The following is a 57671-nucleotide window of genomic DNA, read 5'->3' as shown; positions in this document are numbered from 1 at the left end:
GCTGTCCGGCGCCTCGGCCGCGGCCGGGAATCCCGCGGCCCCCGGCGCCGACGGCCGCTACCCGCTGACCGAGGGCCAGGAAGCCCTGTGGTTCGAACACGAACTGGACCCCGGCGGGGCCGCTTACACGCTCGCGCGGGTGCTGCGGTTCGCCGGCCCCCTGGACGTCGCGGCCCTGCGCCGCGCGGTGGACGCGGTGGTCGCCCGGCATCCGGCGCTGCGCACGAGGTTCCCGGTCCGCGACGGCAAGCCCTGGTGCGAGCCAGTGCCGATCGGACCGGGCCTGCAGGTGGTCGACGTGCGCGACGAAGACCTGCCGGCCCGGCTGCTGGACCTCGCCGAGCGGCCGTTCGACCTGAGCGCGGCGCCGCCGTTCGCCACGACCTTGCTGCGCCTCGACGAACGCACCCACCTGCTGGTGCTGACCGCGCACCACCTCATCGCCGATCTGTGGTCCTTCCTGGTGCTGCTCGGCGATTTGCGAACGGCGTACGAGGGAGAGACCAGCGGACTGCCGGCCGACCGCACGGAAAGCCGGAATCCGCACGCCGTCGCGCTGGCCGTCGCGAAGGACTACGCCGGCTCCCCGGCGTACGTGCGGGACCGGGACTTCTGGCACGAGACGCTGGCGGACGCGCCGCCGGATCTCGAGCTGCCGGTCGACCGCCCCCGGCCGCCGGGCCGTGACTTCCGCGGTTCCACCGCGGACTTCCGGCTGCCGCCCGGCCTTGTCCGCGAACTGCGCGCGCTGGCCCGGGACGCGTCCTGCACGGTGTTCACCGTGCTGCTCGCGGCTTACCGGGCCCTGCTGCACCGCTACACCGGGCAGGCGGATCTGGTTCTCGGCACCCTCCTCGCCGGACGGGACACCGCCGAACTCGCCGGAGCCGTGGGCTACTTCGTCAACCCGGTCCCGCTCCGTTCCCGCTGTCCGCGCGCCGTCTCCTTCCGCGCGTTGCTCGCGGACACCGGTGATCTGCTGCGCGAGGCGGTCGAACACGGCCGGTTCCCCTTCCGCCGGCTGGTCACGGAACTGGCTCCGCCCCGGGACGCCGGTCGCGCGGCGTTGGTGCAGAGCCAGTTCGTGCTCCAGCAGGAGTACGGCGAACCGGGCGAGGAACTGTTCGCGCTGGCGCAGGGAGGCACGGGGCAGACCGGCTTCGGCGCGGCGAGCGTCTCGCCGGTCGAGGTGCCGCGCCGCTGGTCGCAGCTCGACCTGAGCCTGAGCATGGCTCGGCTGGGCGACGAGCTGACCGGCCGCTGGGAGTACCGGACCAGCCTGTTCGACCCGGCTACGGTGTCGGCGATGTCCGCGCACTTCGCCGGACTGCTGCGCGCGGCGGTCGCGGAGCCGGACCGGGCCGTGGCGTCGATCCCGCTGGAGGACACCGGAAGAGACGGCTGGGGGCTCGTCCGCCACCGGCCCGACCCCGGGGGTCTGCACCGCTTGGCTGCCGCGGCGGCGAGCGCGAAACCGGACGCGACGGCCGTGCTCGCGCCGGACGGCGCCGGCGGCTGGACGCAGCTCAGCCACGGCGCCCTGCACCGGGCGGCGATCAGCGTCGCGGCCGGGCTGCGCGCGCTCGGCGCCCGGCCGGGCGAGCCGGTGGCGGTGCTGCACCGGCGCAGCGCCGCGCTGCCGATCGCCTATCTCGCCGTGCTGCACGCCGGATGCGCGGTGCTGCCGCTCGATCCGGACGACCCCGCGCCCCGGCACGCCGTGCTGCTTTCCGGCAGCGGAGCCAGATTCCTGCTCACTGGCGACGGCCTGCGAGACCAGGCCGCGGCGCTCCCGGCCGAGATCCTGGACACCGCGGAGCTGGCCCGGCGCGCCGGCGGCCGGTACTCGGCACGGGTCCATCCGGAGCAGCCCGCGTACCTGCTCTACACCTCGGGCTCCACCGGGACGCCCAAGGGCGTGCTCGTCCCGCATCGCGGCATCGTCAACCGCTTGTGCTGGATGCAGGAGCACTTCAGTCTCGGCGCCGGGGAACGGGTGCTGCACAAGACTCCGGTCGGGTTCGACGTCTCGTGGTGGGAGCTGTGCTGGCCGCTGATCGCCGGCGGCACGGTCGTTCTCGCGCCGGACGGGCTGCACCGCGATCCGCACGGACTGGCGGAGCTCGTCACCCGGGCCGGGATCGGCACCACCCACTTCGTGCCGAGCCTGCTCACCCCGTTCCTCGCCGAAGCGGCCCGGCTCGGCCCGGCCGGCTCCCCGCTGCGCCGTGTGCTGTGCAGCGGGGAGGAACTGCCCGCCGCCGCCCGGGACCGGTTCCGCGACCTGTTCGGCACGGGAATCGAACTGCACAACCTCTACGGCCCGACCGAGGCGTCGATCGACGCGACCGCTTGGCATTGCGCGCCGGCCGAGGAGGGCCCGGTGCCGATCGGCCTGCCGATCAGCAACACCTCCGCCCGGGTGCTCGACGGCTGGTTCGCTCCGGTGCCGCGGCCGGTCCCCGGCGAATTGTTCCTCGGCGGCGACGGCCTGGCCACGTGCTACGCCGGGCGCCCGGGCCAGACCGCGGCGGCGTTCCTCCCGGACCCCACCGGCTCCGGCGGACGGATCTACCGCACCGGCGACCGCGCCCGCCGCCGGGCGGACGGCGCGCTGGTGTTCCTCGGCCGGACCGACCAGCAGGTCAAACTGGGCGGGCACCGGATCGAACTCGGCGAAGTGGCCGGATTGCTCCGCGCCCAGCCGGGCGTGACCGACGCCGCGGCGGTCGTCCGGGACGGCCGCCTGGTCGGCTATGTCAGCGGGCCGGCCGACCCGGCCGCGCTGCGCGAACGGCTGCGCCGGACGGCGCCCGCCTACCTCATCCCGGCCCAGCTCGTTCCAGTCGACGCGCTGCCGGTCACCGCGAGCGGCAAGCTGGACCGGCGAGCCCTGCCGGCACCGGAAGCGGAACCGCCGTCGAGCACAGCGAGGACCGAGACCGAACGCCGCCTCGCGGAACTGTGGGCGCGTCATCTCGGCAAGCCCGCGGTCGACGTGCGCACTGATTTCTTCACCCTCGGCGGCGACTCGATCCTGGCGATCCGGATCGCGGCCGAGGCCAGGGAAACCGGGGCCGGGTTCACCGTGCCCGACCTGCTGGCCCACCCCACTGTCGCCGCGCTGGCCGCCCATCTCGACGCGCAGCCGGAAAGCGCCGATCCGCGGCCGGAAACGGCGTTGCCTCCGTTCGCGCTGTGCCCGCGGCTGGCCGGGCGGGCGGGACTGGACGACGCGTATCCGGTCTCGATGGCGCAGCGGGCGATCCTGGCGCATCGGGACAACGACCCCGGATACGAGGTGTACGCGACCAGCGTGGCGGTCGCCGTCCCGCTGAGCGCCGCCGCGCTGGCGCGAGCCGTTCGCCAGGTGCTGGCCCGGCATCCGTATCTGCGGTCGTCCTTCGACCTCGCCGGCCAGGCGGAACCGACGCAGCTCGTGTGGTCCTCGGCGCCCCGGCTGCCGATCGAAGTGGTCGACCTCAGCGCTGATCCGGCCCGCGAGGAACGCTTCACCGCGTGGCTGGCCGCCGAGCGCAAGCGGCCGTTCGACCTGGACCACGGGCCGCTCGTGCGCTTCACCGCGCACGACAACGGCGCCGGTTTCCGCCTCACGGTCAGCAGTTTCGCCCTCGACGGCTGGTGCACCGCGATCGTGCTCACCGAGGTGCTGCGCGGATACCGGGCGGCTGCGCACGGGGAGAACTGGGATCCGGACCCGCCGCGGGTCGGCTACGCGGACTTCGTCGAACTGGAACGCGCCGCGATGCGTTCGCCGGAACAGCGCGAATTCTGGGCGGCGGAACTGCGCGGCGCGCGGCCGTCCGTGTTGCCGTACCGGCCTCTGGAGCCGAAGGGACCGGTGCTGCAGCAGCGGATCGTGCTGGAGATCGGCGACGAGGTCCGGGACGGGCTCGCCGCGCTCGCCGCCGAACTCGGTCTGGGGCTCAAACATGTCCTGCTCGGCGCGCACCTGCGGGTCGTGCGGTCGCTGACCGGCTCCGCTGACGTGGTCACTGGTCTGGAGACCAACGGCAGGCCGGAGCGCCGGGACGGGGACCGGGTGGTCGGGGTGTTCAACAACATCCTCCCGCTGCGAGCCGCGGTGCCGGACGGGGCGAGCTGGGCTGACCTCGCCCAGACCGCGTACGCCGCCGAGAGCCGGACCTCGCCGCACCGCCGCTACCCGCTCGTCGCGCTGAACCGCGAGTTCGGCGCCGGGCGGCTGTTCGACACGCTCTTCGTCTTCACCCACTTCCACCTCTACCGTGATCTGTCCACAGTGGACGATCTGGCGGTGTCGGACCTGCGCGCGCCCGATCAGACGTACGTTCCGCTGACGGCGCACTTCAACGTCGACGCTGTTTCCGGCCAGCTGCGCTTGCTGCTGGAAGCGGACCCCGCGAGGCTCGCCGCCGAGCAGGCCGAGGAGATCGGCCGGTGGTATCTCTCCGCATTGGACGCCGCGGCGCGGCATCCGCGCGAACCAGCAAGGCCGGCCGGTCCGACGGGGACCTCCGCCGCTGAATCCGCGGCGCCGCCGGATCGCGCGGTGCACGAGCTGATCGAAGCGGCCGTCCGCGGCGGACCTGACCGGATCGCCTTGTTCGAAGACGGAAAGCAACTCAGCTATCGGGGCCTGTGGACCGCTTCGGCGCGGCTCGCGGCAGCGTTGCAGGCGGCTCACGCCGGGCCGGACTCGGTGGTCGGGCTCTGGGCCGAGCGCAGCATCGAGTACGTCGTCGCGCTGCTGGCCGTCCTCCGCGCCGGGGCGGCCTATCTGCCCGTTGATCCGGCAACCCCGCCGGAGCGGGTGGCCGCATTGCTCGCCGACGCGGGCGCGGGTGCGCTGGTGCTGCCCCCGGGCGTGCCGGCGCCGAGCGGTGTCGAGCCCGAAACCGTGCTGCGCGGGGACTTCCCTCAGCCCAGCGGGAGGTACCGGCGTCCGGAGCTGAACGGAGAACACCTGGCCTGCGTCATGCCCACCTCGGGATCCACCGGACGCCCGAAGCTGGTCGGCGTGCCGCATCGGGGCCTGGCCGGTTACCTGCGCTGGTGCGTGCCGTATTACGGGCTCACCGAACGCACCGTCGCCCCGGTGCACTCCTCCCCGGCCTTCGACCTGACGGTGACGTCCCTGCTCGCCCCGCTGATCGCCGGGGGAACCGCGGATCTGCTGCCCAGCACCGAAATCACCCGGCTGGGCAAGGCGCTGACCGGCCGCCACACACTGCTGAAGATCACCCCGTCGCATCTGGCCGCACTCGCCGGCCAGCTCACCGCGCAGCCGCGCGCCCTCGGCCGGCTCACCGTGGTGGCCGGCGGCGAGCAGCTGAACGGCAAGCAGGTCGCCGCGCTGCGTGCAGCCGTCCCGGATGCCCTGCTGTACAACGAATACGGTCCGACCGAGACCGTAGTCGGCTGCTGCGTGCACCCGGTCGGCGCGGCGGACGGCCCGGTCCCGATCGGCGGGCCGATCACGGGCGCCTCCGCGACCGTGCTCGCCGGGACTCCCGGTGAACTGGCTGTCGGCGGCTTCGGCGTGACCAGGGGATACCTCGGCCGGCCCGCGGACACCGCCGAGGCGTTCGTGCCCGATCCGGAGCGGGCCGGCGCCCGGCGTTACCGCACCGGCGACCTGGTGCACCGGCTCCCCGGGGGCGCGCTCGTTTTCCGGGGGAGAGCCGACCGGCAGGTCAAACTTCGCGGATACCGCGTGGACCTCGGCGAGATCGAGCACGCGCTGGCGGCGCACCCGGACGTGGCTCTGGCCGCCGTTCTCCTCCGGGAGACGAGTGCCGGATCTCCGCGGCTGGTCGCCTACTGGAGCGGAGAACCGGAAAGGCCCGCGGCGGAACTGCGGAGCTGGGTCGCCCGGCGGCTGCCCGCCCGGCTCGTGCCCGCCGAGATCCGGTGGCTGGCCGTGCTGCCGCTCGCCCGCAGCGGCAAGGTCGACTACGCGGCGCTGGCCGCGCGGCCCGAACGCCGGGAAAGGCTGGTGGACCGGCTCGAACGGCTCACCGAAGAGGAAGCGGCCCAGCTGCTGCGCGAAGCGAGCCAGCCGGGGAGCCCGTCGCACGCCGGAGGTCACGATGGCCGAGCCTGATCCGCGCGTCGAGCGGCTGTCCGGGACGAAACGGGAACTGCTGTCCCGGTGGCTGGCCGGCAGTCCCGCCGCCGCGACGCCGGAGACCAGTGCCGAACGAACCGTCGCCGCGATCTGGAGCGAGGTGCTCGAAGCCGGCGAAATCGGGCACGACGACGATTACTTCGCGCTGGGCGGGGATTCCGTGCACGCCATCGTGATCGTGGCCAAGCTGGAAGAAGCCGGGCTGCGGATCACCGCGCAGGACCTGTTCGACCTGGCCACCGTGCGGCGCGTCGCGGAACGGGCCGTTCTGGGCGCGGTGCCGTTCGCGCCGTCCGGCTCGTCGCGCACCGAACATCCGCTCGGCCCGATGCAGGAAGGCATGCTCTACCACTCGGCCGGGGGCAGCAGCCCGGGTGCTTACGTCGTGCAGGTCTGCTGTTCGCTGACCGGCGAACTCGACCCGGCGGCGTTCCGCGCGGCCTGGGCCGCCGTGCTGGCCGCCACCCCGGCGCTGCGGGCGTCGTTCGGCTGGGCCGGCCGCACCCAGCCGCACCAGGTCGTCGCCGCGACGCCCGAACCGGAGGTCGAGTACCTCGACTGGCGGGAGCGCAGCGTGCCGGAGCGCGCAGCGGCGCTTGCGGGGTACCTCGACCGGGATCGCGAACGCGGGTTCGACCTCGGCCGGGCCCCGCTGTTCCGGCTCGCGCTGATGCGCGAAACCGAGACAGCGTGGCGCTGCGTCTGGACCCACCACCACCTGATCCTCGACGGCTGGTCGCAGCAGCTCGTCCTCGCCGACGTCCTGGCGAGCTACGAGGCTCTGCTGTCCGGAGCCGAACCCCGGTTGCCGAAGCGGCCCGCGATGCCGGACTACCTCGACTGGCTCCGGTCCCGGGACGACGACGCCGACCTGGCTTTCTGGAACGGGCAGTTCGCCGGGCTGCCGGGGCCGTCCCGGATCGCCGGGCCCGGGTGCGTGCGGGGCCGGGCGATCGCACCGCGGCGCGGAGAAGTCGCGGCGACCCTGCCGGAGACCGCGACCGCGGCGCTGAACTCGGTGTGCCGCGGACACGGGCTCACCGTCAGCACCGTGCTGTACGGCGTCTGGGGGTTGCTGCTCACGGAGCTGTGCGGCAGCGCCGACGCAGTCTTCGGCGTCACCGTTTCGGGCCGTCCGCCCTCGCTGCCGGGCGCCACCGAACTGGTCGGCATGCTGATCAACACCGTGCCGCTGCGGGTGCGCTGCGCCGGCGACGCCGCGGTCCTGCCCTGGCTGCGGGAACTTCAGGACCGCTTGGCCGGAATGCGCGAGCACGGGCATCTTCCGCTGTCCCGCATCACCCGGGCGATCGGCCTCGCCCGCGGCGAGACGCTGTTCGACACCATCGTGGTGATCGAGAACTTCCCGGTCACGGTCACCGACGGGACGTCCGGCGCGCTGGCGATCGGCGACGTGCGCACCCTCGTCGACGAGGGCTATCCGCTGGTGCTCGAAGCGGTTCCCGGAGCGGAGATCCGGCTGCGGGCCCGGCACGATCCGTCCCGGCTGCCCGCGACGGCGGTGCGCGGAATGCTCGACGCCTGCACCGGCTGCCTCGGCGCGTTCGCCGCCGATCCGGACCAGCCGCTGTCCCGGCTGCGCGCCCGCTTGGCCGAACAACACCGGCTTCGCCGCGAACAGGAATTCCTCGACCGCCGCGAGAGCGCGGGACAGCGGCTGCGGACAGCGCGGCGACGGGCGGCGGACACGCATCCGGGGGAGGGGTCATGACGACAGTGGCGGTGACCGGGGCCGGCGGATTCATCGGCAGCCATCTGGTCCGCGCGGTGCGCGAGCGGTACCCGCGGGCACGGGTGCGCGGCGTGGATCTGCGGCGTCCGGAGTACGGGCCGAGCGAGGCCGACGAGTTCGTGATCGCCGATCTGCGCGAGCGCGCCCGCTGCGCCGAAGCGGTGGCGGGTGCGGACGTGGTGTTCGCGCTGGCGGCCAACATGGGCGGGATCGGCTGGACGCACGCCGCGCCCGCCGAGATCCTGCACGACAACCTGCTGATCTCGGTCAACACCGTGGAAGCCTGCCGGGAGGCGGGCGCGGGCACGGTCGTCTACGCCTCGTCGGCGTGCGTGTACCCGAATTCGCTGCAGGACCGCCCGGACAGCCCGCCGCTGCGCGAAACGCCGGTGTTCCCGGCGGATCCGGACATGCAGTACGGCTGGGAGAAGCTCACCGCCGAGATCCTGTGCGACACCTACCGCCGGACCCACCGGATGGACATCAAGATCGCCCGGCTGCACGCCATTTACGGCCCTCGGGGCAGTTTCGCGGGGCTGCGCGCGAAATCCCTGTCCATGCTCTGCGGCAAGGTCGCCGCCGTCCCCGGGCGCCGCGGCGAGATCGAGGTCTGGGGCGACGGCACCCAGACCCGGTCCTATTGCTACGTCGGCGATTGCGTCGCCGGACTGCTCCGGCTCGCCGAATCCGCGGTGGACGAACCGGTGAACATCGGGTCCGAGGAGCGGGTCAGCATCGCCGATCTGGTCGGCCGGATCGCGGCGATCGCGGGCAAGGAGATCGTCCCGCGCTACCGCGGCGACAAACCGGTCGGGCCGAAGGGCCGGGTCTCGGACAACACCCGGTGCCGGCGGCTGCTCGGCTGGCAGCCCGGCACCTCGCTCGACGACGGGCTGCGCCGCACCTACCGCTGGATCGAAGAGCAGGTCGCGGCCGGGCGCGCCGGAACACGGGTCGCGCGATGAGCCCGCGGGGGAGCGCCCGGGACTTCGGCCGGCTGCTGCTGGGCCATTTCCGGCGATACCGGAACGGGAAGCTGCAGGACGTCGTCACCGAGGCGCTGCGGGACGCCGAGGGCGGCCGCGCATGGATGATCGACGCGCTCAACGGCACCATCCGGGTCCGGCGGGAGCTGAGCTACGCGTTGCGGCTGGAACCGCGGCGGCTGCGGACCAAGCTGACGTCTCCGGCGGCCGGGCCGGCCCAGCCCTTGCCGCTGTCGCTGCTGTGCCCGACCCGGGGCCGGGTGGACGGTCTCGCGGAATTCCTGCGCAGCGTGCAGCGGACCGCGGCGGCGCCGGGCCGGATCGAGGTCCTCTGTTACGTCGACGAGGACGATCCGGCGCTGCCCGGGTACCGGGAGCTGTTCGGCCGGGTGCGCCAGCGCCGCGGGCCGCTGGGCCGGTGCGCGCTGCACGTCGGCCCGCCGATCGGCGTCGCGGCGGCCTGGAACCGTCTCGCCGGGCAGGCCGCCGGAGCGTTTCTGCTGATGGCCAACGACGACCAGCTCTACGTCGACCACGGCTGGGACACCGCCCTCGACCGGCGCGCGGGCGAACTCGCCGCGCTGCACGAGGATTCCGTGCTCTGCCTCTACTTCGACGCCGCGCAGTACCCCGGCGACGGCCGGGACTTCCCGATCGTCAGCCGGGACTGGTACGAGACGCTCGGCTACTTCGTGCCGACGATTTTCCAGCAGTGGGAGGTCGAGCAGTGGGTCTTCGACCTGGCCGAGCGGCTGGGCCGGCTGTACCCGGTCTCCGGGATCTTCGTCGAGCACCGGCACTACCAGGAGTACAAAGCCCCGTTCGACGAGACCTACCAGCGCCACCGCATGACGAGGGAGAAGTCCTTCGCCGACCACGCGCTGTTCCTGCGCACCGAACGCGAGCGGGCCGCCGAGGCCGCCAAGCTCGCGGCCCGCATCGCGCGCGGACGCCGGGACGCACCGGCGACCGGCGCGCAGGTGAGCGAAGCGTCCGCCGTCCGCGCCCGAAGGCGCTATCGCGGGCTCATCGACGAGCTGCACGCCGCCGGGCAGCGAGAGGCCGCGATGGAGTGCGCGGAACTCGCTGTGCGCCAAGGGTTGTGGGCCTCGCCGCTGCACCGCCCGGTCGACTACCGCCGCGATCTGCCGGTGCGGGCGGAGCACGACGCCGCGGACTTCTGGTTCACCGCCCGCCTCGCCGAGCGGCACGAGGCGATCGCGGCGGAGGTGCGCACCGCGTTGACCGGCTCCTGGCCGGACTCGGCCGTGCTCTACCGCGACGGCGCGTGGACCGCCGCGGCGGCGGCACTGCCGATCACCGCCGAGGTCCTCGACGGCATCCCGGAAGCGCTGGTGTTCCCCGGCGCGACCGTGGAACTGCGGCGGCTGCGCCCGGGGGTTTGCCTTCCGCCGGCCTGCGGGCCGAGCAACGCGTTCCTGCGGGTGGAATTCGGCGTCGCGGTCTCGGCGGAAAGCGGGATCCGGATCGGCGAGAAGACCGCTGCTTGGCCCGAGGGCGGCTGCCTGGTCTTCGACGACGGGCTGGAGCGCGAACGCTGGCACCGGGGCTCCGAACCGGCGGTCGTGCTGAGTTTCCGGGTCCAGCGTCCCGGGCAGTCCGCTTCGGACGGAGAACCCGCCGGGCACGCGGTCGAGGCGGGGCGGTGACCGGGATGTGCGGAATCGTCGGCGTGTGCGCGGACGGCGGCCTCGCGGCCTCCGTCGTGGCTCCGGCCATGGCGGTGCTGCGGCCCCGGGGGCCGGACGGATCCGGGGTCTGGGCCGCGCCGTCCGGGCGGGCCGTGCTCGGGCACACCCGGCTCGCGGTGGTCGACCCGGCGGGCAGCGCCCAGCCGATCGGCGACGAAACCGGAGAGATCCAGGTCGTGGCGAACGGCGAGTTCTACGACTACCGGCGCATCCGCGCTGAACTCGCCCGGACCGGCCACACCTGCCGGACCGGCGGCGACAGCGAACTCGCCCTGCGCCTCTACCAGCGGGACGGGCATCGCGCGCTGGCCGAACTGCGCGGCGAGTTCGCCTTCGCGCTGTGGGACGAACGCCGCGGAGAACTGTTCGCGGCGCGCGACCGGTTCGGCGTCAAACCGCTCTACTACGCCCAGCTCGGCGGCAGGCTGTATCTGGCTTCGGAAATCAAGGCGCTGCTGGCCTGCGGTGTTCCGGCGAAATGGGACCTCGCCGCGTTCGCCGCGCACCTCCAGCTGGCGCTGCCGCCGGACCGGACGCTGTTCGCCGGGGTCCGCCAGCTCCCGCCCGGCTGCTATCTGCGGGCGAGCGCGGGCCGGGTCGCCGTCGTCCGGTACTGGGACCTGGACTACCCGGCGGCCGAGGAACTGGCCCGCCCCGGGGGATCGCTGGCCGGGCACGTCGCCGAAGTGCGGGCCGGGCTGGACGAAGCCGTGCGGCTGCGCACGGTCGCCGACGTGCCGCTGGCCTGCCACCTCAGCGGCGGCATCGACTCCTCGGCGATGGCCGCGGCGGCCTCCCGGCACGCGGCGGTCACCTCCTTCACTGTCCGCTTCGCCGACGCCGGGCTGGACGAGAGCCAGGTCGCGGCGCGCACCGCGGCCCGGCTCGGCGTGCCGAACCACCGCGTCGACCTCGATCCGGGGGCGTTCGCCGAGGACCTGGCCGCCACGCTCCGGGCGGGGGAGATGGTCCAGGAGAACTCGCACGGCGTCGCGAGATTCCGGCACAGCGCCGCGATCCGCGCCCGGGGTTTCAAGGCCGCGCTCGCCGGGGAGGGCGGGGACGAACTGTTCGCCGGATACCCGCAGTTCCAGCGGGATCTGGCGCTGAGCCGGGATCCGGCGGCGCGGGAACGGGCCAGGGCGGGCTACCGGAAGCTCGCCGAGTTCGGCGCGCCGCGGCAGCTGCGCACCGTGCTGGACCGGCTCGGCTTCCTGCCGAACTGGATCACCCAGCGGTACCTCGCCGTGCAGGCCCCGGCGCGGGCTCTGCTGCGTCCCGGGTTCGCCCGGCTCCTCGACGAGACCGACGCCTGCGCTCCGCTGATCGACCAGGCGCGCGGCCAGCTCGCCGGGCGCGCGCCGCTGCACCAGTCGATGTACCTGTTCGCCAAGAGCTGGCTGGCCAACTACATCCTCGCCGCCGAACGCCTGGACGCCGCGCACGCGGTCGAGGTCCGGCTGCCTTTCTTCGACCACCAGCTGTTCGCGGTCGCCCGGAGCGCCGCCCTCTCTTGGTACGCGCCGGAAGGCCGCACCAAGCACGTGCTCCGCGAAGCCGCGCGGGAAGACCTGTCCGAAGAGGTCTACTCAGGCGGCAAGCGCGGCTTCTTCGCCCCGCCCGAGGACGGGCTGCACGGCCTGGTGCGGGAGTTGACCGCGGATTCGGCCTTGCGCGACAACCCGTTCTTCGAACCGGCGGCGGTGCGGCGGCTTTTGACCGGGCCGCGCGCGGGCAGCGACCGCCTGCTGCACCTGGTAGCCGGGACGAGCGTGCTTACCGCTGAATTCGGGATGATCGCCGACACCGGGCAGACCGTAGGAGCCGGCCATGACTGAGCCGCGCGTGGACGACCTGCTCGCCGGGCTGGCGGACGCCGATTTGGAACAGCGGATCGCCGCGCTGCCCCCGGAAGGCCGGGCCGTGTTCGAGCAGGCGCTGCGCGAGGGACTGGCGGCGGACGGACTGTCCGGCGCCGGAGGCCCCGCGCGGCCGTCCTTCGGACAGGAGCGGATGTGGGTGCTCGGCCAGCTCGCCCCGGACGCCTACACCTACGCCACCGCGGTGCGGCTGCGCGGCCCGCTGAACGTGGTCGCGTTGCGCGCGGCGGTCGAAGCCGTCGTGCGGAGCCAGGAATCCCTGCGCACCAGCCTGATCCAGGCGGACGACGGAACGTTGATCAGCGATGTCGCCGCCCGGGTCGAGGTGCCGTTCCGCGTCGTCGATCTCGCGCACCTGAGCGAAGCCGGCGAGCTGCTCGCCCGGCTTGTGCGCGCCGAAAGCCGGCGCGGATTCGACCTGGGCCGGGCACCGTTGCTGCGGACCGCGGTGTTCCGGCTCGGCCCGGAGGACCACCTGGTCCTGCTGGCCGTCCACCACGCCGTCACCGACGGGTGGTCCAACGGCGTGCTCGCGGCGGATCTTTCCGCCTGCTACCGCGACCTCGCCTCCGGGCGGCCGGTTCGCCTGCGGGCGCCGCGCCTCGGCTACCGCGACTACGCCGCCCGGCAGCGAGAACGGGCCGAGGGGCCGGAGTTCGCGGAACTGGCCGGGTTCTGGCGCGAACGGCTCGCCGGCCTGCCTCGCACCGAGCTGCCGGCCGACCACGCGCGTCCGGCGGCCCGCCGCGGGAGGGGCGCCGGCTTGAGCGTCGAACTCGGCCCGGAACTCACTGCCGCCGCCCGCGAACTGCGGAAGCGGACCGGCGGCTCGCTGTTCATGCTGGTGCTGGCCGCGCTGGCGGTGGTGCTGCGGGCGACGACCGGGCAGTCCGAACTCGCGGTCGGCACTCTCGTGTCCGGGCGCGACCGGCCGGAATTCGAGCGTCTCGTCGGCTATTTCGTCAATGTCGTGCTGCTGCGGCTGACCGTCGCGGACGGCCGCGGCTTCCGGGAAATCTGGGCCGGGGTGCGGGCATCGGTGCGGCAGAGCCTGGCGCACCAGGAACTGCCCTACGAGAAACTGCTGGAACTGCACCGGGAAGCGGGCGGCGGCGACCAGCCGGTCCGCGTGCTCTGCGTGGCCCAGCAGCCGCATCCGTCCCTCGACCTGCCGGGCCTGACCGCGGAGCAGGACGACGTCGAACTCGGCGCCGCGCAGTTCGACCTGCTCGTGGAGATCTGGGAGCGGGAGGACGGGGTCCGGATCTCCTGCCAGTACGACGTCGATCTGTTCGCCGAGACGACGATCCGGCTGTTCGCCGGGCACCTGCGCACGGTGCTCGCCGGCGCGGTGCGGGACGCCGGCCGGACCGCCGCCGAACTGCTGGCCGGACCGGCTGCTCCGGCCGCGTGGCCCGCGGACCGCGCGGAGAGCGTGCCCGCCCTGTTCGAACGCCAGGCCGAGCGCGCCCCGGACGCGGTCGCGCTCGTCGACGGCGCGCGCACGGTCACTCGCCGGGCGCTGGACGAGCGGGCGAACCGCCTCGCCGGCCTGCTCGCCGAGCACGGCGTGCGCCCGGGAGAACGTGTGGCCTGCTGCCTGCCGCGTTCGGCCGAATCGGTGCTGGCGATGCTCGCGATCCTGAAAGCCGGTGCGGCGTTCGTGGCGCTCGACCCGGACCAGCCCGCGGAGCGGATGCGGCGCGTCCTTGCCGACGCGCGCCCCGCGGGCGTGCTCACCACCGCCGCGCTCCGAGCCAAATGCTCTGCCGCGGACAGTCCATTGTGGCTGATGGAGGAGCTGGCCGTCCGCCTCGCGCACGGTCCCGCGCACCGGCGTTCCCGCCCCGTGCACCGAGACTCGGTGGCCTACCTGGTCTATACCTCCGGTTCGACCGGCGAGCCCAAGGGCGTGCTCGGCACGCACCGCGGCCTGGCGAACCGGTTCCGGTGGGCGAGCCGCGCCTATCCGGCGGGAGAGGCGGAGGCCTGGGCGGCGCGGACGGCACCCGGCTTCGTGGACGCGGTCTGGGAGGTCTTCGGCCCGCTGCTGTCCGGCGTGCCGCTGATCCTGGTGGACGCCGAAGACGCCGCGGACCCGGCCCGGCTGGTCGCCACGCTCGCCGCCTGGCGGGTGACCCGGCTGGTCACCGTGCCGGCGCTGCTGCGGATCCTCCTCGACGACCGGCCGGAGCTCTCGCGCGAGCTGCCCCGGCTGCACACCTGGGTCAGCAGCGGCGAAACTCTCGGCGCCGCACTCGCCGAGCGGTTCCACCACCGGCTGCCGGGACGGCGGCTGCTCAACCTCTACGGGTGCGCGGAAGTCGCCGCGGACGCGACCGCGCACGAAGTGCGCCCCGGCGGCAACCCGGCCGCGATCCCGATCGGCACCGCCATCGACGGAGTGGTCGCGCGGGTGCTGGCCCCGTACGGCGACCTGGCGCCCGTTCTGGGAACCGGCGAACTCTACGTCGGCGGCGCCGGGCTGGCGCTCGGCTACCACCGCCGTCCCGCCGAGACCGCCGCACGTTTCCTTCCGGTGCCGGGAAAAGCGGCTCCGGGACAACGCTGGTTCCGCACCGGCGACGGGGCCCGCCGCCGGCCGGAGGGCACGCTCGGCTACCTCGGCAGGCTCGACGCGCAGGTGCAGATCCGGGGGCACCGGGTCGAACCCGCGGAGGTGGAGCTCGCGCTCCTGCGGCACCCCGACATCCGGGAAGCCGCGGTCGTCGTCCAGCACGACGTGACCGGCGACCCGGCGCTCGCCGCGTACGTGGCGCCAGCGGCCGATATTCCTGCCGACCTCGGATCCCTCCTGCGAAGCCAGCTTCCGGCGTACGCGCTGCCCGCCACCGTCACGCCGCTTCCCGCGCTGCCGCTGAACCCGAGCGGCAAGGTAGACCGCCTGCGGCTGCCCCGTCCCGGCCGGACCGCCGGGGAGCGCCCCCGCGACGAAGCGGTCACGCCTACCGAGGCCGTGGTGCTCGACGTCTTCGCCGAGGTGCTTCCCGCCGCCGGGCGACCGGCGCTCTCCGACGACTTCTTCCTGCTGGGCGGGCACTCGCTGCTCGCCGCGCACGTGGCCACGATGCTGCGCGAACGGCTGGGCGTCGAGGCGGGACTCGGCGATCTCGTCGCCGCGCCGACGGCCGCCGGGCTGGCCGCGCGCCTGGAACGGGGCGCGGCAGCACCGCCGGAGACGACGCGGGTGACGCCGGATCCGGCCGCCCTGCACGAGCCGTTCCCGCTCACCGACATCCAGCGGGCCTACCTGGCCGGCCGCGACGCGGACTTCGCGCTCGGCAAGGTCGCCACCCACGCCTACCTCGAGCTGACCGCGACCCGGCTCGATCCCGCCCGGTTCGAGACCGCGCTGAACGAGGTGATCGCCCGGCATCCGATGCTGCGCGCCGTGGTCTCCGGCGACGGGACGCAACGGGTGCTGGCGCGAGTGCCGCGTTACCGGGTCGCCTGCCAGGACTTGCGGCCGGACACCGAATCCCGGCGGCGCGAGCGGCTGACCGGCTGGCGCGAGGAGCTGTCCCACCAGGTCCTGCCCGCCGATCGGTGGCCGCTGTTCGAGGTCCGGCTCTCCCTGCTGCCCGGCGACGCCGCGCTGGTGCACCTGAGCGTGGACGCGCTGATCTGCGACGCCTACAGCTTCGGCCTGGTGATGACCGAGCTGGCGGATCGCTACGCCGGCCGGAGGGCGCCCGAGCCGCTGAGCCTGACCTTCCGCGACTACGTGCTGGCGGCCGAGCGCCGCCGCGGCGAGCCCGCGCACCGGAAAGCGCTGGCGTACTGGCGAAACCGGCTGGCCGGCTTGCCCGCCGGACCGGAACTGCCGATGGCCGCCGCGCCGGAGGCGATCGACCGGCCCCGTTTCACCCGGCGTTCGGGACGGCTGGAACCGCGGGACTGGGCGGCGCTGAAGGCCGCCGCGGCCGGACACGGCCTCACGCCCTCGGCTCTGCTGCTGGCTGCCTTCGCCGAGGTCGTCACCCGATGGAGCAGACGCGCGCACTACAGCCTGATGCTGACCGTCTTCCGGCGCGAACCAGTGCACCCCGAAATCGGCGCGCTGGTCGGCGATTTCACGTCGCTGTCGGTGCTCGAGGTCGACCACCGTGCCGAAGGGTCCTTCGCGGACCGGGCCCGCTCGCTGCAGCGGCTGCTCTGGGACGACCTGGACCACGCACAGACGAGCGGCGTCGAGGTGACGCGGGAGTGGAACCGCCGCCACGGCAGGCCGCCGGGGCCGCTCACACCGGTGGTGTTCACCTCGAACCTGCCGGTGGGGCCCGGGGAGAACGCGGACGAGGACCCGGTGTTCGGCGAGCTGGAGTACGGGATCACCCAGACCCCGCAGGTGCACCTGGACCACCAGGTCAGCGAACAGCGCGGCGCGCTGGTGTTCAACTGGGACGCGGTCGACGAGCTGTTCCGTCCCGGAGTGGTCGACGGGATGTTCGAGGCGTACCAGCGCTTCCTCGCCGATCTGGTCGCCGACCGGCCCGGCCGGCCGGACCTCCCCGAGGCGCAGCGGGCGGTGCGCGCGGCGGTCGCGGCGCCGCCCGCCGCTCCGCCGCGCTGCCTGCACGACCCGGTGTTCCGCACCGCCGAGGAACACCCGGGCCGGGTCGCGGTGGTCGACGGCGAGACCCGGATGACCTACGGCGAGCTGGCCCGCCGCGCGCATCGGGTCGCGCGCACCCTGCTCCGGGGCGGCCGGGACACGCTCGTCGGGATCGCCGCTCCCAAGAGCTGGCAGCAGGTGGTCGCCGTGCTCGGCGTGCTGGAGGCCGGGATGGCATTCCTGCCGCTGGATCCCGACTTGCCGGAAAAACGGCTGCGCCACCTGGTCTCGCGCGGGGAACTGCGCACCGTGCTGGCCCGAGCCGACCAGGATGCCTTGCCGAACCTGCCGGACGTGCGCGTGGTGGCGGTCGACCGGCCCGGGGACCTCGACGGCTCCGACGAACCGCCGCGGGCGCCCGTCGCTCCCGCTGACCTCGCGTACGTCATCTTCACCTCGGGCTCCACCGGAGAACCCAAGGGCGTGATGATCGACCATCGCGGCGCGGCCGGCACTGTGGACGCGGTCAACGCGCGCTTCGGGATCGGGCCGCGCGACCGGGTCCTCGCGGTCTCTTCGCTCAGCTTCGACCTGGCTGTCTACGACCTGTTCGGACTGCTGGCGGCCGGCGGCACGGTGGTGCTGCCCGAGCACGCGCGGCGGCGGGAACCGGCGCATTGGGCGGATCTGGTCCGCCGCGAGCGGATCACCGTGTGGAACTCGGTGCCCGCGCTGGCCGAGGTGCTCGCCGGCCACGCCGGTCCGCTGGCCCCGGACGCCCTCGCCACGCTCCGGCTGGTGCTGCTGTCGGGCGACTGGATCCCGACCGCGCTGCCGGACCGGATCCGCGCGCTCGCCCCCGGCGCGCGGGTGCTCGGCCTCGGCGGCGCGACCGAGGGGTCGATCTGGTCGGTCTGGTACCCCATCGGCGAGGTCGGCCGCGACTGGACCAGCATCCCGTACGGCGTGCCGATGCCCGGCCAGTCGATCCGGGTGCTCGACGAGCGCCTGGACCCGGTTCCGGACTGGGTGGCCGGCGAGCTCTACATCGGCGGCCGGGGCGTGGCGCTCGGGTACTGGCGCGACGAGGAGCAGACGGCGTTCCGGTTCCCGGCGGACCCCCGGACCGGCGAGCGGCTCTACCGGACCGGCGACCTCGCCCGGCACCGCCCCGACGGGAACCTGGAATTCCTCGGCCGGGAGGACGGGCAGGTCAAGGTCAGCGGCTACCGGATCGAACTCGGCGAAGTCGAGGCGGCCGTGCGGCGTCTGCCGGGGATCCGCGCCGCCGCGGTGGTCGCGGCCGGGGAGCCGGGCACAGAGCGGCGGCTGGTCGCTTTCTTCGTGCCGGACGGCGAACCGGCCCCGGAACCGGCTGTCCTGCGCGAGCGGCTCGGCGACCTCCTGCCCGGTTACCTGGTGCCGTCCCGGTTCGAGCGGCTGGACCGGATCCCCTTGACCGCCAACGGAAAGGTCGACCGCTCCGCGTTGCGGAAACGCGCTCCCGGGCGGCCTCGGCCCACCGCGGAGCCGGCCGTGCCCGATCCGGCGCGGCCGGCCGGGCTGGTCGAGCGGCTCGCCGCGATCTGGGCGGAATTGCTGTCCGTTCCGGTCGTCCGTCCCGACGACGACTTCTTCGCCCTCGGCGGCACCTCCCTGGAAGCGATCCGGCTGATTTCGAAACTCCAGGAGGCGCTGGGCGTCCGGATCCGGCTGCCCCGGCTGTTCGGCAATCCGACCGTCGCCGCGCTCGCCGCCGCGGTGGCCGAGGCGCAGGCCGCCGCCGGCCCGGCGGAGGATCTCCCGGCGGCGCTGGCACCGTGCCCGGAAGACCGCACGGAACCGTTCCCGCTGACCGATCTCCAGCAGGCGTACTGGCTGGGCCGCCGCACCGGGCTCGGGCTCGGCGGCGTGGCCACGCACAGCTATCTGGAACTCGACGTCGAAGACCTCGACCTCGCCCGGCTGGAACGAGCCCTGCGGCAGCTCGTGGACCGGCACGACGCGCTGCGCACCGTCGTCCGGCGGGACGGCTATCAGCAGGTGCTGCCCTCCGTCCCCGGCTACCGGATCGCCGTCGAGGATCTGCGCGGGCGGACCCCGCGGGACGCGGCCGAACGGCTCGCCGCCGTGCGTGCGGAGATGTCGCACCAGGTGCCCGAGGCCGCCCGGTGGCCGTTGTTCGACCTGCGGGCGCACCGCGTCGACGACCTCGTCACCCGGCTGCACCTGAGCGTCGACCTGCTGATCGCCGACGCGCACAGCACGCGGATCCTCACCGGCGAACTGCTGGCGCTCTACCACGATCCCGCCGCGGCCCTGCCCGACCTCGGCTGCACCTTCCGCGACTACGTACTGGGCGTCGAGCGGCTCAAGGACAGCGACCGGCACCGCCAGGACCGCGGCTACTGGGCGGCCCGGCTCGCCGACCTGCCGGCCGCACCGGGCCTGCCGCTTCTGCGCCGGCCGGAGGACCTCGCCCGCCCGCGCTTCCGCCGCCTGCACACCGAACTCGCGCCGGAAGCGTGGCGCGCGGTGCGCGAGTGGGCCGCCGCGGCCGGGCTCACCCCGTCCGCGGTGGTCTGCACCGCGTTCAGCGACGTGCTCGCGGTCTGGAGCGACAGCCCGCGGTTCACGCTGAACGTCACCACGTTCAACCGGTTGCCGTTGCACCCCGGAGTGGACGCGCTGGTCGGCGATTTCACCACGACCACGCTGCTCGCGGTGGACGGTTCGGGCGACGCCCCGTTCCCGGAACGGGCGAGGCGGCTGCAGGACCGGCTCTGGCGGGACTTGGAGCACCGGCTGGTCACCGGCGTGGAGGTGCTGCGGATGCTGCGCCGCGATCCGGCCCGGCGGGACGAGGCGATCATGCCGGTGGTCTTCACCAGCACCTTGCTCTCCGACGGCGCGCTCCCGGCCGCGGACGCCCCGGCGTGGCGGGCCGAGACGGTGTACGCGGTAAGCCAGACGCCGCAGGTGCTGCTCGACCACCAGATCGGCGAGCAGGCCGGAAAGCTCGTCTGCACCTGGGATTTCGTCGAGGAGGCGTTCCCTCCCGGCCTGGTGGAAACCATGTTCGACGCGTTCAACACGGTACTCGACGACGTCGCCGCGACGGCTGTGCGATCTGGAGGTGACCCGGCATGAGTATGGCCGAGCAGAGGCTTTCGCTGCTTCCCGACGACCAGCGGGAACTGCTGCGGAGCATGAACGAGCTGACCGGCGACGTCCCGGCGGGGACCGTGCCGGAGGCGGTCGCCGCGCTGGCCGGCGCGCACGGCGGCGCTCTCGCCGCGCGGGGACCGGCGCGCGGCCTGACGCGTGCCGAACTGCTCTCGGCGGCCGACCGGGTGGCCGCCGCCGTGCGGAGCCGGGCGGTGCGGACGGGGGACCGGGTCGTGCTGTGCGCGGAGCCGGGCGCCGGGCAGGTGATCGGCTTGCTGGGCATCCTCCGCGCGGGCGCGGTGGCCTCGCCGGTGGAGCCCGGCGCGGCGCAAGCGGTGCGGTGGCGGCAGGTCGAGCGGGAAGGCGCGGCGGTCGTCGTCTCGCAATCGTGGCTGTTCGACAGGCTCCGCTGGCCGGACGACGTCGGCGCGGTGGCGATCGACGGCGTTGCCGGAGAAGCGTCGTTCGTTCCGGGGCCGGACGGCCCAGGCGGAGGCGATGCCGCGTGCGTGCTCGGCGACGGCACCGTGCTGCGGCACCGCGATCTGCTGAACGTGGCGGCGGATCTGGCCGACCGGTTCGGGATCGGCGAGGCCGACCGGCTGATCGCGCTGACCCCGGTCGCGAGCGGGCGGGGTGTTCTGGAGACCGCCCTAGGGCTGCTGACCGGAGCCGCGCTGGTTTTCGGCGAGGACATCGATCTGCGGGAGCCCGCCGCGTGGCTGGAGACGCTGGCGCGCGAACGGATCAGCGTGTGGCATTCCACGCCGACGCTGCTCGAACTCCTCGTCACCGAGCTGGAGCGGCTGGAGGAACAGCTGCCGGCACCGGTGCGGCTGGTGCTGCTGAGCGGGGAACGGCTTCCCGGCTCGCTCGTCCGGCGGCTGCGAGAGCTGTCCGCGCCGGACCTCGTCGTCGCGAACCTGGCCGCCGCCGGGGAGCACGGGCCGTGGGCCGCCTGCCACGAACCGGCCGCGACCGCGCCGGAAACGCCCACCGTGCCGATCGGCAGGCCGATGCGCAACCAGCGGATCCACGTGCTCGGCGAGAACGGCGGGGTCTGCCCGGCCTGGGTCACCGGGCAGGTGCACTACGGCGGCCTCGTCGCCGAGGCGGCGGCCACCCCGCACACCCATCCGGAGACCGGCGAGCCGTTGCTGCGCACCGCCCAGTTCGGCCGGGTGCTGCCGGAGGGCGTGGTGGAGATCGTCGGCGACGAGTCGGCGCAGCTGCTGGTGCACGGCAGGCGGCTGCACGTCCACGACACCGAGGTGGCGCTGGCCGGGCTGCCCGGAGTGCGCGCCGCCGCGGTGGTCACGACGGCCGGGGAGAGCACGTCGATCGGGTTCGCCCGGCTGCGGCCCGGCGCGGACGCCACCGGGCCCGAACTGCTCGACCGGTTGCGCCGCAAGGTTTCCCCGTACCTGCTGCCCGGCCGGATCGAGATCCTCGACGCTTTCCCGCTCACCCCGGACGGCCGCGTGGACCGGACGGCGCTGGCCGCGCTGGACAGCCCGGCTCCGCCGCCGCCCGCGCGAGCCGTCCCGGCGGCGGGCGCCGACGCGGACCTGCTGGCCGCGGCGACGGCGATCGCCTGCCGGGTGCTCGGGGTGACCGGGATCGAGCCGGACATGAACCTCGTCGACCTCGGCGCGACGTCGGTCGAGCTGGTCCGGCTGGCCACCGTGGTGGAGGACGAACTGGGGATCGGCGTGGCGGTCGAGGAACTGCTCCGGTTCCCGTCGGTCGCGGTGCTGATCGGCCCGCATCTCGCCACCGTCGCCGATGCGCGACCGGCAGGCCCGCCCGCCGGAGAGGTGCTCACCGGACTGGTGGAGCGCCAGGCGTTCAAGGACGCGCACACCGGCATCCGCGCGGAATACGCGGGCACGGCCGGGATCGCGCTGGGCGGTTCGTTGGACCCCCGAGCGCGCGTGCGCCGCAGCCACCGGCATTTCTCGGCGGCGCCGGTCGCCTTGCCGGACCTCGCGGTCCTGCTCGGCGCGCTGCGGACCGCCGAGGACGCGGGCGAGCCGAAATACTGGTATCCCTCGGCGGGCAGCGCGTATCCGCTGGGCGTGTACCTCGACGTCGCGCCCGGCCGGGTGAGCGACCTCGGCGCGGGCGTCTACTACGTCGATCCCGCCCGCGCGGAACTCGTGCCGGTCGCGTCCGGGGCCGGGGTGCCCGCCGCCGCGCACGCCGAGATCAACCGCCCGGCGCTCCTGGAGTCCGCCTTCGCGCTTTACCTGATCAGCCGGATGGACGCGATCACCCCGCTCTACGGCGAACTGGCGTGGGACTTCTCGGTCTTCGAAGCGGGCGCGATGACGCAGCTGCTGATGTCGGTCGCGGGAGAAAACGGCCTGGGACTCTGCCCGATCGGGACGCTCGACCCCGCCGAACTGGCCGCTCCCTTGCGGCTGCGCCCGGACGACCGGTTCGTGCACGCCCTGCTCGGCGGAGTGCCCGCGGGAGCCGGAAGCGGGCGGATCCCGGATCTCGCCGGCAGGCTCCGCGCGGACACCGGGGAGCGGTCATGACGCCGCGCGCGAGCGGGCCCCGGGCCGGACTGCGGCGCCGGGCGCTGGGCGGGCCTGTCGGCGAGGTGCGTCCGATCGGGCCGCCGGACGGCGCGACGCTGCCGTTGCGGGTGCTGGCCGGGGAATCCGGAACCGACCTCGGGCGCTGGGCCGCCGGGGCGGCCGACACCGTGCGCGCGTGGCTGGAGGTGCACGGCGCGGTGCTGTTCCGCGGGTTCGGCGTGGATCTCGGCGGGTTCGGCGCGGTTCTCCGCGCGCTCGCCGGAACGCCGAGTCCGTACCTGGAGCGGTCCTCGCCGAGAACCGAACTCGGCGACCGGATCTACACCGCGACCGACCATCCCGCGGACCAGCCGATCCTGCTGCACAACGAAAACTCCTACCAGCGCGAGTTCCCGCGCCGGCTGGTCTTCTGCTGCCTGCGCGCCGCCGACGCCGGCGGCGCCACGCCGCTGGCCGACACCCGCCGGGTGCTGGGCCGGATCCGGCCCGAGGTGCTGGCCGGGTTCGCGCGCCGCGGGGTGCGCTACGTCCGCAATTACGGGACCGGCCTGGGCATGTCGTGGCAGGAGGCCTTCCAGACCCGCCAGCGGTCCCAGGCCGAACGGCACTGCCGCGAACACGGCATCGACTTCGCCTGGGGCGCGGGCGACCGGTTGCGGACCAGCCAGGTCCGGCCCGCCATCGCCGTGCATCCGGGCACCGGGGAGCGAGTGTGGTTCAACCACGCGGTCTTCTTCCACGCCAGCAGCCTGCCGGGCGAGGTCGGCGCCGAGATCAGGAAACAGGTAGCCGAAGCGGATCTCCCGGCCGCCGCTTACTACGGCGACGGCGCCCCGATCCCGGACGAGATCGTGGACGAGGTGCGCGCGGCCTACGCCGCGGAGCTGGTCGCGACGCCGTGGCAGCGGGGAGACGTCCTGGTGGTGGACAATCTGCTCGCCGCGCACGGCCGCGAGCCCTATACGGGGACGCGTGAAGTGGCGGTCGCCATGGGCGGCCCGCTGTCCTGGGCCGAGGTGCGGGACGGAGCGAGCTCGTGACGGCGGGCGGCCCGGCCCCGGTGCGGCCGCCGCGGGACGGCGCCGCGCCTCCGCGGCACCAAGTCCGCGCGCTCCAGGTCGAGGGCAAGGTCGACACCGAACGGCTCGCCGCGGCGGTGCGCGAGGTGTCCGCGGCGCTGCTGTCCGCCGAACCGGGCGCTCCGGCCGGTCTTCTGCTGCACGACCTCCCGGCGGGAGACCCGGAGATGGCCTGCGTGGCCGCGCTGCTGGCCGCGCGCGACCGCGGCGAGGCGGCGGATTCCCGGCCGTCCCGCGGTTTTCACTGGCTGCGACTGGCCGGGGACCGGCACGTGCTCGGCCTGGTCGCGGCGTCGGACCTGCTCGACGTCCGCTCGATGTACGCGGCGCTCGGGGCGGTCTGGCAGGCCTACTTCGGCCGGTTCCGCGCCGGTGCCTACCGCCGCCACACCGAGCTGGCCGGCTTCGACCCGGTCGGCTCCGCCCGCGCGCACGAGACGCGCCGCCGGTGGTGGAACCGGGAGTTCCCGCGCTACCGGGCCGGGGGTTTCGGCGGCCCGGACATCCCCGGCCCCGCCGGGCGCAGGCGGCTGCGCATCGCCGGGGACCGCTGGACCGCGCTGACCGGCACGAGCGGCCCGCTTGGCGCGAACGGTTCGATCGCTTTCGTCGCGCTGCTCGCCTGGTGCCTGCACACCCGGGGGAGGCCGGGCAGCTCCGGGTTCGGCTGCGAGCTCGACCTGCGCGACTGCTTCGGGCTGGGCCAGGTCGTCGGCCCGCTCACCGACCGGCTGGCCTTCCGCCTCGATCTCGACGGCTTGGCGGACCCGGTGTTCTCCGACGTCCTGACGCGCGCCCAGACCGGTTTCCTCGACTCGGTGGTGCACTACCTGCCCTACCGGCAACTGGTCGAGCACGGCGTGCGCACCGCGGCGCTCGCCGCTTCGCGCACCGCCGAACTGTGGAACGTCACGGTGCACTTCTGCCGTAACCCGCCGCGCAGCGCCCGGACCCGCGCGCGCGGCGACGAGGAGAGGGGCCCGCTCGGGGTTTCCGTCGAACTGTTCCGCGAGGCCGACCTGCTCGGCCCAGCGGGCGGCCCCCGCGCCGGAACCGGCGACGGCGTGCTGCTCGACGTCCACCTCGGCGAACTCGGCGACGACATGGTCGCCGTTTTCGACTACGCCCGGCCCGCGATCCCCGATGCGGCGATGGACCGGCTGCTCGGCCAGCTGGACCAGGCCCTCGACCACGTTCTCGCCACCCCGGCGGCGCCGCTGCCCCGTGCCGCCGGCCGAAGCGCCACCCGAGGAGAAGGAGCGACGCCATGACCGACCCCGCGGACGAGACGGCCGACGACCGCACGTACCACGTCGTGCTCAACGCCGAAGAGCAGTACTCGATCTGGCCCGCCGACCAGGACCTCCCGGACGGCTGGACGGCCGAGGGCAAGACCGGCAGCCGAGCGGAATGCCTGTCCCACATCGACGAGGTGTGGACCGACCTGCGGCCGCTGAGCCTGCGCCGGTTCATGGCCGAACATCCGGACGGATTGGCCGAAGAAGCGGCCGAAGACCCCTACGAGGGCGTTCCGTCGCTGGTCGAGCGGCTCGCCGACGGCGACCATCCGGTCGAGGTCTCGCTCCGCCCGGATCGCACCGCCGCCGCGCTCGGCGAGGCCGTCGAACGGGGCTTCGTCTTCCTCCGCTTCCCCGGGACCGAGGGCGGCACGGAACTCGGCGTCGAACTGGTCGCGGAGGACTGCGCGCTTTCCGGCGCGGATTTCGCCGCGGGCACCGGGGAAATCCGCCTCAGCGGGGTGCTGGAGCTGGACTTCGTCCCGGTCACCTGCGCCGCCTCGATCGACCTGGCCACCCTCGCCGGGCGGGGGAGCCTGGCGGTCCGCCCCGCGTGAGGCGGGGCGCACACCACGGAAACCACGGAAAGCGAGAGCGATGGTGTCGCAGATCTGCGTGTTCGCGCGGCTGGCCGGGCCCGGGCTCGGCGACCTCGTGCAGCGCAATATCGCGTTCTCCTTGCTGCGGCGGGCTTTTCCCTCGGCCGGGCTCACCGTCACGACCGGAGCGACGGTGGCGGCGCGGTTCGCGGAGTTCTTCGGGCGCCACAGCTACGCCACCGGAGTGCTGCCGTGCCCCGATCCCGGCGAGGAGGACTCGCGAGGATGGGCGCGGTTCTCCGCGCGCCTGGCCGAACTCGGCGCGCAGGCGTGCTTCGTCGACCCGGACAGCCGGGGACTGGGCGCGGCCGAAGCGCGCCGGGCCGGGATCCCGGTCCGGCTCGGCGTGCCGGGCCCCGGGGACGGCGAAGGCGATTTGACCCATCCGCTGCGGCTGCCGCGCCCGCTGTTCGGCAGGCCGGACCTGTTCGACCACGCCGCGGCCCTGGCCTCGGCGCTCGGCCTGCCCGGTCCGCTCCGCCCCGGCGAGACGGTGCCGCCGTTGCCGCGCAGCGGAGAGCCGCCGCCCGGACTCGGGCCCGGGACGCCGCGGCTGGCCGTGCATCCCGGCGGGTCCCCGCACTGGAACCGGCGCTGGCCGCTCGGGAAGTACGCCGAACTGTGCCGGCTCGCGGCCCGGCACGCCGGCGCGGCTTGCTATCTGCTCGGCGACCGGTCCGAACGCGACGATCTGCACCTGCTCGCGGAGGCGATCGCCGCGGATCGGCCTGGCACCGGCGTCGAGGTGATCACGAACGCCACGCTCGACCGGACGGCGAACCTGCTCGCCGAGGCGGATCTGCTGCTCGGCAACGATTCGTCGCTGGCGCACGTGGCCGCGGCGGTGCGCACGCCCGCGGTCGTCCTGTACGGCCCGACTGGCACCGAGTTCCTCTGGGCCCGCGTCTATCCGCACCACACCGGGGTTTCCCTGCGCTATCCCTGCCAGGCCGCGACCAACCCGGCCGGCGCGCTCGCCGCCCGCCGCTGCGAGCACGACTGCGCCCTGGCGTACGTCTCCGCCGGCGGCCCCTATCCGAAATGCCTGGCCGACCTTTCCGTGGACCGGGTCTGGGCGGCGGTTTCGCGGCGGCTCGGGCAGTCCAGCGCACCGCGAATCGAGGTTCCGCTATGACCGCTGCGAACGCCGGGGCTGCGGTGCGGAACATCCTGGCGGTCAACTTCAACCACGACGGCGCGGCGGTTCTGCTGTCCGAGGGCCGGATAGCCGGCTTCGTCGCCACCGAGCGGTACTCGCGGCGCAAGAAACATCCCGGGCTGCGCGCGGCGGACCTGGCCGAACTGCTGGACCAAGCGGGGCTGGCACTGTCCGATGTGGACCATGTGCTGCTGTGCAACCTGCATTCGATGGACTCGCCGGACATCCCGCTGCTGCACGGTTCCGACCTGAAGGAGACGTGGCTGGAATTCTGGGTGGACCAGCGCAACGCGCGGGTTTCCATCGACGGGGTCCGCATCCCGTGCACGGTGAACCCGGAACACCACCTGCTGCACGCGGCCGCGAGCTTCTACACCTCGCCGTTCGACACGGCGGTCTCGGTGGCCATCGATCCCACCGGCTGCCGCGCGTACCTGGGGCGCGGCACCAAGCTGGTGGCGCTGCGGCAGGACTTCGACTCGTGGTTCACCGCCGGCATCGGCTACTGCTACGTCGCCGAACTGCAGTTCGGGTCGAGCATCGTGGGCGCGGGCAAGGTGATGGGGCTGGCCCCCTACGGCGCGCTCGACGACCCGGCGGGCTTCGACCCCGCCAAGATCTCCCGGTTCGACGAACTGGTCGCGCTGGCCGACCAGGACCCGGTGCCGGTCGCGGCGGGCGGCCGGGAGCTCAACGCCCGCCTGTCCTACTACATCCAGCGCGGCCTGGACGTCCAGCTGATGGCGCTGTTCGCCGAACTCGGACCGGTCGCCGCCCGCAACGGCATCGGCCGCAATCTGTGCCTGTCGGGCGGGACCGCGCTGAACGTGGTCGCCACCGAGCCCGCCTTCGCCGCGTCGGAGTTCGAGCGCGTCCACTTCCATCCCGCCTGCGGGGACGACGGGACCGCGATCGGCGCCGCCCTGTGGCATTGGCACCACGTGCTGGGCAATCCGAGGCGGCCCTACCGCAACACCGAGCTGATGTACTCGGTCCGGCAGTATCCGAAAGAGGCGGAACAGCGCGCCCTGCGCGCGCACGCGGACGAGCTGTCGGTGGAGGTCGTCGACGACTACGCGGGCCGGGCCGCGGACCTGATCGCCGCGGGCGCGGTCGTCGGATGGTACGAGGGCGCCTCGGAGATCGGGCCCCGCGCGCTCGGCCACCGCAGCATCCTCGCCGATCCGCGGAGCCCGACGATGCGAGACCGGCTGAACGCGGAAATCAAGCTGCGCGAGCATTTCCGGCCGTTCGCCCCGTCGGTGCGCAACGAGCGGGCGGCCGAGTGGTTCGGCCTGGCGGACAGCCCGTTCATGCTCCGGGCAGGCGCGGTGCGCCGGCCGTCGGTTCCCGCGGTCACGCACGTGGACGGCACCGCGCGGCTGCAGACAGTCCGCCGCGAGGACAACCCGGCCTACTACGACCTGATCCGCGCCTTCGAGGACCGGACCGGAGTGCCGATGGTGCTGAACACGAGCCTGAACACCAAAGGCGAGCCGATCGCGGAGACCCCGGAGGACGCCGTGCGGACCCTGCTGGAGGCGGGGCTCGACCACCTCGTCCTGCCGAACACCGTCGTGACCAGGCGGAGGCGGCCGTGATCCGGGGACCGGCGTGGTTCCGGCGGCGCAGGCTGGAACGGGAGCTCACCGGCGTGTGGCGCGAGGTGCTCCAGCGCGAGCGGATCGGCCGCACGGATCGTTTCGCCGACCTGGGCGGCGATTCGATCGCCGCCGTGCGGATCGTGAACGCGCTCGCCGACCGGCTCGGCACGGACCTGTCCGTCCGCGTCCTGCTCGAAACCCAGACCGTCGCGGGCATGGCCGAACGGGTGCTCGCCCTCGACGGCGAGGAGGCCGGGCCGTGACCGGGGATCTGCTCGGGCTCGCGGCCGCCGTCCGGGGGACCCGGGCGCTGGTCGTCGGCGACGCCATCGTGGACCGGTATCTCGTCGGCACGCCCGCCGGGTTGTCCCGGGAGGCCCCGGTGCCGGTGCTGGACCTGACCGGCGAGCACGACCGGTGCGGCGGCGCGGCGAACGTCGCGGCCAATCTTCGCGCGCTCGGCGCCGAACCGCGCCTGCTCGCCGTCGCCGGGACGGACCCGGCCGGGCGGCGGCTGCGCGCGGCGCTGGCCGCGGCCGGGCTCGGGTCCGGGCTCCTGGTCCCCGACGATTCGCGGTCGACCGTGGTCAAGCACCGGGTGCTGGCGTCGCGGCACATGCTGCTGAGGATGGACGAGGGCGGCCGGGAACCGGTCGGCCGGCGCGCGTCGGCGGCGCTGGCCGCGCGGCTGGCCGAACAGCTGTCCTGGTGCGACGTCGTCATCGCCAGCGACTACGGCTACGGCACCTTCACCGGCGAGGTGACCGAGGTGCTGGCGGCCTCGCGGCGGCGTCCGCTGCTCGTGGTGGATTCCCGGGACCCGGCCGCGTTCCGGCCCATCCGCCCGGATGCGGTCAAGCCGAACTACGCCGAAGCGGTCGCCCTCCTCGGGCAGCCGCCGCTGGCCCCGGAAGACGACCGCGCGCGGCAGATCCAGGACCACGCCGGGCTCCTGCTGGAGCGCAGTGGCGCGGACCTGGCGGCGGTCACCCTGGACCGGGACGGCGCCGTGGTCCTGCAGACCGGACGGCCGAGCCTGCGCACCTACGCGGCGGGCGAGGCCACGACCGCCGTCGGCGCCGGGGACGCCTTCACCTCGGCGCTGGCGCTGGCGCTGGCCGCCGGAGCGGATCCGGGCACCGCCGCGGAATTCGCCTCGGCGGCCGCCGACACCGCGGTGCGCGGGCCGGGCACCGCGACCTGCGATCCCGCGGAACTGCGGCGCGGGCTGGCCGGCGTCGGCAAGATCCAGGCCGGCGGCGAACTCCCCGCGTGGCTGGCCGACGCGGAGGGCAGGGGAGCGCGCGTCGTGTTCACCAACGGCTGTTTCGACATCCTGCACGGCGGCCACGTCTCCCTGCTCAGCCGCGCGAAAGCGTTCGGCGGGCTGCTGGTGGTGGGCGTGAACTCCGACGAGAGCGTGCGGCGGCTCAAAGGCCCCGCCCGGCCGGTGATCCCGCTGACCGAGCGGATGCGGGTGCTGGCCGCGCTGGGCTGTGTCGACGTCGTGGTGCCCTTCTCCGCCGACAGCCCGGCGGACCTGATCGAGGCGCTGCGGCCGGACGTCTACGTCAAGGGCGACGACTACACCCGCGAGACCCTGCCCGAAGCGCCGCTGGTCGAACGGCTCGGCGGGACTGTCGAACTGCTGAGCACCGTCGGCGGGCTGTCCACCAGCAAGATCATCCGGGATGTCCGGGCGCTGTCCGCAGTGGACGGACCGCGCCCGGGCCCGGACCGGAAGGAGGCGTGAACCGATGCAACCGGCCACCGGGACCCGGCGCGGGAACGCGACGCGCCGGCTGTACTCCGACCTCATCGCGGCCCTGCTCGCCGAAGGCGACGAGCCCGCGGCGCGGGCGTGCGCGGAACTCGCGGTCGCCCAAGGCGTCTGGCGCCATCCCGCGCAGCGCCCCGTGCATTACGTGCCGTCCCTGCCGCCGATCCCGGTCTACGACCCGGACCGGTTCTGGTTCACCGCGTACCTGCGCGAAAGCTATCCGCGGATCCGCGCCGAACTGGACACCGTCGCCGACCCGGCGGCGCGGGGTTTCCTGCCGGTCGAAGAGCCGCTGCTGGGGCAGGGACGCTGGGAGCAGGTGACGTTTTACGAGGCGGGGCAACGCTTCGCCGACGCCTGCGACCGGTTCCCGGTCACCGCGAGCGTCGTCGAGGGCATCCCCGAGGCGAGCGGCGGCGGGCCGGGGGTCGTCACGCTTTCCTGGCTCCACCCGGGCACGCACATCCTGCCGCACTGCGGCGGATCCAACGCACGGCAACGGGTCCACCTCGGCCTGATCGTCCCGGACGGACCGCGGATGCGCGTCGGCGACCGGACGCTGCGCTGGCGGGAAGGCGAATGCCTGGTCTTCGACGACTCCTTCGAGCACGAGGTCTGGCACGAAGGCACGGAACCGCGCGTCGTGCTGCTGCTCGACATTTCGCACGCCGACCTCGACGAAAGCGTCCGGGACTGGATCCTGTCCGCCCGCGCCGCTTTCGACGACCGGATCAAGGCGTACATGGGCGAGCGCGGGATCCAGCGCGCCGAACTGGTCGAGGGCGTGCTGCGGCTCACCGCCGACAGCGGCGCGGCCAGCCTGGTCACCCGGCATCTGCGCGAGGCCGACGCGTCCGCGATCGAGCTGAGGGACGGAAAGGTCAGGTACGAGTGACGAGATCCGTTCCGCTGTCCGGCGAGCCCGGACCGGACCCGCGGCCGCCGCGGTTCGGCTGGTCGCGGCTGCCCGCTCTGCTGCGGCTAGGCCCCGGGCTGCGCCTGGCCCTGGCCGGGCTGCTGGTGCTGGAGGTGCTGTCCTACGCCACCGTTCTGGTGCAGCCCCAGGTGGTGAAGTGGCTGCTGGATTCGGTATCGCGGAGCGCGAGCTTCGTCCCCGCCCTGCTGACGCTCGCCGCGGTCGCCCTGTGCTCCGGGGTCCTGATCGTCACCAGCAGCTATCAACTGGGCAAGCTCGGCCAGCGGATGGTGCTCGGTGCGCGGGCGGGCATGATCGAGGCGCTGCTGCGGGCCAGGGTGAGCACGGTGCAGCGGCGGCCGATCGGGGACGTGCTCTCGAGGATCGGCAGCGACACCACGCTGTTGCAGCACGCGCTTTCGGAGGCGCTGGTCCGAGGCGCGGTCGCCCCGGTGGTACTGGTCGCCACCGTGGTGCTGATGGCGCTGAGCGATCTGACGATGGTCCTGGTGCTGCTGGCGGTGGTGGCAGCCGGCGCCGGCGCGGAATGGCTGATCCTGCACCGGCTGGCGAAGGCGACCGAAGCGGCGCAGGACGGGGTCGGCGAGATGCTCACCAAGCTGCAGCGGGTCCTGCTCGCCTTCCGGACAGTCAAGGCGTTCGGCACCGAGGCGGACGAAGCGCGCGCCGTCGTCGGCCAGGCCCGGCTCGCCTGCCGGCAGGGGGTGCGCGCGGCGGGCTGGAACGCGGTCGCCGGCGGGACCGGCTGGGTGCTGATGGACGTCATGTTCCTGACGGCGCTGGGGATGGGCGCGGCCCGGATCGCCTCGGGGGCGATGTCGGTCAGCGATCTCGTCGCTTTCCTGTTGTACGTCACGTATCTGCGGACGCCCGCGGCCGCGCTGACGCAAGCCGCGAGCGCGATGTCGGAAGGGATCGCGGCGCTGGGCAGGATCGAGCAGATCCAGCACCTCCCGGCCGAACCCGACGACCGGGACGCGTCCGCCGGACCGGAGCCCGCGCCCGCCGACCGCGGGCTCCCGGCCGGGATCGCGCTGGACGGGGTGTGGGCGGGCTACGAGGACCAGCCGGTGCTCAGCGGGGTCTCGGTGCGTGTTCCGCGCGGTCTCACGGTCTTGACCGGCCCGTCGGGGATCGGCAAGACCACGGTGCTCAACCTGGTCGAGCGGTTCCTGGAACTGCAGCGGGGCCGGGTGCTGCTGGACGGCGTCGACATCAGGGCCTACCAGCGCGGCGAGCTGCGGAGCCGGCTCGCGTACGTGGAGCAGGACGCGCCGCTGCTGGGCGCGACGATCCGCGAGGCGATCGGCTACGGCGCGGCGAGTCCGGGCGAAGCGGAACTGCTCGACGCCGTCCAGGCGGTGGGCCTCGCCGGCTGGGTCGCGAGCCTGCCGGACGGACTGGACACCGCCATCGGCGAGCGCGCGGTCGCGGTCTCCGGCGGGCAGCGGCAACGGCTCGCGGTGGCTCGGGCGCTGCTGCGCCACGCGGACGTGCTGCTGCTCGACGAAGCGACCTCGCAGCTCGACGCCGACAGCGAGGAGACCCTGCTGCGAACGATCGTGGACCAGGCGCGGGTGCGCGTCGTGCTGGCGGTGAGCCACCGCATGACCGTGGCCAGCCAGGCGGACCTGGTGATCGTGCTCGACGAGGGCGGCGTGCGCGCGGCGGGGTCGCACAGCGAGCTGCTCCGCTCGGATCCGATGTATCGCAGGCTCGCGAGCACCGGCGGAACGCGATGACCGACCGAACCGAGGAGTGGTGATGACAGCGGGCAAACGGCGGCGCGGCGCACTGGCCGCGGCGAGCAGGAACGGGGACAGCCAGGCGATCCGCGAGCTGGCGCCGGGCGGAGAGGAGCTGTCCGCCCGGGACGAAGACGGGTGGAGCGCGCTGGACTGGGCGGCCGGCAATGGAGATCCGGCGACGGTGTCGGCGTTGCTCGAGGCAGGAGCGGATCCGCTGGCCGAAACCGAGGACGGGCGCACGCCGTACGACATCGCCCTCGCGGCCGGGCACCGGGACGCGGCCCGGCTGCTGCGCGAGAGCGCGGGCGGCGAAACCCGGTCGCCGAACTGGACGCCGTACTGCCGCGCCTATCCGCTGAGCGAGGTGCGCGCCTACCCCGGCTGGCCGGCTGGCGCCGGAGAGGACGGCGGGGAATTCGTTTACCTGCACGAGGATTTCACCGTCACCGCCGCGATCTGGCCCGGCGAGGACGTCGTGTTCGCGGACGGCCCGCCCGAATGGGAGCGGTTCTGCCGCGAAGAACTCGGCTTCGCCGTGCCCGACGACCTCGACCTCGTCCCGGAGGCTCCAGAGCCTCCGGCGGACCGCGGCTGACCGCGCGGCATCTCGGGAAAGGAAGGCAGCGATGACCGAAAACCAGGCTGCGGGCACTTCCGGCACGGTCGGTGCGCGCGCGTATCTCGAGCAGATGGTCCGGCGCTACTACGCCAGCCTGATCGACGCCTGGCACTACGCCGGCGATACGGAGAAGGCGATGGAATGCGCGGCCGCCGCGGTCCGGCAGGGCGTGTGGGACCAGCCCTTCCAACGGGCGCGCGAACACATCCCCGGCCTGACCGCACGACCGGTGCACGACGCCGGGGAGTTCTGGTTCACCTCCTACCTGGAGGAGAACTACCCGCTGATCCGGGCGGAGATCGAGCAGGTGCTCGACACCCCGCTCGACCCGGTCGTGCCGACGACCGACGACGCCGGGCTGATCCGCAAGGGCGCGTGGAAGCAGGCGCATCTGTACCGGGACGGCCGGTGGCAGACCCGGATCTGCGCACGGTTCCCCGTCACTACCGGCATCCTGGAGAAAGTCCCGGACGTCACCGCGCTCAGCCCCGGAGTGATCACCGTGTCCCGCGTCGCCCCGGGGACGCACATCATGCCGCACTGCGGGCCGACGAACGCGCTGCTGCGCATCCATCTGCCGATCACGATCCCGCCCGGGGTGAGCATCCGGGTCGCGGACCGGGAAATGCGGTGGGAGGAAGGCAAGTGCCTGGTCTTCGACGATTCGTTCGAGCACGAGGTGCGCCACGAGGGGACCGGCGACCGGGTAGTGCTGATCATGGACGTGCTTCATCCGGACCTGGCGGGAGACCACCAGGAACGCCTGCTTCGCCGGCAGCGGAACTTCGAGGAGCAGATCGTGTCCTTCATGCGGGAGCGCGGCCTGGCGCGCGTGCGGGTCCGCGACGGGGAGATCGCCCTGACCCCGGACGATACGGTGCGGGAGCTGGTGGCGACCTACCTGTCCGGCACCGGGATCACCGGCGCCGAACTCGTCGGCGACCAGGTGCGCTGGGAGCGCGCGGACGCGGCGGCGGAGGCGATCCGGTGATCAACCTCTTCGAGCCGGTCCTCGGCGAGGAGGAACTGGCGGCGATCGGCGAGGTGTTCGCCGACGGCTGGCTGGGCAAGGGAAAGCGGACGCGCGCGTTCGAAGCGGCGTTCGCGGCGCACCTCGGCGTCGCCGAGGACCGGGTCGTCTCGGTGAACTCGTGCACCGAGGGCCTGTTCCTGGCGATGGAGCTGCTGGACATCGGGCCGGGCGACGAGGTGGTGCTGCCGTCGGTGAGCTTCGTGGGCGCGGCGAACGCGGTGGCGGCGCGCGGCGGGAAGCCGGTCTTCTGCGACGTCGATCCCGGCACGCTGAACCCTGGCTCCGCCGAGGTCGCGCGCTGGCTCGGGCCGGCGACCAAAGCCGTGCTGGTGCTGCACTACGGCGGCTGTCCCGGCGACGTGGCGGCCATCGCCGCGCTGTGCCGGGAACACGGGATCGCCCTGGTCGAGGACGCGGCGTGCGCGGTGGCCTCGCGCGCGGGCGGCACCGCCTGCGGCACCTTCGGCGATCTCGGCGTGTGGAGCTTCGACGCCATGAAGATCCTGGTCACCGGGGACGGCGGGATGCTCTACGCCAAGGACCCCGCGCTCGCCCGGCGAGCCGCCGAACTGGCCTATCTCGGCATGCGCCAGTTCAGCGGCTACGCCGAGGCCGGGACCCGGAAACGCTGGTGGGAATTCGACGTCGGGCCGTTCGGCCGCCGTTCGGTCACCAACGACATCTGCTCGGCGATAGGCCTGGTGCAGCTCGGAAAACTGCCGTCGTTCGTCCTGCGGCGCCGCGAGATCTGCCGCCGCTACGACGAGCGGCTCGCCGCGGCGCCCGGACTGCGCCTTCCGCCGCGGGTCCCGCCTGGGCACGAAAGCTCGCATTACTTCTACTGGGTCCGGATGGACTCGCGGATCCGCGACGACGTCGCGGCGCGATTGCACGAGCGCGGGATCTACACGAGCTTCCGCTACGCACCGCTGCACCGGCTGCCCGCATACGGGGCGCAGCGGGCGGAACTGCCGGGCACGGAACGAGCCGCCGCCGAGACCCTGTGCATCCCGCTGCACCATGGGCTCGGCGACCGGGACGTCGACACGGTCGCGGACGAACTCGCCGCCGCTGTCGCTGAATTCGGCGCGCCGGCGCCAGCCGCGGCCAAGGAGAGGACGCGATCGTGAACTGGGCCCGGAAAGCGGCGAAACTGGCGGTCGGCGGCGGCGAAGGCGTGCCCTGCCTGTGGGTGGGCGATCTGGACCGGGCGGTGTCGTTCTACCGCGACCAGGCGGGCTTCCGGGAGATGAAGCTTCTCGGCGGCCGGCGGCCGCACGCGGCGCTGGGCACCGGGCACGGCGCCACCGTGCTGCTCCGGGCGGCGGGAGACGAGGAGCGGGAAACCCGGCGCCACCGGTCGGGAAATTCCGGCTGGGACGCGCTGTTCTTCGTCGGAGACCTCGACCGGGTCGCTCGCGCGCTGCGCGAGGGCGGGGTCCGGGTCGAGGTCGGCATCGGCGTTTCGGCGGTGTCCTACCGGACACTGGAGATCCGCGACGAGTGGGGCAACGCGCTGGCGTTCGCCGAAGCGGCCGAGGGATGGCGGCCCGCGGCGCGGGATCTCGCCGAACGGGTGGTTCCGGCGCGGCTGCGAACTTCGCTGCGAGACCGGAGATTCGCCCGGGAGGAGCGGCCCGAGCACGCGAGGTTCGCCCGGTTCCACGCGGACCTGCCGAGCCGCCGGGACCCGGTGTACATGTTCTTCACCAAGGGTTTGCTGCACTGGGTGGCCGCCTCCGCGAAACACATTCCGCCCGAGGTGAATCTGGTGTTCTTCGGCTCCGGCCTGCCCGCCGAAGAACAACGATGGCTGAGCGAGCACCTCGGCCGCCCGGTGTTCAATTCCGAACTGGAGATCGACGACAACACCGCGTGGGAAATCCTTTTCGCGGCCAACACGACGAATTTCGGCTACGTGGACATCGACTGCTTCGTGCTCGACCCGCGGGTGTTCGCCGACCTCGCCGCGCTCGACGACGACGTGGCGGTCAACGCGGCCTGGACGTATCCGGCGGTTCCCGGCGTCCCGGTGGCCTGCACCCATCTCGTCTTCCTCAACGCCGGGATCATCGCGGAACTGCGGGCCAGCGGCCGGTATCTGTCCCCGACCAACTACGCCTGGGACGGCGGCATGGTCCCGCTGCTGCACCACCGGACGTACTGCCGGGTCCCGACGCCGAAGCAGCGGCGGCTCCTGCTCGAAGTGCTGCCCGCCGACGAGCGGGGCCTGCCGAAGGCCCCGGGCGAGGCGCCGTTCTTCGACACCCTGATCGGCTACCAGATCGCCGCCGCCGCGGCGGGCTACCGGACTCGCGCGGTCCGGCCGCTCGCGCACCGCACGCAGGCGATGTTCGCGGAGGCCGCCGCGGCCGGGGAGCACGTGTGGCAGCAGGATCTGTCCGACGAGCTCGTGCACATCGGCGGAATCAGCTACTACGGCCGGTATTTCCACGCCGAGGAGTTCCGCCGGCTCTATCTGGCCGCGGAATACTCCGTTCTGTGCGCGTCGGTGGAGCGGCTGCCGAGCGGATACCGCGAACGGCGGTCCACGATCGAGCAGCAGCTGCGCGAGGCGGGCCTGGATCCCGCGCGGGCGAGGGAGGCCATCCGCGAGCACCTGGTGTCCGCTCGCGGGATCGGAGCCGAGGCGGCCGACCGGATCCTCGGCGGGCCGGAAGAGCCGTCGCTGAAGTAGGCTGGCCGCCGCGGCGGAACGGCGACCAAGGACGGAACTCGGTGGAGCTGAACACATCCCGGCTGACGCTGACGCCGCTGGACCCCGGCGTGCACGCCCCCGCCCTCCACGCGGCCTACGGCGATCCGGCGGTGATGGCGTGGTGGACCCGGCCCGCGACCGCGTCGGAGGCGGAGACCAGGCAGCTGCTCGCCGAGGGCGTCGGGCAGCCGGGAGCCGCGCTCTGGGCGATCCGGCGAGCGGGCGATCCGGCGGCGATCGGCATGGCGGGCTTGCTCGGCGGCACCGCGATCCCCGGCTTGACCTGGATTCTGGCCGGATCGGCGCAGGGACACGGGTTCGCCGCCGAGGCGGCCGCGGCGATCGTCGAACACGCCTTCGGCGCCGCCGGGCACGAAAGAGTGTAGGCCTGGGTCGAATCGACGAACGTCAGGTCGCTCGCCGTGTGCCGGAAGATCGGCTTGACTGAACGGGGACGGCTCGCTCAGCGGTACGAGCACCGCGACCGCCCGCACGAAATGATCGTGCTCGGCCGGTCACGGCGCCCGGAGCCGGCGCCGGTGCTGCACCTCGAGCCGGTGCTGCCCGTGACCGACGTCGCCGCGACGACGGAACTGCTGCGCTCCGCGCTGGGGGGCGCGGGTTTCCTTCTCCGCGGGACAGCCGCCCGAGGCCGCCGGGATGGTCCTCGGGCCGTGGAGCGCCGGGCCGGGCGTCCAGCTCGTGCGGAAACCGCGCGGGGAATGCTCGCCGGCGGTCCTGACGCTGGACGTCGCCGCGGGGTTCGACGAGCTGTACGCCGCGGTGACGGCGGCGGGCGCGACCGGCGTCGAGCCTCCGGTCCGCGAGCCGTGGGGGAGGCGGGAGTTCGCGTTCCGGCTGCCGGAGGGGCACCGGATCGTGGTGAGCACCCCCGGGTGAGCGCCGGTCAGCCGGAAGCGGCGGACGGGTTCCGCAGGAGAGTGCGGGCTTCGAACAGCTCCCCGAAGACCGGCAGGACGGAAGGGAATTCCCCGCGCTCGAGAGCCTCGGCGTCGGCCTGATGGCACGCGGCGGGATCCGGAGCGGGCACCGGCCACCGCACTCCTACCCGATTGACCCCGCGCCGAGCCAGCCGCCCGTCCGCCTCGGCGATCGCCGAGGTCCACTGCGGACTGCTCGGCAGCGTCGCCACCACGGTCCCGTTCAGCAGCAGCTCAGCGGCCGTTCCCTCGGGGGCGACCGGCATCCGGTAGGTCACCGCCAGGGCGAGATCGTCCGGCCGCGCGAGGGCGAACGCGAACTCCGACTGCCTGGCCATCGCCCGGTGGTAGGCGAGCGAGGACCGCCAGTTCGGGAGTGGATGCCCTTCCGCCGTGGGGCTTTCGAGCAAATCGGCGTCGCGATTGCGCTCGGGTGCGGACTCGAACAGCTCGCCGAGGCATTCCCGCAGAGTCCACAGTTCGGGCGGCATGCCCCGGGTCTGCACCAAGCCGGAGAGGAACGGCAGCAGCTGTTCGGCCTCGACCAGCCGCAGCGCGGCCGGATTCGTCCACAGTGGACGCGGAGCGTCGAGCAGGGCCACCGTGCCCGCGAGGACGGGGCCGAACCCGGGATCGGCGTCGACGGCCGCGCGCAGCCGGTCCAGCACGGAAGGCATCGGCTGCCCTTGGAAGGCGATGTGCGCGGCGGCGTGCGCGTGGTCGAAGGCACGCGACTGCGGGTCCGGCCCCGGACCAGGCGTCGCGGTTCCGGGAGGGCTGCCGGTGACCGCGTCGGCGACCGCGGCCATGGCGCGTTCGATGCCGGGTCCGGAAAGATGGCAGTAGTCGTGGAACAGCTCCGGGTCGGGCAGTCCCGGGGCGCCGAAGACGGCGCGCAGGTCGACGCACCGCCAGCCGCGGTCGCCGGCGAACGTCGCGAGCAGGTCCTGGACCGGCCGGGTGATTCGAGGGACGTGCCGGACGAACAGGCCGCACACCGCGTCCCTGGAGTCCTCGAACGCCGTCCGCGCCGCCGCCTCGTCGCCCATCGCCAGCGCCGCCCGGCCGCGCAGCCAGCCGGGGATCGAACTGGTGCCTTGATCGAGTTCGGCCATGGCCGCGGCGAGGGATCCGGCTTCCTCCCATCGCCCGGTTCCGGCGGCGTGCTCGGCCTGCTCCTTGAGGTCGTGCCAGGAGGCCAGCGCGGCAGGCGCGAGCACCGGCGTCTCGATGTCGGCGGGCGGGACCCAGCCGCGCAGATTGAATTCCGGCACCACGACGACGACCTCGGCCGAGCAGCGGTCCTGGAGCGCGGCGAGGCGCTCCAGGAACCCGCGGGCACGGGCGTGCGCGACCACGGAAAGGAAACGTTCCCGGAGCGCGGCGTACCCGCCTGCCCGCAGCGCGTCCGCGAGCGTGTCGCGCACCGCGATCTCGTCGGCGGCGTCGAGCCGGAAGAAGGGCTCCGCCCAGTTGTTTCCGGCGAAGGCGATCACCACGTCCGGAGCGATGAGGTCGAGCCGGTCGACGAGGTCGCCCAGGACCGCCGCGGTCGCGCCGGTCTTGGCGAGGTCGACGCACTGGTAGCCCTCGCCCAGCTGGCGGTGCAGCACTCGCCCGCAGCTTCGCTCGTGGTCGAACGGCCAGCCCCGGGCCGCCGATTCGCCGATCAGCACGGCTCGCCGCGCGTCGCCGGCGGGCGGCAGGCATTCCACGGGAGCCCAGGACTCGAGCTCTTCTGGGGCCCAGTCCATCCGGTGCAGCGAGGTGTCCGGCCCGATCCGCCACGGGCCCAGCTCCGGCGCCCGCTCGCTCGCCGGTCCGGGCGGATTCCGCCGAACCGCCAGTTTCTGGAGTTCGGCGAGGATCTGCGTTCCGGCGGAGCCGCGGAGCAGCGCGGCGAGCCGGTCCGCCCTCCGCCTGAGGGCGTCCGCTGCGGGCATGGGCACCTGCCTTCCGAAGGGCGTCAGACGAAGCTGTACACGTCGGTGCGCTCACGGGGCGGCGCGGCCGGGATCAGCCCGACGAGCCTGTCCCATCCGTCCGGAAGATCCTCGGCGCGCACCAGCAGGTCGCCGAGCACGAGCCCGTCGAGCCCGCAGCGGACGAACGCGGCCAGCGCGTCCGCGGGCGTGCACACGATGGGTTCGCCCCGCATGTTGAACGAGGTGTTGAGCAGGACGGGGAATCCGGTGCGCTTCCCGAACGCGGTCAGCAGGCCGTGGAAGCGCGGATCGACCGCGGCGTCGACGGTCTGCAGCCGAGCCGAACCGTCGACGTGGGAGATCGCGGGCAGCCCGGCGGGGTCGCGGACCCGAGCGGTGTCGAGCATGAACGGCGCCGGTCCGGTCCAGTCGAAGAACTCGGGACAGCGGTCGGCCGCGACGGCGGGGGCGAACGGCCGGAAGGACTCGCGCTTCTTCACCAGCGCGTTGATGCGGTCGCGCATGTGCGGATCCCGGGGGTCAGCGAGGATCGACCGCGCGCCCAGCGACCGGGGGCCGAACTCCATGCGGCCCTGGAACCAGCCGAGGATCTTGCCCGCGGCCAGCAGTTCCGCCGCGGTGTCCAGCAATCCGGTTTCGTCGCCGTCGAAGGCGCGGTAGGGGACGCCCGCGGTGTCGAGGCCCGCGCGGATCTCGTCGGCGGGATAGGCGGGGCCGAGCCGGGCGTCGACCATCCGCTCCCGCACGTACGTCCCGGTCAGTCTGTGGTGCACCAGCGCGGCGGCGCCGACGCAGCCGCCCGCGTCGCCGGCGGCGGGCTGGACGAAGAGGTCGCGGAACGGCCCGTCGCGGCGGAGCCGGGTGTTCGCCACGCAATTGAGCGCGACGCCTCCCGCGTAGCTGAGGTTTTCGGATCCGGTGCGCTCGTGCAGATGACGCGCCTTGTCCAGCAGGACCTCCTCAAGCACGACCTGCAGGCTCCGCGCGAGATCGTGGTGGACGGCCCCGATCTCGTCGCCGGGCCGCCGCGGCGGTGCGGGCAGCAGTTCGGCGAGCGCGTCGGTGTACATCCGGTCCGGCCGCCGGAAGTCGAAATACGCCGGGGCCAGCCGGAACTGGCCGCCCGGCAGATTGGCGATCAGCGCGCGCAGCGTCTCGGCGTACCTGTCTTCGCCGTACGGAGCGAGGCCCATCACCTTGTACTCGTCGCTGTTGACCTCGAACCCCAGATACGACGTCAGCGCGCTGTAGAACAGCCCGAGCGAATCCGGGAACGCGACCTCCTCGAAAAGTTCGATCCCGTCCGGCCCGGCGCGGCCGTAGCTCGTCGTCGTCCACTCGCCGACCGCGTCCGCCGTCAGCAGGGCGGATTCGGCGAAACCGGAGAAGTAGAAGGCGCTCGCCGCGTGCGCTTCGTGATGGGTGACCGGGACGACCTCGCCGGAGTAGCCGAGCGACTCGCGGATCTCCCGGAACGGCCGGTCGGCGTCCAGCCGGAACAGGGTTTCCGGCGTGCTCGGCGGGAATTCGGGCAAGCCGTTCCACAGCTGACGGCCCAGCCGCACGACCGGGTCCTCATAGTAGGCGACGCGGTCGATGTCGGCGATGCCGATCCCGGCCTGGCGAAGGCACGCGCGGAAGGCATGGGCGGGCATCGACGCGTCGTAGCGCCGCCGGGTGAAGCGTTCCTCCTGCGCGGCCGCCGCCAGCCGTCCGTCGATCAGGACGGCGCACGCCGAATCGTGGTACAGAGCCGAAATCCCGACGATGATCACGCGGGGCTCACCTGCCTGTCGTTGCCGTTCGCGGCGGCGGAAGTCATCGCGGTCCCCCGGCGGCCCGCTGGCCGCCGACCGCGAGCGCGGCGGCACGCGGGGACATTCCCCGGTCCGCGACCAGGTGCCGGGCGCAGAGGTCCGCGACGGACTCCTCGGCGATGCCCCGCGCGGCCAGCATTTCGGACACCGCGGCCAGCCGCCTCCCGTACGCGTCCGGCAACGCGGCGGCGACCGGGACGAGCGCCAGGTATTCGGCCAGCAGATAGCGCAGCCGTACCTCGGCGTCGTGGAAGTATCCGCTGAATTCCTCGAGCACGTCCGCGTGCCCGAGCCCGGCGATGTACATCAGCTCGTCCGAACTCTCGTCTCCCGCCGACTCGCCCTGCGGCGTTCCGTAGCCGGAAAGTTCGCGCACCCGGGCGATCGGCCTCCCGAGAGTGCGAGCGGCGAGCTGGTACATGACCGTCGGTTCGTAGAAAGCCATTCCGCCGGGGACCTCCGGGCCCGCCAGCTTTCGCAGCGCCCGCGAGGGAGTCCGGCTGTAGCAGCGCCGCCCCTCCACTTGCCGGTTGAACCGTTCGTGCGCGTAGACGCCGGGACCGACGTCGATGCCCGCGTCCCGCACCGCGGCGATCGTGTCGGCGCTGAAGAACGCGAGATGGGTGTTGGCGATCGGGAAACCGGCGCCGGAGTCCCACGACCAGGTGCAGGCGACCGAGACGGCACGGCCGCTCGCGGGCAATTCGGCGAAGAGGCCCGGATTGAGCACAAGGCATCCCGGCGCCAGCCAGCCGAAGTCGTCCCCGGCGGCGGCGAAAAGGATCTCCAGCGCGCCCGCGTCGTCCAGCCGGAGGTCGAAGTGGTGGAAGGGACGGCCGAGATTCTCGTGTGCCCAGGCGCGTTCAGCGGGCGGCAGCGCGGAACCGAGCAGCACCAAGGGGACGTCGCGGGGAACGAGCCCGGCGGTTTTCGCCACCCAGTGCAGGAGTCCTTCGGTGAAATGGAGGAAGTACGCGCCGGACGTCCGGGGCTGCGCGCGCAGAAATTCCCGGAACGCCGGGAGCTGCCGGTGTTCGGCACGTGCGGTCCGGGCCCGGTCGAGCGCACGGCGCGCGCTGTCGAGCGGCTCGGCTATCCGCCGCCGGAGCGCGGCGAGACCGCCGGCCGGGCCGACCGCGATCACATTGCCGTAGCAGTCCCGGAAACCGTATGAGCAGTCCGGTCCGGCCGCATCGCGCCCGACCAGATGCGCACCCCAGTCGTCGAGCCTGCGGCGCAGGATTTCCGGTTGCGCGACAAGGATGGCCGCGTCCGGCTCGGGTGCGTCCCGCGCACGAGACCCGGCGCGGAGAGAGAGGAAAACGCCGTGCCCGCGCAGCAGCGCGGTTTTCCCGGAGACCGACGCCGGGGAGAAACCGAAAAAGGTGCGGTAATAATCGATGGCCTTGCCGACGTCGCCGACCTGGAGACAGGGGACTCCGGACGGCCGGTGCACGCGCATTCCATCCTCCTGCGGCCGGCGAGAAGCGCGTCGTCGAGAGTAGTCCCTTTTCCGGAGGCGGGCGATAGCCTTTTTGTGTCTGCCGCGAGGAGAAAATGGCGGGCCGCGGCGGAAATAGCCGGACCGATGGTTCGGCTCGGCTGTTCTCGCGACGGGCGACCGGGTGAATTCGGATCACCTCTTTGCCGGGCACTCGCTGATTTTGCGTCACGATGCGCCGAGCATGGAGAAGGATTTTCCTCCGGCCAGACCTGGATCGTGCGGCGAATGCTCACGGGGTTCCGCGCTCGACGGCCGCGGCGATCCCGTCGACGGTGCGGGCGGTCGCGACCGCGTAGAGGCCGATTTTTCCGCCGATACGCCGCTGCACGCCCGCGGTGAGGCGTGCCGCGTCCAGCGACGTCCCGCCGAGCAGGAAGAAGTTGTCGCCGCCCGCGACGTTCTGGACGCCGAGCACTTCCTCGACGAGTTCGATGACCAGTGCGGTGGTCGAAGGATCCGGCTTCGCGGCGGGCTCCGGCCGGGCCGGAGAGTGCGTCCGCCACCCCGCCGGCTTCTCGAAGGCGAGTTCGGAGATCCGGGCGTCCGGTCGCGCGACCGCGTCCCGCAGGAGCGTGCCCAGCAGCTTTTCGGCCAGCGGCAGCGACGCGGGTTCGAACAGCGCGTCGTCCAGCTGGAGGCGGATCGGCAGCTCTCCGTGCCCGGTGTCGAAGACCTCCAGCCAGAGATCGGCCTCCGAGCGCCCCGCCGCGGCACCCGGTTCCGGCTCGGGCAGGGCCGCCGGGGTCAGCCCGTGCAGCGGGGCTTTCGCGCGGGGAATGTTGTGCACGGAAAGCCCGAACTGCCGCAGCGGGCTCGGCTCGCGATCGCGCGCCGGGTCCAGCAGGGCGACGACCTCGGCGAACGGCAGCTTCGCGGCGTCGAACGCGTCGAGTGCCGCGTCTCGCGCCGCGCCGAGCAGTTCGCGGAAGGCCGGGTCGCCGGCGCCGCTGAGCCGCAGCACCAGGCATTCGGTGAGCAGGCCGACCGTCCGTTCGGTCTCGCTCCCGTGCCGCCCGGCCGAAACCGAGACGACGGCGAAGTCGGCCGCCCCGCTCCAGCGGCTGATCAGGGCGTGCAGGCCGGCCAGCAGCGTGACGAACAGCGTGACCCCTTCCGCCGCGCTGAGCCGGCGCAGACCGGCGCTGAGTTCGCCGTCGAGCACCGATTCCCGGACATGGGAGCCGAGGTTGGGCAGCACCCGCCGCGGATGATCGGACGGCAGCGCGACCGGACGGACCCCACCCAGCCGGGCCAGGCAGTGTTCCCGCAGCGCGGACCTCTTGGCCGGAGTGAGCCGTTCCCGTTGCCGCCGGCCGAGTTCCGCGGGCTGCCCGGCCGGACGCGGCAGCCGATTCGGCTCGCCCGCGCAAGCCGATCGGTAGGCCGAAGCCAGTTCTTCGAGCAGCACCGCGATCGACCAGAGATCGGCCGCGAGATGGTGCACGCTCAGCAGGATCACGTGGTCTTCGGGCGCCAGCCGGAGAACCTCCGCGCGAAACGGCGGGTCGGATTCGAGCGCGAACGGCCGGGCTCGCACCTGCGCGACGACTGCCGCGAGCAGGGGAGCACCGGGCCCGCCGAGGTCGAGGATCCGGAGCCGCGCGGGCGTGTACGGATCGACGACCTGGTGCGGGACGCCCTCCAGCACCGGAAACCGGGTGCGAAGGCTCTCGTGGCGGCTTGTCGCCGCTGCGATCGCGGCGTCCAGCGCGGGGATGTTCAGCGGTCCGTGCACCCGGGCCGCGACCGGTTCGTCGTCGGCGACGGACGCCGGGAACAGCCGGTCGATCAGCCACATGCGCTCCTGGTCGAACGACAGCGGCAGCGGCCCGTCCCGGTTCGCCTCTTCGCGCTCGGCCGGCCGCCGCGCGAACCATCGCCGAAGAATATTCCGTTTTCCGTTGGACCGGCTGCCCGCGCGGCGCCCGGCCGGAATCTGAACCACAGTGCCTCCCGGCCGTAACGTCAGAGCGCGGCTTTGCCGAGCCGAAGGCAATTGACGAGCCGCCGAAAGCGGAATTGCCAGCGGCCGTCTTTCAGCGTAGCTGTCGGCGTGCGTTACGCGAAGGGGCGAATCGGGTCGCGCGCACTCGCCCGCCTCGCCGGGAGCGGTAGGCTGGTCGCGACGAAGCACGACGACGGACTCGATCTGGAGATGGCTGAAATGGCTCTGTTGACCGCGATTCCGTGTCTGCCGGTCGCCGACATCAAGCAGGCAGCCGACTTCTACGCCGAAAAGTTCGGCTTTGCCCGCGGTTATGTGGGCGACGACTACGGTGTCGTGGAGCGCGACGGCGTGGAGATCCACTTCTGGCCGGCGAACCAGCCGGACACCGCCGGCGCGGAACCGCACCTCGCGGGCTCCGGCTCGTGCCGGGTCCAGGTCTCGGATGTGAAGGCGCTGTACGAGGAGCTGCGCGCGCTCGACGTCGTGCACCCCAACGGGGCATTGGACTCCCACCCGTGGGGCCCGGAATTCACCGTGCTCGACCGGGACAACAACGCGCTGACCTTCTACCAGCCCGCCGCGAAATAAGGCCGATCCGTGTCCGGGTCCCGCTCGGGATCGCTGCCCGGCCGCCTGCGTGGTGGTCAGACCCGCGTGCTCTAGACCGGAAAACGCAGCCGACCGTGTCGAAACTGCCGGATTCGTAAGGCCGCTCGGAAACGGCGACGGCGGACCGGACCGGGTCGTCGAGTGCGTCCTGAACCCGAGGCGTGCTCGTCGTAGCACCAGACCTCCGCGGCAAGGCGGTCTTGGTGAAGAGAAACGGCATGAAGGTCTCCCGGAAACCCGCCAAGTATGGGCATTCCCGTGCCTGCTCCGCTGGTGCGGCGGCTCGGGAACCTGCTTCCGACGGTACGTCCGGAGCGAGGCTTAGTGCTGGGGGAGAACCGGCCCGAATACCGTTCGATGACGGCGAACCGCCCACGTCGCAACGCATGCCCCTGCAGCCGCTCGACACTGCGATCTCATCAGGAGCTGCGGCTGTTAGATGATGAGCGAGACGGGTTTCACCGACACCTCACCCAGGGATGTGCCGATGGTGCGAATCACCTTGACCGTGGACGGGCTCGACGACCAGGACGGGCAGCTCGAATTCGGCCTGCAGGACCGGTCCGGCGCGATCGAGCCCGGCACCGCCCTGCCGGACGGCGCGGTGCGGTACACCACAGAGGTCGGCGCCCGGCTCCGCCCGGACGGCACCGTCTCCTACTCCGGAAGCCATGTCCACGGCCCGACCCGGGAGCGGTTTCTCTACATCAGCTTCCGACCGCCGGGCGAAACCGAATGGACCCGGCGGCTCAAAGTCCCGTTGCCGGAAAGCCTCGGCGAGCAGGTGGTCGCACTCGTCGGCCGGGTCACCGACCTGGGCACGACCCGCTGCCGGTTCCACGGCGACGGCTGGGCTCAGCACGAAGGTAAGTGAGGCACTCGGACGGCGGAACCGTCAAGCCGGCTATCGAGGAGTCAACCTGTCGGCCGCACGAGGGAACGTCGTCGCCAAAACCGCTGCGCGATGATCTGGCAGCAATCCTTCCCAGCGACGCGATGCTGCCGGTTCGCTGGAGCTGAGGACGTCATGGCGTCAGCTTGCACGGATAGCGCGGACCGCCGCGGCTGGCTGACCCTCGACGCCGCGCGGTTACGGGCGGATCGCCCGTGGCCTTCCGGGCGCAGCCGGTCGAAGCTGGAAGAAGCAGCTTCGACGACCGCGCGGGGTCGAACTCGAAGCCGTAGGCAGAGCGAGGAAACGGTGGCTTGCTCGTCGGCGAGAACGGTGAGCACGTCGAGGGTCAGCGGCTGATCGGCCAGGCGCGCCAGCTGATCGTGGAGATGCGGCGACGAGGGGTCGTGGTTCTCGTCGGATAGTCCACTGTGCGCCGTCATGCATTCTTGCTCGGGCTGAGGCAAGCTCGGGATTCGCGCCGGGTAAATGCGATGAAAGCACGATGGGGAATATTGCTCAGGTGAGAGTTTGCGGTCATGGCTAAAAAGGAACGTCTTGGCTTTTGCTCGACTGCTCGGTGCCCGAATGCGTCGATGCTTCGATCGTAATGGGAGAAGCCGGTGTGCGGCAGTGTTGACAAGTGGAGTTCCGGCGGAATCGCATCAAGGATGCGAACACCTGTATGGCTCCCCAGCACGGCAACACCTCCGCTGCGGATAACCCGCGACTGAACTGCGGGTTTCTGCTGAAGACTGCGCCGGTGCGCCGTGTCACTCTGGGGAGGTGCGAGCTGAAGTCCTCGAGGGGAGGACTTCAGATGAGCCGGGCGGCCGAACCCAGTGCCGAGGCGTTGGTTCAGCGTCATGGAGGGCAGTGGCCGCTGCGGAACGCCGACGGTATCGAGCGAATGCCTGAGTGCGGCTCCGTACTGGGGTGAGCGGAATCGGGGGTGCGTACGGCCGGAAGCAGGCGGGTCCTGCGCGTCGGCAAGGCAACGGCGACTCAGCCGAGTCTCGTGATCGCGACTGGTGTCCGGATACCAGTGTTTTCGGCGTTGCCCTTCGCTGGTTGAGGATCTTGCCGGACACACGCGCTTGCAGCCCCGCTCGCCGCGCCAACGGCGGCCATAGGGCGACACCACCGCCGGATATCGGCGGACGCTTCTCACGATCTGCGCCAACGCCCGTCCTGCCGGAAAAATCCCGGAGAACCGACGTCGACACCTGGCCGCATCGCCATCTCCGAGACCCGTGCGGCGACGAATTCTTGTATCGGCGACGTTTTTCCGGCCCTGAGGGTTCCGCGTCGCATCGGTGAGAGTCCATCGAGCTCGGTCGCCAGCGCAGCCCACCCGGCGTTCGCGCCGATCGAGGCCACGGTGCTCGGCCCGCGTTCCGCCTTTCGCCCGGTGGCAGCCGGCCGCCGGCACAGCGGCGGCGCGGCCACGGATGCGCGGGTGACACGAGGTTCGGTCTCCGGGCCATGCGGCGAGCATGAGCAGATGTTCGGCGACGCAGGCAACGGTGCCCTCGCCTGCTAGGCGGCGAGGCTACGTAAGAGGCCGGCAGAGCGTCGGCCACGGTTTGCGGATGTGGCGGGCGCTTGCGCGAGTCGGTGCCTGGTCGGTGCGCAGGACGAGCGAACCGCTGGTCAGTGGGGTGGTGCCTCGGCGTGTGAGGCAAGGGAGGCGAGGTGGGATATCTGCAGGCTGCGTAGCTGCGTGCGGAATTCGAGTTGGCGGGACGCGGCGGGACGTTGCAGCCGGTTCCGGCTCAGCGGAGCCGGAACCGGGTCTGCCGTCCTGGTCTGCCGGTCGCTCGCTCGGGAGATCCCGTCATGCTGATGCGGAGGGGTCTCGCGAGTAGCCTTTGGCTCGTTCCGCTGCCGGCGTGTTAGCCGTAGATCGAGCCGCCGAGGCTGTACCAGCTGCTCCATCCGCCATTGGGTGTGGTTTGACGGCTGTGCCAGAGGGCTCCGTTCCACCCTCGTGCGAATGCCTCGAGCCGTCCGTCGGCGTTGTTTTCGACGACGGGTGCTGCCGAGATGTCGCCGCCGAGGTCGCGCCAGCCGTTCCAGCCGCCGTTGGGAGTGCCCTGAAAGTTGTTCCAGACGGTGCCGCTGTTCGCGGTCGCCACCGTTTCGAGGCGGCCGTCGGCGTCGCGGCCGATCGCGAGGTCGGTGACGAAGCGGGGGTTGCCTCCGAGTCGGTCCCACCCGGTCCATCCGGTGCCGGACGCGGAGGTCTGGGAGGCATGCCACACGCCGCCGTCTTGCCCGACGGCGACGACTTCCAGCCGGCCGTCTGCGTTGCGGTTGGCTGCCGGCGAGGTGGCGAACCCGCCGCCGAGGCTGTTCCAGCCGCTCCATCCGGTGCCGGAGGCGGGGTCCTGGTAGTTGTGCCACATGGCCGCGTCCTGGCCGCGGCCGAAGACCTCGAGCCGTCCGTCGGCGTTGGGCTGCACGGCGAAGTTGTCGGTGAACACGCCGCCGAGGTTGTTCCAGCCGCCGAAGTCCCCGTTGGGCGCGGTTTGGCAGTTGTGCCAGAGCGCCCCTTCCTGGCCGCGGCCGAAGACCTCCAGCCGGCCGTCGGCGTTGCGGCCCAGCGAGGGGGTATTGCGGAATACGCCGCCGAGACCTTGCCACTCGCTCCATCCGGTGCCGGAGCCGGGGTCCTGGTGGATGCGCCACATCGCTCCGTCTGGTCCGACCGCGAAGACGTCGAGTCGTCCGTCGGCGTCCGAGCCGACCGCGGGCGAACTGGCGAACACGCCGCCGAGGCTGTTCCATCCGCTCCATCCGGTGCTGGAAACGGGATCCTGGTAGTTGTGCCACAGCGCGCGGTCGCCGCCGATGGCGAAGACCTCGAGCCGGCCGTCGGCGTTGCGCCCCACCGCGGGCACGCTGGCCAGCGACTGTACCGCCGACGCGATTTCCGGGCCAGCGCCAACGGCAACGGCGCTCAGCACTACGGCTGCCAGCAACATTCGTCTTTTCATAGGTTCAGGCCTTTTCTGTCCAGAAGCACAACGGAAGCACGTTCAGCCAGGCAGGCGGTACCAGCCGCTCCAGGCACCGCCAGGGACGATCTCGTGGTCGTGTGCGATGACGCCGGAAGCGTCGATGGCGAAGAGTTCAAGGCGGCCGTCGGCGTTGCTCTCCACGGCGGCCGCGCTGATCAGGCGGCCGCCGAGGCTGTTCCACCCGCTCCATCCAGTGCCTGACGAGGAATCCTGGTAGTTGCGCCAGATCGACCCCTCCTGCCCGACGCCGAAGACCTCGAGCCGGCCGGAGGCACCGGTCCCGACGGAGGGCGCGCTGGTGAACACTCCGCCGAAGGTGAACCAGCCGCTCCACCCGCTGTTGGGCGCGGTCTGGTAGTTGTGCCAGACAGCTCTTTCCTGCCCCCGGCCGAAGACCCCGAGCCTGCCGTCGGCGTTGGCTGCCACCACGGGCGGGCTGGTGAACACTCCGTCGAGCCGGTTCCAGCCGCTCCATCCCCCGCCGGGCGAGGTTTGATAGCTGTGCCAGAAGGAATGTTCTTGGCCCTGGCCGACCACCTCAAGCCGGCCGTCGGCATTGCGCCCCACCGCGGCGCTTCTTTCGAACACGCCCCCGAGGCTGGCCCATCCGCTCCATCCGGTCGCGGAGTTCGGGTCCTGGTAGTCGTGCCACAACGCGTCGTCCACGCCGCGGACGAAGACTTCAAGGCGACCGTCGGCGTTGCTGCCGACCGAGGCCGTGCTCGACGGATCGTCGGTCACGCGGTGCCCGAGGCTGAACCAGCCGCTCCATTCGCCGTTGGGCCGGGCTTGGTAGTTGTGCCACAGCGCGCCGTCCTTACCCCGGGCGAAGATTTCCAGCCTGCCGTCCGCGTTATTGGCGACAGAAGGCGCATTCGTCAGCGCGCCGCCGAGGCTGGACCAGCCGCTCCACCCCAGTGCGGCGTTCGGGTCCTGGTAGTTGCGCCACACAGCTCCGTCCTGGCCGAGGACGAAGACCTGAAGCCTGCCATCGGCGTTCCGCCCCGCGGCGGGCGGGCTGGCCGGCGAGATGCCGGCCTGCGAAAAAGATTGCGGGCGGGCTGCGGCCGATCCGGTCCCGGCGAGAGCCAATCCCAGTGCGGCGACCATCGCCAACGGCCATCTCACCAAGGTCTTCACGCACTCAGTCCTTTCGCTCCGGGAGAATGCGTGGGAGCCGAAGCCGCCTCGGGCGCGGCCGTGGACAGAGCGCCAACCAGTCCGGTTGCCGCCGGCTGCATTGCCCGACGCCGCGACCGGAATCGAGGACGGGATTGCCGAGCCGGCTTGCGTGGTCGCGTGAACACTCTCATCGTCATGGTCCTTTCATCGCAGAGAAGTGCGCTGAAAACTGCGGATTCTCCGGCTGTCGATTCGGTGGGCAACCGTTTCGGAATGCGCATGCGGGAGTACGTTTCCCGGCTTTTTCCGGCTGGAGCGAACCGGGACGAGGATTACTGTGGCCCAGGCCGATGCGGTTCGAAAATACCGGATGTTGAGGGTTGACAGCTATCTTGTTCACCGCGACCGCGGGCTGGAAACTGCTTGGCAGAGCATGTCGGCACCGCCCGATTCCTGGACCGGGCGGGATGGTCTCCCGCAAGGGGCCTGTGCGAAGAGCCGCTCCGCAGGGCAGCGTCGCGACGGCCGCCCGCGATGCGGGCTTTTGCCCGCGGCCTCGCATGGTCGCCGACTTGCGGGGCGGGCCGCCGCGAAGCGGCGGGCGAGAGCGGGGCACAGCGCCGCCGGGTTCTGTGCGGTTCAGCCGTTGAGGGCGGCGGTGAGGTGGTCGCGGCCGTCGGCTCCGGTTTTGCGGTAGACGGATTTGAGGTGTTCGTTGACGGTGTGCACGGACAGGGCGAGGTGCCGGGCGATCTGTTTCGCCGTGGTTCCCTGGCAGAGCCGGGAGACGATCTGCTGTTCGCGGGCGGTGAGGCCATACCAGTCGCCGAAGTACGGCAGCAGAAGATCGCCGGCGGCTTGCTGGATGACGACGGCGACGTCTCCTGCGCTGCCGCCGTCGAGAGCCTGCGCGTGGGCTGCTACCCAGGTTCCGTAGCTCGAGGCCGGTCCCACGAACAGCGGTGCCGTGGCGTGCGAATCGCCGTCGCGTGCGCGCGCGTCCCTGGCCATGATGGCGAGCCCAGCGTCGAGTGCCCAGTCCGGGCTGGCGTCGCGGGTGCGGACCTGGTCTCGCCAATTGCGGCCGTCCGGCGTGGTCGCGCGGATGCGGTCGTGCGCGTCGAGGATGAGCACGCCGGCGGGCAGCGTGGCCCGGCCCGGAGCCAGCGGTCCCGTGGCGACGTGCCGCCGCAGCACACCGACCAGTGCCGTGGTGAGAGACGCGACGGCGGCGGTGTCCTGCTCGGTGAAGGGCTGCGTGTGCTCCGCTCGCAACAGGCCGATTATTCCCCACACATCGCGTGCGGTGCGCAAAGCCACGCGCAGTTCGGACCCGACGCCGTAGTTGCTGAACATCTGCCGCGTCGACCGTTGCCGCGGTTCACCGCCGCCTGCCACGCAACCGGGGACTGGCCGCTGCTGAAAAGTGCTCAAGGGGCAGGGATCGTCTCCGGTCCACAGACCGCGGTAGAGCGCCCGGCCGAAATCGGGCTCGTATCCGTGGATGAACCCGAACGAGCCCAGGCGGGTACTCGTGCTGGGGGAGTATCCCAGAAGCCGCAGCCCGTCGTGCGCCACCAGCGGCGCGATCGCCCGGGACAGCGCTTCTCCCAGTTCGCTCGCCTCGATCCCCCGTCCGGGCAGCCCCGCAAGCTCGCGCACCACACGTTCTGTCGACCGCGCCATCGTTCCAGGGTCCTCCCCGCCGCCGTGCCCGACAACACGCCGGCCACGACGCAGGCGGAGCCCGTAGCCGATGGATGGTCGGCGCGGCCGCCATCGGTCAAGCCCGGAGGTGCGGCACATTTTCAGGGAGCTCAAGACTGTCGGCTCCGGCCACAATCTCATTCAGCTGCGAGAAAACGGCCGCCGGTTCAGGAGAGTCGCCGACCGCGAGCCGGACCTCGCCACGCATTCCCCACGCCTGGCGCTCCCGGTTCGAGAAGCCCAGCACAGGCCCGCCGTCGCTACAGGTGACAGACAGCCTGGTCAGCTTCGGCGAGGTGCCTCGGCCCGCGCCCGGTGGCGAAACCCGGACGTCAACCCCCAATATCAGGTATTCCGGCCACGCGGCGATTCGGGCGACAGTGGTGACCGGCCCCGGTCCGATCAGATCGGGGCGACCGCCCGAGAAAGGACTTCACAACGGGCCGCCGAACGGCTCAACCGCGGCCAAACAGCAGATCTTGAACACCCGGCCGCGCAACGGGCACCTTTCCTCCACTCACGTCGCGCCCGCGCTCTGCCCACGGAACCGCCGCGTGCGGTCGGTCTGCACAGTGCACCGTCAATACCGGATGAGGGAGAAACGACGAGCGCCGCCGCTCGCAAACTCAGCACGATGTCCGCGTGCCCTTTCGCAGGCGGAACACGGCCCATAATTCCAGCCCGCGCTGAGGGGGAGAGTCTCTTTCGCCTCTCCGTCTTGTTCGAGGGGACGGTCCCCACCCCTGAGATCGCGAGGTCTCCATGCTGTGCAACACAATTCGGGTGCCGTTTCTTCACTTCCGGCTGGACCCGGTGTGAAAGTGCGGTTCAGCCCGCCGAGCCGCGCAGCCGCTGGTTTCGACGATCCGACGGCGGCCCGCCGGTCGCACTGGTGATCAAGGTCAAAACGGATAGAGGTGACATTCGCTCATGAGACGGAGACGCAGAACGCGCTGGTTGAGAAGCGCGGTGGTGGTCGTCGTGGTGATCGCGACGGTCGCAGGCGTTACGCCGTCGGCGCACGCCGACGATCCGCCGGTCACGTTCACTGATGCCCAGCTGGGCCAGGTCCTGTTCGGCGCCGCCATCCGCGTCAAGGACGCTGGCGTCGGCTACGACAAAGACACCGTCCTCAGCGCCGAACTGCTGGACTGGCGGGCCAAGAACCCGGGGGCCGACCTCGCCAGGATCAACGACCACGTGTCAAGGATGCAGACCGCCCTGGGCCGGTTGACCCCGGCCCAGGCCGAATTGCCGCGTACGGAGACGTTGCGTCAGCTGACGACCTTCGTCTACGACGTCGCCGACGCGGAGATCACCGGACCGCGAATGACGTCGCTGCTCGGCGTGCTGTCCGGGCGCGATCTGGCACACGGCATGAAAAACCGGGAGCAGCGGCTGACCGGCGCCCAGCAGGGGCTGGACCTGGAGGTCAACCTCGGCCGCTTCCAGTCCGACCTGTGGTCCTCGGTGCGCGACCTGGCTGTGAACGACGGGCTCTTCGCCGGCTCCTGGCGGGACAAGGTGGGCACGGCCGCGTCCGGACAGCCGTTCAGCCTGGATCCCACCTCGGCGGTCAACGCGCTGCAGAACCTGCCGATCGTGCGGGACGTGGTCAACGTGGGCTCCCTGATCGCGCAGGGAGCCTTGGGCAAGACCGCGTTCTACGCCGAGGTCGAGCGGCAGTTCACCGCGCTGCAAGACAGGCTCAACGCGGCGAACAACGACCTCAACAAGTTCCTGTCGGACGCTTCCGGCTCGACCGGGAACCCGGGCGCCATCCAGAATCCGCCCGACCAGGGCACGGTCACGGACGCGAAGAACGGTCAGGCCAACCGGCAGAAGGCCATCGACTACGCCAAGGGCGGCCTGGACCTGGTGCTCGGCGTGATGCGGTACTTCGACGCCGGGTTCGCGAACAAGCTCGGCCAGTACGTCGAGTTCGCCTATCGGGTGGCCACTCAGATCAACGCCCTGATCACCGGCGTGGCCACGCTGGCCAGCGCGACCGCGGCCGGCGCGGCGATCGGCGGCATCGGAGCCGTGGCGGGCGCGGTGATCGGCATCGTGCAGATCTTCGCCGGCCTGTTCGGCCGCAGCCACGGCGCCGATCAGGAACAGGCCGCGCAGCAACGGATCCTCAGCGCGATCAACAACGGGTTCGCTCAGGTCCAGAAGAGCCTGGAAACTGTCTACAAGACGATGAACGAGCGGTTCGACCGCATCGACAAAGGGCTCAACCAGATCTACCGGGACATGCAGAAAGGGTTCAACGACGTCATCGACCTGATCCAGGATGTCACCAAGAGCGTCGCCGAGGTGCACGACCAGTTGCTGACCATCCAGACCAAACTCCAAGCCTTCAACAAGGAAATCCTCGGCTCGCTCAGCGATGCCCAGAAGGTCGAGTTCCTCAAGGACATCGTCGCCTACGTCGACTACCCGTACTGGAACGACGGGCGCACCTTGACCACCGAGGACGACTACAAGAACCTTTACGCCCCGAAAGCGTCGAGCTTCCTGGCCATGGCCACCGTGGTCGCCAGAAACGGCACCTTCACCGCACAGTCCTTCGACCAGAACGACGCCGGCGACGTGCTGGCCAAGAAAGGATCGACCGGCTCGGTGGACTGGCTGGCCAACTACGCCAACGTCCACTACGGCACCTCCTTCGCGGCCTCGCCGACGCCGACGTCGGTACCCAACATCGACCTGTGGGCGGAAGCGGCTCGCGCGTACTACCTGATGGCCCTGCAGAACCCCGGAATGGCCAAGAAAGAAGGAGCGGCACAGACCCGCGCCCAAGCCTTCGTCGACGCGGGAGAGGAGATCACATCGCATACCCAGCAGTTCAGCGCTCCGGACACCGGGCGGGCCGACAAGGTCAACCTCCTGTACCGCAAGCTCCACGAGGACTACGCGAACAAGCTGAACGCGTTCGTCGCGGACATGGAGAACCTCAAGAGCCGGCCGGAGGTGACCAGGAAAGACCGTCCCTTCAACCTGTGGGGCGACGCCGACCAGGGCCTCGGCCAAGTCCAGCCCGACCAGCTCAGCGGGCCTCCGCCCACGGCGAACAGCTGCGACGGCAAATACCCCGCGACCATCCGCACACCGTCCTTTGTGGACGGAAAGAAAGACATGACTCCCATGCTGACGCTGGGACGCTGGATCGAGCCCGGCTGGCAGCTGGAGACCTGCTACGAGAACGTGTCCTACACCGCACACGGGGTCAACCGCGTCCGGCTCAGCCTCGAGGTGCATGTGGACTTCGTGACCAAGCTCAAGATCAACCAAGGCCTGTACACCGCTTACATTCACGTCCAGCCGGCCCACAAGTGGGAAGGATCGTGTCTGAGGAGAACGCCCGAGGAGTTCGAATGCGCTACCGAGCCGGACCTGGGTCCGATCGTGGCCAGCGACAAGCCGTGGCTGGACGCCGGCTCGTTCGGGGAGAAGGTCACAGAGTTTCCGCCGTTCTCCCGGTCGTACACGAACTCCCTCATCGCGAGTCGTCGTTCGGCCTACTACACCGTCGTCGCGGATACGCTCGACCGCGGAGAATCGCAGCCGGCGAAGAATCTCGGCAATACGGCACAGCTCTACCAGGCCTACACCGACTTGGGGTTCTCGCGCGGCAAGCAGACCGACGACCAACTCCACGCACTGGTCTACGGAACACACGGTCTGGTCGCCAACACGCCGGGCTCCCCGGTGCTGTCCGGAATCTACCGTCAAGCGGCGCAGGCCCAGTACATTAACTCCGCGCTGAAACTGGACCTGCTCAACGACGCCAAGTCCGGACAGGAACCCTTCGACTGCGCCCAGTTCCGCAACCCCAACTCCGATGCCGTCGGATCGTGCATCCTCCACATCGCGGGTCAGCGCGGAAACCGCTTGTACAACGCGGTCTCCGGACACTTCCAAGCCCGCGCCGCCGGCACCGAAACGCAGACGCTGCCGCTGGTCGACGAAGTGACCGCCAACCTCCGACTGGCGAAACGCTACGTGGCCAGAAGCATCCAACCCCAGGCCCAGGCGGCCATGGCCGAAACACGGACGCTGTGGGCACAAGGCAAGAAGAACGAGGCCGCCACCCGCGGCATGGAAGCGCTCGCCACCGCCCGCGACATCGCCGCCAACGACCCAGGCTACCGTCGCCCGCTCGCGGACTGGGCGGCGTACCTGTCGGCGACGATCCTGCCCGGCGCAGGACGGTTCAACGACGCGGTCACGGTCGGCGAGGAGGCCGTCGGACTGTTCGCCAAACTCGCCGCCGAGAACGCCGACGACGACCTCGTCTTCCGCGCCGCCCAAACCGCCATGGCAGTAGCCCAGTCCGTTTCGGTCAGCCGGGAGCTGATCCCGAGAGCGGCGGACTACGCGATGAAGAGCCTGGATATTCTGCGGCCGCTGGCCACGCGGAACCCGGCCTACCGGAGGCAGCTGGCGGACTGGGCGTTGTGGCCGACTCCGAACTTCCTCGCGTCGGCCGGTCGTTTCGACGACGCTATCAAGATCGGGGACGAGGCGATCCGGTTGTCGGCCCAGCTGTCGGCGGAGAATCCCAGCGATGACGAATTGAGGTATCAGTCCGCCCGAGCCAATCTGAACACCGGCCTGGCTATTGGGCTCAAGCAGGAAATGATGCCCAAAGCCGCAGACTACGCGATGAAAGGTCTGGATATTCTGCGGCCGTTGGCAGCGCGGAATCCGGCTTATCGGAGACATTTGGCCGATTGGGCGTTGTGGCCGACTCCGAACTTCCTCGCGTCGGCCGGTCGTTTCGACGACGCTATCAAGATCGGGGACGAGGCGATCCGGTTGTCGGCCCAG

The 57671-nt window shown here is 72.2% G+C and carries 31 protein-coding genes and 1 pseudogene (1 of these 32 only partly in view); 25 read left to right on the top strand and 7 right to left on the bottom strand.

Annotated elements, in window-relative coordinates; genetic code table 11:
• From ACZ63D_RS18960 to ACZ63D_RS18855, 22 genes and pseudogenes are all read left to right on the top strand, one after another.
• Nucleotides 1–6106, top strand: the 3' portion of a protein-coding gene (locus tag ACZ63D_RS18960) for an amino acid adenylation domain-containing protein (protein ID WP_465355622.1). 1958 nt of this gene lie to the left of the window's left edge; only the last 6106 of its 8064 coding nucleotides appear in the window; its start codon lies off the left edge, out of view; the stop codon is at nt 6104–6106.
• The gene (locus tag ACZ63D_RS18955; RefSeq protein ID WP_465355621.1) at nt 6093–7862 is read left to right on the top strand and encodes a condensation domain-containing protein; all 1770 of its coding nucleotides are present in this window, start codon (nt 6093–6095) and stop codon (nt 7860–7862) included. Before ACZ63D_RS18960 ends, ACZ63D_RS18955 begins: the two co-directional genes overlap by 14 nt.
• Complete coding sequence (locus tag ACZ63D_RS18950; protein ID WP_465355620.1) at nt 7859–8848, top strand: NAD-dependent epimerase/dehydratase family protein; 990 nt, start codon at nt 7859–7861, stop codon at nt 8846–8848. Before ACZ63D_RS18955 ends, ACZ63D_RS18950 begins: the two co-directional genes overlap by 4 nt.
• Nucleotides 8845–10539 (top strand): aspartyl/asparaginyl beta-hydroxylase domain-containing protein, encoded by a 1695-nt coding sequence (locus ACZ63D_RS18945; protein ID WP_465355619.1) that lies wholly within the window; start codon nt 8845–8847, stop codon nt 10537–10539. Before ACZ63D_RS18950 ends, ACZ63D_RS18945 begins: the two co-directional genes overlap by 4 nt.
• 5 nt (nt 10540–10544) lie before the next feature.
• Complete coding sequence (gene asnB, locus ACZ63D_RS18940; protein WP_465356290.1) at nt 10545–12419, top strand: asparagine synthase (glutamine-hydrolyzing); 1875 nt, start codon at nt 10545–10547, stop codon at nt 12417–12419.
• On the top strand, nt 12412–20187 hold the full coding sequence (locus ACZ63D_RS18935; RefSeq protein WP_465355618.1) for an amino acid adenylation domain-containing protein: 7776 nt from the start codon (nt 12412–12414) through the stop codon (nt 20185–20187). Before asnB ends, ACZ63D_RS18935 begins: the two co-directional genes overlap by 8 nt.
• Nucleotides 20184–22748: an AMP-binding protein gene (locus tag ACZ63D_RS18930; protein WP_465355617.1), complete on the top strand. Its 2565-nt coding sequence runs from the start codon at nt 20184–20186 to the stop codon at nt 22746–22748. The genes ACZ63D_RS18935 and ACZ63D_RS18930 overlap by 4 nt, the downstream gene beginning before the upstream one ends.
• Nucleotides 22745–23791, top strand: coding sequence for a TauD/TfdA family dioxygenase (locus tag ACZ63D_RS18925; protein WP_465355616.1), 1047 nt, complete (start codon nt 22745–22747; stop codon nt 23789–23791). The genes ACZ63D_RS18930 and ACZ63D_RS18925 overlap by 4 nt, the downstream gene beginning before the upstream one ends.
• The gene (locus ACZ63D_RS18920) at nt 23788–25101 is read left to right on the top strand and encodes a hypothetical protein (protein ID WP_465355615.1); all 1314 of its coding nucleotides are present in this window, start codon (nt 23788–23790) and stop codon (nt 25099–25101) included. The genes ACZ63D_RS18925 and ACZ63D_RS18920 overlap by 4 nt, the downstream gene beginning before the upstream one ends.
• Nucleotides 25098–25307, top strand: a pseudogene (locus ACZ63D_RS18915) (MbtH family protein); the annotation flags it as partial. The gene ACZ63D_RS18920 and the pseudogene ACZ63D_RS18915, both read left to right, overlap by 4 nt.
• 418 nt (nt 25308–25725) lie before the next feature.
• The gene (locus ACZ63D_RS18910) at nt 25726–26862 is read left to right on the top strand and encodes a glycosyltransferase family 9 protein (RefSeq protein ID WP_465355614.1); all 1137 of its coding nucleotides are present in this window, start codon (nt 25726–25728) and stop codon (nt 26860–26862) included.
• Nucleotides 26859–28487, top strand: a complete 1629-nt coding sequence (locus tag ACZ63D_RS18905; RefSeq protein WP_465355613.1) for a carbamoyltransferase C-terminal domain-containing protein — start codon at nt 26859–26861, stop codon at nt 28485–28487. Before ACZ63D_RS18910 ends, ACZ63D_RS18905 begins: the two co-directional genes overlap by 4 nt.
• Nucleotides 28484–28753 (top strand): phosphopantetheine-binding protein, encoded by a 270-nt coding sequence (locus tag ACZ63D_RS18900; protein ID WP_465355612.1) that lies wholly within the window; start codon nt 28484–28486, stop codon nt 28751–28753. The genes ACZ63D_RS18905 and ACZ63D_RS18900 overlap by 4 nt, the downstream gene beginning before the upstream one ends.
• A complete protein-coding gene (gene rfaE2 / locus ACZ63D_RS18895; RefSeq protein ID WP_465355611.1) occupies nt 28750–30243 on the top strand; it encodes a D-glycero-beta-D-manno-heptose 1-phosphate adenylyltransferase in 1494 nt (497 codons plus the stop codon). Before ACZ63D_RS18900 ends, rfaE2 begins: the two co-directional genes overlap by 4 nt.
• A gap of 4 nt (nt 30244–30247) precedes the next feature.
• Nucleotides 30248–31165 (top strand): aspartyl/asparaginyl beta-hydroxylase domain-containing protein, encoded by a 918-nt coding sequence (locus ACZ63D_RS18890; RefSeq protein WP_465355610.1) that lies wholly within the window; start codon nt 30248–30250, stop codon nt 31163–31165.
• Complete coding sequence (locus ACZ63D_RS18885; RefSeq protein ID WP_465355609.1) at nt 31162–32949, top strand: ABC transporter ATP-binding protein; 1788 nt, start codon at nt 31162–31164, stop codon at nt 32947–32949. Before ACZ63D_RS18890 ends, ACZ63D_RS18885 begins: the two co-directional genes overlap by 4 nt.
• 22 nt (nt 32950–32971) lie before the next feature.
• Nucleotides 32972–33550, top strand: coding sequence for an ankyrin repeat domain-containing protein (locus ACZ63D_RS18880; RefSeq protein WP_465355608.1), 579 nt, complete (start codon nt 32972–32974; stop codon nt 33548–33550).
• A 31-nt stretch (nt 33551–33581) separates the two neighbouring features.
• On the top strand, nt 33582–34565 hold the full coding sequence (locus ACZ63D_RS18875; RefSeq protein WP_465355607.1) for an aspartyl/asparaginyl beta-hydroxylase domain-containing protein: 984 nt from the start codon (nt 33582–33584) through the stop codon (nt 34563–34565).
• Nucleotides 34562–35737 carry a DegT/DnrJ/EryC1/StrS family aminotransferase gene (locus ACZ63D_RS18870; protein WP_465355606.1) on the top strand — a complete coding sequence of 392 codons (1176 nt, stop codon included), beginning with the start codon at nt 34562–34564 and terminating at the stop codon, nt 35735–35737. The genes ACZ63D_RS18875 and ACZ63D_RS18870 overlap by 4 nt, the downstream gene beginning before the upstream one ends.
• Nucleotides 35734–37305, top strand: a complete 1572-nt coding sequence (locus ACZ63D_RS18865) for a VOC family protein (protein ID WP_465355605.1) — start codon at nt 35734–35736, stop codon at nt 37303–37305. Before ACZ63D_RS18870 ends, ACZ63D_RS18865 begins: the two co-directional genes overlap by 4 nt.
• A 41-nt stretch (nt 37306–37346) precedes the next feature.
• Nucleotides 37347–37712 carry a GNAT family N-acetyltransferase gene (locus ACZ63D_RS18860; protein WP_465355604.1) on the top strand — a complete coding sequence of 122 codons (366 nt, stop codon included), beginning with the start codon at nt 37347–37349 and terminating at the stop codon, nt 37710–37712.
• A 274-nt stretch (nt 37713–37986) separates the two neighbouring features.
• Entirely contained in the window at nt 37987–38226 is a 240-nt protein-coding gene (locus ACZ63D_RS18855) for a VOC family protein (RefSeq protein ID WP_465355603.1), read from the top strand.
• Between the two features lie 7 nt (nt 38227–38233).
• On the opposite strand, the gene ACZ63D_RS18850 is transcribed toward ACZ63D_RS18855, so the two are convergent.
• From ACZ63D_RS18850 to ACZ63D_RS18835, 4 genes are all read right to left on the bottom strand, one after another.
• On the bottom strand, nt 38234–40210 hold the full coding sequence (locus ACZ63D_RS18850) for a hypothetical protein (RefSeq protein ID WP_465355602.1): 1977 nt from the start codon (nt 40208–40210) through the stop codon (nt 38234–38236).
• Nucleotides 40211–40233: 23 nt separating this feature from the next.
• A complete protein-coding gene (locus ACZ63D_RS18845) occupies nt 40234–41988 on the bottom strand; it encodes a carbamoyltransferase family protein (RefSeq protein WP_465355601.1) in 1755 nt (584 codons plus the stop codon).
• A 43-nt stretch (nt 41989–42031) separates the two neighbouring features.
• Nucleotides 42032–43492 (bottom strand): hypothetical protein, encoded by a 1461-nt coding sequence (locus tag ACZ63D_RS18840; protein ID WP_465355600.1) that lies wholly within the window; start codon nt 43490–43492, stop codon nt 42032–42034.
• Nucleotides 43493–43763: 271 nt separating this feature from the next.
• A complete protein-coding gene (locus ACZ63D_RS18835; protein WP_465355599.1) occupies nt 43764–45479 on the bottom strand; it encodes a condensation domain-containing protein in 1716 nt (571 codons plus the stop codon).
• A gap of 219 nt (nt 45480–45698) precedes the next feature.
• Between ACZ63D_RS18835 and ACZ63D_RS18830 the strand changes: the two genes are divergently transcribed.
• Both ACZ63D_RS18830 and ACZ63D_RS18825 read left to right on the top strand, forming a co-directional pair.
• Complete coding sequence (locus ACZ63D_RS18830) at nt 45699–46070, top strand: bleomycin resistance protein (protein ID WP_465355598.1); 372 nt, start codon at nt 45699–45701, stop codon at nt 46068–46070.
• 508 nt (nt 46071–46578) lie between these two features.
• Nucleotides 46579–46965: a DUF5990 family protein gene (locus tag ACZ63D_RS18825; RefSeq protein ID WP_465355597.1), complete on the top strand. Its 387-nt coding sequence runs from the start codon at nt 46579–46581 to the stop codon at nt 46963–46965.
• 1913 nt (nt 46966–48878) lie between these two features.
• Here the strand turns inward: ACZ63D_RS18825 and ACZ63D_RS18820 are convergent.
• The 3 genes from ACZ63D_RS18820 to ACZ63D_RS18810 form a co-directional block, all read right to left on the bottom strand.
• Nucleotides 48879–49970 carry a PLL family lectin gene (locus ACZ63D_RS18820; protein ID WP_465355596.1) on the bottom strand — a complete coding sequence of 364 codons (1092 nt, stop codon included), beginning with the start codon at nt 49968–49970 and terminating at the stop codon, nt 48879–48881.
• Nucleotides 49971–50024: 54 nt separating this feature from the next.
• Complete coding sequence (locus tag ACZ63D_RS18815) at nt 50025–51146, bottom strand: PLL family lectin (protein WP_465355595.1); 1122 nt, start codon at nt 51144–51146, stop codon at nt 50025–50027.
• A 621-nt stretch (nt 51147–51767) separates the two neighbouring features.
• Entirely contained in the window at nt 51768–52814 is a 1047-nt protein-coding gene (locus ACZ63D_RS18810) for a helix-turn-helix transcriptional regulator (protein ID WP_465355594.1), read from the bottom strand.
• A 990-nt stretch (nt 52815–53804) separates the two neighbouring features.
• On the opposite strand from ACZ63D_RS18810, the gene ACZ63D_RS18805 reads away from it, so the two are divergent.
• Nucleotides 53805–57671: hypothetical protein (locus tag ACZ63D_RS18805; RefSeq protein ID WP_465355593.1), on the top strand; the 3867-nt coding region annotated here is incomplete at its 3' end.

The organism is Amycolatopsis sp. NPDC104775, from assembly GCF_055583325.1.
Note: the sequence above shows the minus strand (reverse complement) of the source record. Positions and strands in the feature narration are given on the sequence as shown.

Bases quoted from the DNA above. Each gene is read 5' to 3' on its own strand.
- ACZ63D_RS18850 (WP_465355602.1), bottom strand. From the start codon at position 40,210: ATGCCCGCAGCGGACGCCCTCAGGCGGAGGGCGGACCGGCTCGCCGCG.
- asnB (WP_465356290.1), top strand. From the start codon at position 10,545: ATGTGCGGAATCGTCGGCGTGTGCGCGGACGGCGGCCTCGCGGCCTCC.
- ACZ63D_RS18840 (WP_465355600.1), bottom strand. From the start codon at position 43,492: ATGCGCGTGCACCGGCCGTCCGGAGTCCCCTGTCTCCAGGTCGGCGAC.
- ACZ63D_RS18925 (WP_465355616.1), top strand. From the start codon at position 22,745: ATGACGCCGCGCGCGAGCGGGCCCCGGGCCGGACTGCGGCGCCGGGCG.
- ACZ63D_RS18855 (WP_465355603.1), top strand. From the start codon at position 37,987: ATGGTCCTCGGGCCGTGGAGCGCCGGGCCGGGCGTCCAGCTCGTGCGG.
- ACZ63D_RS18825 (WP_465355597.1), top strand. From the start codon at position 46,579: ATGGTGCGAATCACCTTGACCGTGGACGGGCTCGACGACCAGGACGGG.
- ACZ63D_RS18950 (WP_465355620.1), top strand. From the start codon at position 7,859: ATGACGACAGTGGCGGTGACCGGGGCCGGCGGATTCATCGGCAGCCAT.
- ACZ63D_RS18930 (WP_465355617.1), top strand. From the start codon at position 20,184: ATGAGTATGGCCGAGCAGAGGCTTTCGCTGCTTCCCGACGACCAGCGG.
- ACZ63D_RS18810 (WP_465355594.1), bottom strand. From the start codon at position 52,814: ATGGCGCGGTCGACAGAACGTGTGGTGCGCGAGCTTGCGGGGCTGCCC.
- ACZ63D_RS18830 (WP_465355598.1), top strand. From the start codon at position 45,699: ATGGCTCTGTTGACCGCGATTCCGTGTCTGCCGGTCGCCGACATCAAG.
- ACZ63D_RS18955 (WP_465355621.1), top strand. From the start codon at position 6,093: ATGGCCGAGCCTGATCCGCGCGTCGAGCGGCTGTCCGGGACGAAACGG.
- ACZ63D_RS18880 (WP_465355608.1), top strand. From the start codon at position 32,972: ATGACAGCGGGCAAACGGCGGCGCGGCGCACTGGCCGCGGCGAGCAGG.
- ACZ63D_RS18820 (WP_465355596.1), bottom strand. From the start codon at position 49,970: ATGTTGCTGGCAGCCGTAGTGCTGAGCGCCGTTGCCGTTGGCGCTGGC.
- ACZ63D_RS18890 (WP_465355610.1), top strand. From the start codon at position 30,248: ATGCAACCGGCCACCGGGACCCGGCGCGGGAACGCGACGCGCCGGCTG.
- ACZ63D_RS18875 (WP_465355607.1), top strand. From the start codon at position 33,582: ATGACCGAAAACCAGGCTGCGGGCACTTCCGGCACGGTCGGTGCGCGC.
- ACZ63D_RS18910 (WP_465355614.1), top strand. From the start codon at position 25,726: ATGGTGTCGCAGATCTGCGTGTTCGCGCGGCTGGCCGGGCCCGGGCTC.
- ACZ63D_RS18905 (WP_465355613.1), top strand. From the start codon at position 26,859: ATGACCGCTGCGAACGCCGGGGCTGCGGTGCGGAACATCCTGGCGGTC.
- ACZ63D_RS18945 (WP_465355619.1), top strand. From the start codon at position 8,845: ATGAGCCCGCGGGGGAGCGCCCGGGACTTCGGCCGGCTGCTGCTGGGC.
- ACZ63D_RS18935 (WP_465355618.1), top strand. From the start codon at position 12,412: ATGACTGAGCCGCGCGTGGACGACCTGCTCGCCGGGCTGGCGGACGCC.